The following is a 57671-nucleotide window of genomic DNA, read 5'->3' on the forward strand; positions in this document are numbered from 1 at the left end:
CAATCAATATCTTTTGCGGGTTGAACAAATTCACCATGATGGCAAGAATCCGTCCGACATGGGTCCCAACGCCGCTAATGATATCTTTCGCCAATAAATCCCCCTGCATCGCCGCCAGACACAGCGCGTCTACCGTTAACGGTTGCCCGTGTAGAGAAGAACTCATTGATTGCTTCAAGCGTACCTGTGCCAGTTCGAGCACGCTGTCGACGCTGGCGATCGTTTCCAGGCAACCATGGTTGCCGCAATAGCAGCGTTTGCCGTAGGGGTCCACCTGGGTATGACCAATTTCCACCAGGCTACTGCTGCCGGCATGCAGTAGATGACCGTCGGTGATTACTCCGGCCCCCACGTTATGATCGATAACCACCTGAATGACGTCGCGTGCGCCGCGCGATGCGCCAAAAAGCGCCTCGGCCATAGTCCAGGCGCTGATATCATGCTGAATATAGACCGGCACGCCGGTATGATTTTCAAGCGCTTCACCCAGCGGCATCTCTTTGACATCGTCGTAGAATGGCATGCGATGAACGATACCGTTTTCAGTATCAATAATGCCGGGTAAGGTAATGGCGATGGAGGTTAAGCGCTCCAGCTTTTGCTGGTGGCGGATGAAAAACTGATCGACCTGGGTAATAACGCGTTCCAGCAATGGTGTTTCACTGACCAGCGCCATTTCAAGACAATCTTCAACCACCAGTTTGCTGCTCAGATCGCGCAGCGCCAGAAAGATCTCGCCGCGACTGATACGAATGGATAAATAGTGCCAGGCTTCCGTTTCCACAACCAGCCCAACGGCCGGACGTCCACGGCTGCCCGCTTCCTTGATTTCCAACTCTTGCACCAGGTGCGCTTCGAGCATTTCGCGGACAATTTTAGTAATACTGGCAGGCGCCAATTGTGCCAGGCGAGAGAGATCAATACGCGATACCGGACCCAGCTGATCAATCAGGCGATAAACCGCGCCCGCATTGGTCTGCTTAATTTGATCGATATGCCCAGGCTGACTATCAGCAACCACCACTTACTCCCTTTATTTTCGCGCTCCGAAATAATCTGCGGGCTATGGTGAAGCACTTCAATGGCTTCCGTCAACTTTTTACTTAGCCTTGTGATTTACTGCACATTTTCGCCCATTTTTAAACTAAATTAATCGCCTGAACGGCCGCCAACAGTTGCTCGCGAAAGCGTTGCGCGGCGTGACTTTGCTCATGATGTTTTGGCCACACCAGCCACATTTCCGAAACGGCATCGTCTTCCGCTATCGGGATCCAACACATTTCATACAATTGCACCCGTTTAAAGGAAGCGGGAAGAATGGAAACACCTAATCCTGCGGCCACCAGCCCGATGATAGTCATCGCCTCACCAACCTCCTGAGTGATAGTCGGCTTCAGTCCATAGCGACGCATGAGGCCAAGAATATCGTCATACAACCCCGTCCCCACATGCGGATCAAAAAAGACAAATGGCTCATTGGCCAACTCCGCCAATGTGACCACGGGCTTTTGCGCCAACGGATGCGCGCGCGGGATCATCGCCATCAGCGGCTCATGCAGAATGATTTCACGCTCCAGCGTTTCCGGAAGCTGCGTGTTGCGCAGAAGTCCCAAATCCAGCGTTCCTTCATTGAGCGGAGCAATTTGCTCGCGCGTGTTCATTTCACGGGTTTGCATATGTACAGCGGGGTAGCTCTGGCGAAAGAGGGATAACGTATCTGAAACCGCTTTGATAAACGGTGCCGATGACGTAAAGCCGATACGCAATTCCCCCGCTTCTCCCAGATGCAGACGCTCAGCCCTGGCAGCGGCTTCATTAACCAGCCCCAGGATCTGCCGACTGTCTGCCAGAAACTGCTTTCCGGCAGAGGTCAGCGCCACGCTGCGGTTAGTGCGCGCCAGAAGTCGGGCGCCGACCTGCTGCTCGAGGATCTGGATTTGCTGGCTCAGCGGCGGTTGCGAAATATTCAACCGTGCAGCCGCCCGGCCAAAATGCAATTCTTCGGCAACCGCTACAAAGTAACGTAAATGACGCAGCTCGATATTCATATTTTTAAGATATCATTTGAGATTATTAATATATTAGACAGAATAATGCGATTTTCATACTCTTAAAGCTAGTCATGTAGAGGTAATTGATTGAGCAAGGATTTCAAGTGAGCCGTACAACCACTGTCGATACCGCGCCGACAAGCGATGTTGATGAACAGAGAGTTACCCCGCCGGATAGTTTTATCAAACGCGGAACATCCCCATTTATGCGCGTCACGCTGGCGCTGTTTTCGGCCGGACTGGCGACATTTGCTCTCCTCTATTGCGTGCAACCCATACTGCCAGTGCTCTCGCACGAGTTTGGGGTCTCTCCCGCCAGCAGCAGTATTTCGCTTTCCATCTCAACGGCAATGCTCGCGATCGGTTTACTGTTTACCGGTCCACTTTCCGATGCGATAGGCCGTAAGCCGGTGATGGTTACCGCCCTGCTGCTCGCGTCCTGTTGTACGTTGCTTTCGACGATGATGACCAGTTGGCACGGTATTTTAATCATGCGTGCGCTGATAGGTCTTTCGCTCAGCGGCGTGGCGGCAGTGGGAATGACCTATCTGAGCGAGGAAATACATCCCAGCTTCGTCGCCTTCTCAATGGGCTTATATATCAGCGGTAACTCGATTGGTGGTATGAGTGGCCGTTTGATAAGCGGCGTGTTTACCGACTTTTTTAACTGGCGTATCGCGCTGGCGGCGATCGGTTGTTTTGCCCTCGCCTCCGCGCTGATGTTCTGGAAAATCTTGCCGGAATCTCGTCATTTCAGACCAACGTCGCTGCGACCGAAAACGTTGTTTATCAACTTTCGTTTGCACTGGCGCGACAGAGGGTTGCCGCTGCTGTTTGCGGAAGGTTTTTTACTGATGGGGTCGTTTGTCACGCTGTTTAATTACATCGGCTACCGTCTGATGCTCTCGCCGTGGGAACTCAGCCAGGCGGTTGTCGGTCTGTTGTCCGTGGCCTATCTGACCGGGACCTGGAGCTCACCGAAAGCGGGGTCGATGACCACCCGCTATGGACGTGGTCCGGTAATGCTCTTTTCAACCGGCGTGATGCTGGTTGGACTGTTGATGACCCTGTTCACATCACTGTGGCTGATCTTCGCCGGGATGCTGCTCTTTTCAGCCGGGTTCTTTGCCGCGCACTCCGTGGCAAGCAGTTGGATTGGACCACGGGCAAAACGCGCTAAAGGCCAGGCATCTTCCCTGTATCTGTTCAGCTATTATCTGGGTTCCAGTATTGCCGGTACGCTGGGTGGCGTATTCTGGCACAGCTACGGCTGGAACGGCGTGGGCGGATTTATCGCTCTGATGCTGGTGCTGGCGTTGCTGGTCGGTGCACGTCTGCACCATCGTCTGCACGTATAATCCACGATGCCCGGGTTCCGGGCATCACCTTCATCAACCAGGCTGTAACGTCTGAGCCCCCATTTGCAGGGCAATAACCGTCCCGTTCATCGCTATATGGAGTATAACCGGCATCAACAGGCCGTTGCTTTTCAGTCTGGCGATGATCAAAACCTGCGATACAAGAAACAGCATCAGCAACGTGCGCAGATCCACATACTGGGTATGCATGATGGCAAAAATGACCGATACCACCACCGACGACAGCCAGGTTTTATTATTGAACCAATACTGGAATGCGTTGAATAAACAGCCCCTGAAAACAATCTCTTCATACACTGGCGCAATAAATATCAGGGTCAGAGTGGATAACCACAGCGCGTAGCTGTTTAGGGATATCTGGCTGGTCACCCACGCTTCGGTTTGTCTGAGGCCCAGAAACCATGGCAGGATAAGCTGAATAAACAGCAGCGCCACGAACAAAATGGCAAACCATCTGGCGTTGAAAATTCCCTTTCCCAGCCCCTCTCTTTTTCTGAAGAAGAAGTAATACAGCGGGACCAGCACAACAAATTCCAGCGCAAACAGCAGCGGAAAAAGTAGCCCTTTGGCAAGCAGAACCTGGCTGGCGGGGAAAAACAACGGAAGAAACGTGAGGCCAAGCATCAGCAAAAACATGGTAAAACAGCCAGCAACCGCTTTGGTCCTGACGATATACAGGTTGTCGGCATCCAGTGACATACGATCTCCTTGCGCTTATCTAAGATAACTTGATGAATTATCAATATATGATAAAAATTCTCATTATCACTGGCAACCTACCAACTTTTACGCAATGCCCACGGTTTACAACGCGTATAGCGTTACAGACTCTTTTCAGCGGAACATTCTCATCAGCTACTCAGTGGGGAATCCGCCAGCGGCAACGAAAAACGGAAACAGGCCCCTGCCGTTGAATTAATCAGGCGGATATCTCCCCCATGCAGTTCGAGCATTCTGCGCACGATCACTAAGCCCAGACCACCACGCTCAGCCCGCTGCTCACGGGGTAGTAACGCCGTCGGGCGCTGAAATAATACTTCGCGAACAGCCTCTTCGACGCCAGGCCCGCTGTCCTGCACTTCTGCTAACAAGCGGTCTTCATCACGCCAGACTTTTAGCCACACTTCGCCCCCGTCAGGCGTATGACGGATAGCGTTATCCAGCAAATTCGTGACGATTCTTTCCATCATCGATAAATCGGCATTCACCAGCGGTAACGGACCAATTACGTCAAGGTGCAACTGCAAATGACGCGTGGCAACGGGTAGATCAAATTTCTGTGCCACATCCTGGATCAGCTCGCCAATAGCAAAACGTTCACGCTGTGGTTTTATGCCGCCATGCTCAAGTCTCGCCAGCTCAAAAAGCTGTTGTGACAGATGGCGAACCTTATGCCCCTGGCGCAGTGCAATGCTTAGATAATGCCGGTTTTCCTCCGGCGTCATCGTATCGGCTTTCAGCGACAGCATTTCCAGATACCCCAGCAGTGAAGTGAGCGGCGTACGTAAATCGTGCGAAATATTGGCGATAAACTCTCTGCGCTGACGATCGCTGTCAGCTAATAAATCCCATTGGTGGGCAATTTTCTGTGCTAACTCAATAAATGCATTGTTCAGCAACGCAATTTCATTCGCCGGAGCTAAATCGGGCTTTTTCTGCGCCAGCTGTTTTATGACGCTAATGCTGTCCTGCTCCAGATTAACCACCTGTCCGGTCAGCCTTTTCACCGGATTCGTCACCCATCTCCACACCAGGTACCCCGCGATTGCACCGGCTAATAAAACCAGTATTAACGTCCCGGTCACGGTGTTCCAAAGCGTTTTTTGCCAGGCGGTATTCGCCAGCATATTGAGATCTTCGCCCTGGAGAATAATGTACAAATAGCCATGCAGCTTGCCATTAAATAAAACTGGCGCGGCGCTGAATACCTTTTGCTGGCTGCTGCGCGGATCATTGCCATAAACGGGCAGCTCGTCCGAATTAAGGAAAACCTGGATCGGCTGTACGCTAATGTTCTGGCGCTGAATATGCCCAGGCGGAGCGGCATCAGCAAGTATCTCGCCTGACGGTGAAACCAGATACAGCTCCACGCTAGGGTTGAGCGTCATCAGGTGATTAAACAGTCCTTTTAAGGTCTGCCGATCAACCTGCCCGCTGGCATCAATAAGCGACTCACTTTTGACAATCTTGCTCGCCAATTCCAGCGAGAGCCTTTGCACCATGGCGTCGCCATACTGTTTACTGCTGCGGATCTGGACAACGCTGACCGCAACCGCGCAAATCAACATAATAGCGGTAAAGACCAGGGTCAGACGCTGGCTCAGCGACAATCGATAAATCATGGTTGATGCTCCGCGTTAACCGCAGCAAGCTTATAGCCTCGTCCCCAAACGGTAAGAATAATTTCCGGCTCCGCAGCATCTTTTTCAATTTTGGTGCGCAGGCGATTAATATGACTGTTCACCGTATGCTCATATCCTTCGTGCTGGTAGCCCCACACCTGGTCTAACAACGCCTGACGCGAAAAGACCTCGCCGGGATGGCGGGCGAAAAAATAGAGCAGATCGAATTCACGCGGCGTTAAATCGAGGGATTTACCCTGCAGGCGGACTTCCCGGGCTAATGGATCAATCTCCACACCATGGACGGTGATAATCCCCGCCTCCATACGCAGGTTCTGACTCATCGCCTCCTGACGGCGAAACAACGCCTTCACCCGGGCCATCAACTCCAGCACCGAGAAAGGTTTGGCTAAATAATCATCGGCGCCCATTTCCAGCCCCAATACGCGGTGAGTTTCACTGGTGCGAGCGCTGATAATAATGACAGGTAGATAGAAGCTCATTTGCCGAATGCGACGACAAATTTCCAGACCGTCCACGCCCGGCAGCATTAAATCGAGGATAACGGCATCCCAGACATGCTTCTCCAGTAGCTCGACCGCACGTGCCCCATCAGCCTCATGAATAATTTCGTACCCCTCATCCTTCAGGCTAAGTTGCAAAAGTGAGGCAATATCGCTGTCATCTTCCACCAAAAATATCTTTTTTGCGCCTGCCATCAGTGTCATCCCCCTCTCGTCATGCTGAAAGCTTACCTCAGGCAAGGGGCGGAAGTTATCACAAAATTTTTAACTTTTCGTGAGGAATCAGGGATACGCATGCGTCCAGTATGTCGTTATAGATAGGTCAGGCATCAACAGGGAAACGTCGATTTGTTTTCCTTAACATGAAAATAAAAAGGAAAAGTTATGCAGAAAAAACATCCACTTCGGGAAGCTGATGTTACCGCCGAGTCCGTTTTTTTTATGCAACGACGACAGATCCTCAAAGCTCTTGGGATAGGCGCGGCGGCGGCTTCGTTCTCTTCCCCGACACAGGCCGGTCTGCTGAATTGGTTTAAAGGCAACGATCGCCCGTCTGCACCAGCGGGCAAACCGCTCGAGTTCACAAAACCCGAGATCTGGCAAAACAATCTGCCCTTGACGCCGGAAGACAAGGTAACGGGCTACAACAATTTCTACGAATTTGGTCTGGATAAAGCCGATCCTGCCGCGAATGCCGGTAGCCTGAAAACCGATCCCTGGACGTTAACCATCAGCGGTGAAGTGAACAAACCTTTAACGTTGGATCATGATGCGCTGACGACTCGTTTTCCATTAGAAGAGCGTATTTACCGGATGCGCTGCGTTGAGGCGTGGTCGATGGTTGTACCGTGGGTCGGCTTTCCTTTGCATAAATTATTGGCGCTGGTTGAGCCCACCAGCCACGCCAAATATGTCGCCTTTGAAACACGCTACGCGCCTGATGAAATGCCCGGCCAGAAAGATCGCTTCATTGGTGGCGGGTTGAAGTATCCCTATGTTGAAGGTTTACGTCTGGATGAGGCCATGCACCCGCTTACCCTTCTGACCGTGGGCGTGTATGGCAAAGCGTTGCCGCCGCAAAACGGAGCGCCAATACGCCTGACCGTACCCTGGAAGTACGGCTTCAAGGGCATTAAATCGATAGTCAGTATTAAGCTGACGCGTGAACAGCCGCCGACGACCTGGAATATGTCGGCACCTAACGAATACGGTTTTTACGCCAACGTAAATCCGCAAGTCGATCACCCCCGCTGGTCTCAGGCCACAGAGCGTTTTATCGGTTCGGGTGGCATTCTCGATGTTCAGCGACAGCCCACGTTGCCTTTTAATGGTTATGCCGATGAGGTGGCTTCTTTATATCAGGGCATGGATCTACGGGAGTATTTTTAAGTGAGGTTAACCGCAAAACAGATAACCGGCCTGAAAGTACTGCTGCATCTCGCCGGTTTTTTACCCCTGCTATGGCTCTTCTGGGCCGCGCAGCGTGGTGAGTTGGGGGCCGACCCGGGTAAAGATATCCAGCACTTTACGGGCATCACCGCGCTGAAGTTTCTGCTTGCTACCCTGCTGGTGTCACCGCTTGCACGCTACGCAAAGCAGCCGTTGTTGTATCGCACCCGTCGAGTATTAGGGTTATGGTGTTTTGCATGGGCCACGCTGCATATGACCAGCTATGCGCTGCTGGAGTTGGGTATACAAAATCTGGGATTATTGGGACGTGAACTGGTTTCACGCCCATGGCTAACGTTGGGCATGACTGGTTGGATAATCTTATTCCTGCTGACGCTGACCTCCACGCAAGCCGCGCAACGTAAAATGGGCAAACGCTGGCAAACATTGCACAACTACGTCTACCTGGCGGCCGTTTTACTTCCGCTGCATTATCTGTGGTCGGTAAAAGTATTATCACCGCTCCCCATTATTTATGCCCTCTGTTTTCTCGTGCTACTGGCTTTTCGCTATAAAAAGCTGTTACGCAAAGTCGGGTACAAAGGTGTGTTTATGAAAAGTGAATGAATCACGGTAAACTTCTCATCACACCTAAACAGAACGAGAACAAAAAATGAGTAACAATGATAATTACCATCAGCTCACCCGCACGTTCCAGCGGCTCTCTCGCTTCTCCCACCTCTCGGCAATCGCCAGTTGGGACATGTTTACCATGATGCCATCTGGCGGCAGCAAAGCTCGCGGCGAAGCACTGGCCGAGCTGAGCGTGCTTGAGCACCAGTTGTTAACCGACCCGAAAGTGGCAACGTGGATCGCCGCAGCCCAACAGGAAGACCTTAACGATGTTGAGCAAGCCAACCTGCGCGAAATGTCGCGACTGCATCATCAGGCATCCTTACTACCTGAATCGTTGGTAGAAGCGAAATCACTCGCGGGTAGCCGCTGTGAGCATGCCTGGCGCAGCCAGCGACCAGCCAATGACTGGGAGGGATTTTCCGAAAACCTGAAAGAGGTCGTGAAGCACAGTCGTGAAGAAGCCCGGCTGCGTGCCGAAGCCACAGGCTGTTCGCCGTATGACGCGCTACTGGACATATTCGAACCAGGGATGACCAGTGCCCAATTGGATGTCTTGTTTGCAGACGTTAAGAGCTGGTTACCGGATCTGCTCAACAAGGTGGTGGCAAAGCAGTCTCAGCAGTCGCTCATCGCCCCGGTTGGGCCTTTCCCAACCGCAATCCAGCGAGAGTTGGGCCTTGAAACGATGGCGCAGTTGGGATTCGATTTTACTGCTGGTCGACTGGATATCAGTGCGCACCCCTTCTGTGGTGGCGTACCTGAAGATGTGCGTATCACCACCCGCTATGATGAAAACGAATTACTTAGCGCGCTGTTTGGCGTGATCCATGAAACCGGTCACGCCCGCTATGAGCAAAATCTGCCGCACAGTTGGTCAGGGCAACCTATCGCCCTGGCACGCTCAACCGCCATTCATGAGTCCCAGAGTCTGTTCTTTGAGATGCAACTGGGGCGCAGTAAAGCATTTCTGACGCGGTTAATTCCTGCTGTGACGCGCCACTTTGGCGATCAGGCTGCGTTTGAAGAAAGCAATTTCATCGCCTGGAACCAGCAGGTTAAACCCGGTTTTATCCGTGTTGATGCCGACGAGGTGAGCTATCCTGCTCACGTTATCCTGCGTTATGAAATCGAACGCGCGCTCATTAATGGCGATATTGAAGTAGATGATATCCCGGCATTGTGGAATGAGAAAATGCAGTCCTGGCTTGGGCTGTCAACCATCGGTAACTATCGTAACGGTTGTATGCAGGATATTCACTGGACCGATGGCGGCTTTGGCTACTTCCCTTCCTATACTTTAGGCGCCATGTATGCGGCGCAGTTATTCAGTGCCGCTAACCGCGCATTGCCTGATTTAGAGCAGTCTATTGCGCAAGGTGAGTTTGGTGCCCTGTTTGACTGGTTACGTCAGAATATCTGGCAGCATGGCAGCCGTTTTACCACTGAACAGCTTATTACCCAGGCCACCGGAGAGCCGCTCAGCAGCCGTTATTTCCGCGCTCACCTGGAAGCCCGCTATTTGTAATCTCATACCGTGAGTCATTGTACATATCGTTACACGCCGAAACCAATGACTCACGGAAGCCCTGTGATTACAGCGATATAGTTATTTCAACGGCCCCGCAGTGGGGTTGAATGAAAAACCAAATCGAGGGTATGAGAATGAAAAAAGTATTAGCTCTGGTTGTTGCCGCTGCTATGGGTCTGTCTTCTGCTGCATTTGCTGCTGAAACAACTGCTACCACCGCTCCGGCTGCTGCTGCAACCACCAAAGCAGCTCCGGCAAAAACCACTCATCATAAAAAACAGCACAAAGCAGCACCGCAGAAAGCGCAGGCTGCCAAGAAACACGCTAAAAAATCCACCACAAAACCGGCTGTAGAACAGAAAGCGCAGGCAGCTAAGAAACACACCAAAAAAGCAGCGACCAAACCCGCTGCAGAACAAAAAGCACCAGAGCAGAAAGCTCAGGCAGCAAAAAAACACACCAAAAAAGCCGTAAAACACGACACCGCTAAACCCGCTGCTCAACCAGCTGCATAACACATTTATAGTTACTATGGCGTCCCCCACGCCATAGCATACGGCGCTAAATCGACCTGATTTAGCGCCGCCTTTTGGAGGGTAAAATGGTGTCACATTATCGCTTTGAGTTCATTCTTATTACCCTGATAATTTGCGCCCTCATTGCCATGCATTTTTATCTTTCCTGAGTGTAGTTATCTGATTTTACTCCCACTTTCCCGCCGTCCCGTCTATAGTATTAACTGAGGGTTTGCTGTTAAAAATCATAATTCCCCACCAGAGTGTGATATGCATAAAACCATTGCTGTGTTACTGGGTTCAATTTGTTTACTTCCTGTCGTTGCGCATGCGGACCAGCCTGCAACGGCCAGCGCTGAAGCAGAAAACGTAAAAACGCTGTTTTTTGGTCATGACGATCGCATAAAAGTGACTGACCCAACGCAATCTCCTTGGGACGCTATCGGGCAACTGGAAACCGCCAGCGGTAACCTGTGTACCGCCACGCTCATATCACCACGTCTGGCACTGACTGCCGGACACTGCTTACTCACCCCCCCGAAAGGCAAGCCGGATAAAGCCGTGGCATTACGCTTCGTGTCGAAAAAGGGTGTCTGGCGCTACGAGATCCACGGCATTGAAGGACGGGTTGATCCCTCGCTCGGAAAACGTTTAAAAGCCGATGGCGATGGCTGGATTGTGCCGCCTTCCGCGGCCCCGTGGGATTTTGGTCTGGTGGTGCTGCGTTACCCACCTTCTGGCATCACACCGCTGCCATTATTTGAAGGTGATAAAACGGCATTAACCGCGGCGCTGAAAACCGCAGATCGTAAAGTTACGCAGTCGGGTTACCCGGAAGATCATCTCGATGACTTGTACACGCATCAGGATTGCGTGGTGACCGGTTGGGCGCAGAATACCGTTTTGTCGCACCAGTGCGACACACTCCCGGGCGACAGCGGTTCACCATTGATGTTGAAGACAGATACTGGCTGGCAGTTGATTGGTGTACAAAGCTCCGCTCCGGCGGCGAAAGATCGCTGGCGGGCCGATAATCGCGCCATATCCGTGACCGGTTTTCGCGATAAGCTGGATGAGTTGGCGAACAAATAACTTATGCTGCCCGTAGTAACGGGCAGCACTGAGATCAGGCAAGTTTAATCATCACCATTCCGGCAAGCAGCAGCGCCAAACCGATCCAGCCTTTATGATTCAGGCGCTGACCAAACAATACCCAACCTGCCGCTAACGTCGCGGCAATCCCAAAGCCGCCCCACAAGGCGTAGGCAACAGAAAGGTCGATACCTTTTACCGCCTGGGACAGCGCGCTAAAGGCCGCTAACACCGCTGCCAGCGACAGCACGCCATAAGTCTTGCGGCGAAACCCATCTGAAAATTTCAAAAAGACGTTAGCGACGATTTCGAGCACAATGGCTATGCCAAGCCATGCGCCGTGAACCCACTCAAACTGCTGCATGGCTCACCTCTCTGCCCGCCTTTGTCGGTTTTCGTGTACCGGATTTAATCAGCACAATACCTAACACCAGCGAGACCAGTCCAGCCACCTTCATCGTGGACAAGGTTTCGTCAAATAACAGCACGCTGAACAGCGTAATAAATAAAATACCGATACCTTCCCATAAGGCATAGGCCACACCAAGGGCAATTTTTTTAACGGCAAAACTGAGAAAAATATACGATAAGGCAATCATTACCAGCATTAAAATAAAGCCCGAATTACCATGGCCGACGCTTGCCCATTTCATTGACAGCGTACCAGTAATTTCAGCCGCGATGGCCAGACCTAATAATATCCAGTAAAACATAATGCTTCTCCTGCTTGAGAATATAGTCCTTTGGGCCTACTGCATGCAGTAAACCAAAAAATAAAATTAGTTAGCTCAGCGCACAGCGCCAGCTCAGGCAGAAGAAAGGACTAAAGCGCGTTGCGCCAGTGTTGCTCACCCGCAAGCAAGAAAGTGGAGGAGGTACGAAGAAGTGAAGGTAAACGCAAAAACATCCTGAACATATTGTCCATAATATTACAATTATCCGCAGTGTTGCTTCTCATCATCGCGGATGATAATTGTCCTCGGTAGTTAAACACAGATGATTTGTACCATAGCTTCAATGCGAACTCAAAGTCTTTTCACTTCTTTACCTGCCCCATTTGATTTTTGTTATAACGGCTCGACGCAAATCACATTATTATTCAGATTCAAAAATGAAAAATGCAGGAATACACATGGCGAAACCGATCATCACGCTTAACGGCCTAAAAATAGTCATTATGCTGGGCATGCTGGTTATCATTCTGAGCGGCATCCGCGTTGCCGCAGATATCATCGTCCCATTTATTCTGGCGTTATTTATTGCCGTCGTGCTTAACCCCGTGGTGCAGCGGATGGTCAAACTTCGCATACCGCGCGTAATAGCGGTATCATTGCTCATTGTTATTATTGTGATGCTAATGGTGTTGCTATTAGCGTATTTAGGTACATCCTTAAATGAGCTTGCGCGAACGCTGCCGCAGTATCGCTCTTCACTGGTTATCCCACTCAAAAACCTTGAGCCGTGGTTACAGCGCGCAGGGATCGGCGTTTCCGTAGATGAACTCGTCAAATATATCGACCCGAATGCAGCAATGACGCTGGTGACCAATTTACTGGCGCAGTTGTCTAATGCCATGTCATCGATATTTTTACTGCTGTTGACGGTGGTTTTTATGCTGCTGGAAGTACCGCAGTTACCCAACAAACTCAAACAAATGATGAGTCGTCCCATTGAGGGAATGGCGGCGATTCAACGCGCCATAGACAGCGTTTCCCACTATCTGGTGCTCAAAACGGCGATCAGCATTGTGACCGGGTTGGTGGCCTGGGGCATGCTCGCCGCACTCGACGTGCGTTTCGCTTTTGTCTGGGGACTGCTGGCCTTTGCGCTCAACTATATTCCTAATATCGGTTCGGTGCTGGCCGCCATTCCCCCTATTGCTCAGGTGCTGGTATTTAGCGGCCTTTATGACGCCCTGGTGGTTTTCGCAGGTTATCTGGTCATTAACCTGGTGTTCGGGAATATCCTCGAACCGCGGATTATGGGACGTGGACTTGGGTTGTCTACGCTGGTGGTGTTTCTGTCGTTAATCTTCTGGGGCTGGTTACTGGGGCCTGTCGGGATGCTGCTTTCTGTACCGCTGACCATCATCGTGAAAATCGCGCTTGAGCAAACCAACGGCGGTCAAAGCATTGCCGTGTTGCTGAGCGATCTCAATAAAGAGTGAATTCGCCCCGCCATTGCGGGCATTTTTATCGTTTAGCCCGTAGCGCCAGAACGGCGCTACACAACGTAAATAACGCAATTATCCAGGCCATAGTCCATGGCGTTCCGTCGCTGAAGGCGGCCAGCAGCAATGACGAGATAATGCCGCTACCGTATTGTAACGCGCCAATCAGCGCGGAGGCTGAACCGGCGATGCTCGGTACTGCGTCCAGCGCAGCAGCGGTTGAAGTAGCAGCGATAATGCCATTCATTGAGAAAAACAGAAAAACGGTGATGATAATGGCTTCAACGCCACCTGACTCCAGCTTAACCAGCACCGCAAGCGCCACTGCAGCCAGCGCCGCCAGCATCGTCGCATACTTTAGCAGTTGCTCCAGAGAATGCCGTTGCACCAGACGACGGTTTACTACGCTCATGACCATGACTCCGACAATATTGAGCGCAAACAGCCAGCCGTATTGCTGTGGTTCAACATGGTAATAGCTAATATAAACAAACGGCGAACCGGTAATAAACGCATACGCGGCAACGTAATAACACGTCAGGCTCAGGGTGTAGCGCATAAAACGTCCATTGGCGAATAACGAACGATAATTACGAAATGCGCCAGCTAAAGAAGCTTTCACCCGTTTCTCTTCCGGCAATGTTTCCGGCAGCCAGTTTAAGGAGATAAACATCAGCGCCCCTATCACCGCCAGCAGCCAAAAAACAGAGTGCCAGGTGCTCAGGCGAATAATTTGTCCGCCAATCAACGGTCCTGCTATTGGCGCAATCGCCATGACCAGCACCAGAGTTGAAAGCATTTGCGCCGCGCGAGTACGTGCAAAGAGATCGCGGATCATCGCCCGCGCCAGCATAGGTCCGGTACAGGCTCCAAGCGCCTGAAAAACTCGCCAGAAAACAATTTGCGTAATACTCGTGGACATCGCACATCCTGCGGAGCCGATGATAAAAAGCACCATGCCAATTAACAGCGGTTTACGCCGTCCCAGATGATCGCTTATCGGCCCCCAAATCAATTGCGCAATGGCGAAACCTACCAAAAAACCGGTGATCGTCAGTTCTACATTGCCATGTAAATCCTCTGCCATTGTCGGCATTGCCGGAAGATAAATGTCGGTGGAAAGCGAGGCAAAGGCCATCAGGCCACTGAGGATCAGAATAAAAGTAAGACCAGTCTGGCTTGCTATAGCCGCCGACGAGGCATGTTTACGTGTACTCATAGCGCCCTGTTATGTTCTAAAAAGTCAGGAAGCAGTATATACACGGCGTTTTACGGTGATTAGACGGTTAAAACCGTATGGGTTTATGAGCGGTAATCATGAATAGCGGAGTATTAAAAAGACGGCCTCCGCAGAGGCCGTCTTGGTTTGCGCTGACGATTACAGCGCTTTCAGGATCGCATCCACGCTGGCTTTGGCATCGCCAAACAGCATATGGGTGTTTTCTTTAAAGAACAGCGGGTTCTGCACGCCAGCATAGCCGGTGTTCATAGAACGTTTGAACACGATAACGTTCTGCGCTTTCCATACTTCCAGCACCGGCATACCGGCGATTGGGCTACGCGGATCGTCCTGCGCCGCCGGGTTTACCGTATCGTTGGCGCCAATCACCAGCACGGTATCGGTATCGGCGAAATCATCATTGATTTCATCCATTTCCAGCACGATGTCATAGGGTACTTTGGCTTCCGCCAGCAGTACGTTCATATGACCTGGCAAGCGCCCTGCTACCGGGTGAATACCAAAGCGTACCTTGATGCCGCGGGCGCGCAGTTTCTCGGTGATTTCAGCAACCGGATATTGCGCCTGTGCCACGGCCATGCCATAGCCCGGGGTGATTATCACGGAGTGCGAGTTCTTCAGCATTTCTGCCGTGTCTTCCGCATTAATCTCACGATGCTCACCGACTTCTTCATCAGACCCCGTAGAAGAACCGTCAGAACCAAAGCCACCGGCAATCACGCTGATAAACGAACGGTTCATCGCCTTACACATGATGTAAGACAGGATCGCACCGGAAGAACCGACCAGCGCACCGGTGACGATCAGCAGATCGTTGCTGAGCATAAAGCCCGCCGCCGCCGCCGCCCATCCTGAATAGGAGTTAAGCATTGAAACGACGACCGGCATATCCGCACCGCCGATGGACGCCACCAGATGCCAGCCAAAAGCTAACGCAATAATGGTCATCACCAGCAGCGCCAGAACCTGCAGACCCACGCTTTCGGTACGAACAAACACCACCAGCAGCAGGAAAGAAACAACCAGCGCCGCCAGGTTCATTTTGTGACGATTCGGCAGCATCAGCGGTTTAGAGGAGATCTTACCGCGCAGTTTGCCAAACGCCACCACGGAACCGGTAAAGGTCACCGCACCGATGAAGATACCAAGGAACACTTCCGTCAGGTGAATGTTCACCAGAATCGGTTCCAGGCCCGTGTCGTGATACAGGTAGCTGTTGAAACCCACCAGCACCGCCGCCAGACCGACGAAGCTGTGCAGAATCGCCACCAGCTCCGGCATCTCGGTCATCTCGACTTTCTTCGCCAGACGAATACCAATCGCGCCGCCGATGATCATCGCCACCAGGATCCACGCAACGTTGCCGGTCTCCGGGCCAAAAATCGTGGCAATCAGCGCAATCGCCATCCCGGCGATACCGTAGTTGTTACCCTGTTGAGAGGTTTCGTGTTTCGAAAGCCCCGCCAGGCTGAAAATAAACAGGATCGCGGCAACAATGTATGCAGCTGTAACTAATCCTCCAGACATATGTTACCCCTTAGTTTTTCCGGAACATTTTCAGCATGCGCTGAGTCACGGTGAAGCCACCGAAAATATTAATGCTGGCAATAAGCACCGCGATAAAGCTCAGGAAACTCACCCAGCCACCCTGGCCAATTTGCAATAACGCCCCGACAACGATGATCCCGGAGATAGCGTTCGTCACGGACATCAGCGGAGTGTGTAGCGCGTGCGACACATTCCAGACCACGTAGTAACCCACTACACAGGAAAGCGCAAACACCGTAAAGTGACCCAGGAACTCTTTCGGCGCGACATCAGCGAGCCAGCCAAACAGTATGACGACCAGCGCCATCAACGCATATTTGCGCCACGGTGAGGCCGGTTTTTTCTCTTCTTTCGGCCGGGCGCGGCTTTTGGCGCAGCCTGCGGCTGAGCAGAAACCTGGATCGGCGGCGCAGGCCAGGTGATTTCACCCTCGCGAACCACCGTAACGCCACGTACGACCACGTCGTCAAAATCGACGGTGATATTGCCGTCTTTCTCTTTGCACAACAGCTTGAGCAGGTTAACGAGGTTCGTGCCATAAAGCTGGGAAGACTGCGTCGGCAGTCGGCCTGGCAGATCGGTATAACCGATAACCTTCACCCCGTTCTCGGTGGTGGTCACTTGGTTAGGCACGGTGTATTCGCAGTTACCGCCGTTTTGCGCGGCGAGATCGACAATCACGCTGCCCGCCTTCATCGAATCGACCATTTCACGGGTGATCAGTTTCGGTGCCGGTTTGCCCGGAATCAACGCGGTGGTAACGATAATATCAACGTCTTTCGCCTGAGCGGCGAAGAGCGCCATTTCAGCTTTGATGAACGCTTCGGACATCACCTTGGCGTAACCGTCGCCGCTGCCGGCCTCTTCTTTAAAGTCCAGTTCGAGGAATTCAGCGCCCATACTCTGAACTTGCTCTTTCACTTCCGGACGGGTGTCAAAAGCACGAACAATAGCGCCCAGGCTGTTTGCCGCACCGATAGCTGCCAGACCAGCCACACCCGCACCAATCACCATGACCTTGGCAGGTGGAACCTTGCCCGCGGCGGTGATCTGGCCGGTGAAGAAGCGGCCAAATTCATGTGCGGCTTCAACAATGGCCCGATACCCGGCGATATTCGCCATCGAGCTTAAGGCATCCAGCGACTGCGCGCGCGAAATACGCGGCACGGAGTCCATCGCCATAACCGTCACGTTGCGCTCTGCCAGCTTTTGCAATAGCTCAGGGTTTTGCGCGGGCCAAAGAAAACTCACCAGCGTCGTGCCCGGGTTGAGCAACGGGATTTCCGCCTCTTCCGGCGCGTTGACCTTCAGGATGATCTCTGACTGCCAGACGGCATTTCCGTCAACAATTTCTGCGCCTGCTTGTACAAACGCCTTATCGTCAAAACTTGCCAGTTGACCTGCACCGCTTTCAACCGCGACGCTGAAACCCAACTTAAGCAGCTGCTCAACCGTCTTCGGCGTAGCTGCGACGCGGGTTTCATTGGTTAACCGTTCTCTTGGTATGCCAATTCGCATAATGTTCCCTTCCATCTGTATTTGTGATGATGGTTTATCAATGTTCGCACGAGGCATGCGCGCACTCTCGAAAGAGGTCAGTGTTACCCCAATAAAATAAAACAGTAACAAACTCTGTATAACCTACTGAAAATGACGCCTGTGATCTAGCGCCAAAAAACAGTATTTATTATGAAATTCGCGAAATAGAGATGAATCGGAGCGCTGGCAGATAAAATACCCTAAAAATAGCCCACAAAGGCCGATAATTCGCTCAAGCGAAGCGGCAAAACATGATTACGTGCCTGCCAAAAACAATTGATTAACATTAAATTAACTTATGAAATTCAACCGCTTTATCAGTTTTGGTCGCCAAATGCCGAAATTTTCGACATATCACAAAATGTTATCTGTGTTGTTACGTCACGTGGCACGATGAGTGAAAAATGACGCAGACACTGACACAATTTAAATGCAATAATCAGCGACGTTTCTAGTCAATAACAATACCAGTACCTGGTTTGCGCAAGGCGAAGGATTATTTTTATGAAGCTTAAGAACACTCTCCTGGCGTCCGCACTTATTTCTGCGACTGCTTTTTCTGTAAATGCAGCGACAGAATTGACGCCGGAGCAAGCGGCTGCCCTGAAACCCTATGACCGCATTGTGGTTACCGGTCGTTTTAATGCTATCGGTGACGCGGTGACCGCCGTATCACGCCGTGCAGATAAAGACGGTGCAGCCTCCTTTTATGTTGTTGATACCTCAGATTTTGGCAGCGGCGGTAACTGGCGCGTTGTAGCCGACATCTATAAAGCCGATGCTGAAAAAGCGGAAGCGTCCAAAAACCGTGTCATTAACGGCGTTATGGAATTACCGAAAGATCAGGCCGTTCTGATAGAACCATTCGATACCGTTACGGTGCAGGGTTTCTACCGCAGCCAGCCTGAAGTGAACGATGCCATCACCAAAGCAGCGAAAGAGAAAGGCGCTTACTCCTTCTACATCGTGCGCCAGGTCGATGCCAACCAGGGCGGCAACCAGCGTATTACCGCATTCATCTATAAAGCTGATGCGAAAAAACGCGTAGTACAAAGCCCTGATGCGATCCCAGCAGATTCAGATGCCGGACGTGCCGCATTAGCCGCCGGTGGCGAAGCCGCGAAGAAAGTTGAGATCCCAGGCGTTGCGACTACCGCGTCTCCGAGCGCTGAAGTCGGTCGTTTCTTCGAAACGCAATCCACCAAAGGTGGGCGTTACACTGTCACGCTGCCGGATGGAACCAAAGTTGAAGAACTGAACAAAGCAACCGCCGCTATGATGGTGCCGTTCGACAGCATCAAGTTCACCGGTAACTATGGCAACATGACTGAAATCTCTTACCAGGTAGCCAAACGCGCAGCGAAGAAAGGCGCTAAGTATTATCACATCACCCGCCAGTGGTCTGAACGTGGTAATAACATGACCATCAGCGCTGACCTGTATAAGTAATACTCAGTACCTTATCAGGTCTACAGCCTTGTAGACCTGATAATTTCCCGCCATCCTCCCCTCAGGCAAAACAAAAACAGCAGTATTAAGACTACTTTTCACACTATTAGTCACAAATCTCTCTATCCCCATTGCATGCGTTCTCTTCTCTCCGTAAAATCCCGCGCCTTAGTGGCTTTCACCATTTTTATGCGGTTTGCCAAAATAATTATTCTCTCACTCTCGTTTTTGTCACTGGATACAAATGGAAAAGAAATTGGGTCTGAGCGCACTCACCGCGCTGGTTTTAAGCTCAATGCTCGGCGCTGGTGTTTTCAGCCTGCCACAAAATATGGCGGCGGTAGCAAGCCCGGCTGCATTACTGATTGGTTGGGCGATTACCGGTGCGGGTATCCTTTTGCTCGCCTTTGCCATGCTGATTCTGACGCGTATCCGTCCTGAACTGGATGGTGGCATATTTACCTATGCACGTGAAGGTTTCGGTGAGCTGATTGGCTTTTGCTCCGCGTGGGGATACTGGCTGTGTGCTGTTATCGCTAACGTTTCGTATCTGGTGATTGTTTTCTCTGCGCTCAGCTTCTTTACCGACACGCCGGAGTTACGTCTGTTTGGCGACGGTAATACCTGGCAGTCGATTGTTGGCGCATCGGTGCTGTTGTGGGTGGTCCATTTTCTGGTGCTGCGTGGTGTGCAAACGGCAGCCAGTATTAACCTGGTGGCGACGCTGGCGAAATTACTGCCGCTTGGTCTGTTTATCGTGCTGGCGTTTATGCTGTTTAAGCTCGACACCTTTACCCTCGATTTTACCGGCGTAGCGTTGGGCGTTCCCGTCTGGGAGCAGGTAAAAAACACCATGCTCATCACCCTGTGGGTTTTCATCGGTGTGGAAGGCGCGGTGGTGGTTTCAGCTCGTGCCAGAAACAAACGCGACGTCGGACGCGCTACGCTGCTGGCGGTACTCGCCGCGCTGGGCGTTTACCTGCTTGTCACCCTGCTGTCTCTGGGCGTTGTCGCGCGTCCCGAACTGGCGGAGATCCGCAACCCGTCAATGGCCGGTCTGATGGTGAAAATGATGGGGCCATGGGGTGAAATTATTATTGCCGCAGGTCTGATTGTCTCCGTGTGCGGTGCTTATTTAAGCTGGACGATTATGGCGGCGGAAGTGCCGTTCCTCGCCTCCACGCACAAAGCGTTTCCACGCATTTTTGCGCGGCAGAACGCGCAAGGCGCGCCATCGGCGTCGCTGTGGCTGACCAACATCTGCGTACAGATTTGCCTGGTGCTGATCTGGCTCACAGGTTCCGACTACAATACGTTATTAACCATCGCCTCAGAAATGATTCTGGTGCCCTATTTACTGGTCGGCGCATTTCTGCTGAAAATTGCCACTCGTCCAATTCATAAGGCTGTCGGTATCGGAGCGAGTATTTATGGCATATGGTTATTGTATGCGTCAGGTCCGATGCACCTGCTGCTGTCTGTGGTGCTGTATGCGCCAGGGCTGCTGGTCTTCCTTTATGCCCGTAAAACACACGCGCATGAAAACGTATTAAAACGCCAGGAAATGGCGCTGATCGGCCTGCTGCTTGTTGCTGCTGTTCCGGCGACCTGGATGTTGATGGGGTAACATTGTCCCCATCGTTCGCGACACATGGAGATTACGATGGGTAAAAAACCCCCTTTGCCAATTCTTATCACCGGAGGAGGTCGACGTATCGGCCTCGCCGTCGCATGGCACTTTATTAATCAAAAACAGCCAGTTATTGTCAGCTACCGCACGCATTATCCGGCTATTGATGGCCTGCGAGATGCGGGCGCGCTGTGTATCCAGGCTGATTTTTCCACCGATGAAGGCGTACTGGCCTTTGCGGATGAGGTCAAAGCACAGACGGATGGCCTGCGCGGTATTGTGCATAATGCCAGTGCCTGGCTTGCAGAAAAGCCCGGTGCGCCGTTAACCAAAGTGCTGTCGGCCATGATGCAGATTCACGTCAATACCCCCTACCTGCTCAACCACGCGCTGGAAGGATTGCTGCGCGGGCATGGACACGCGGCCAGCGATATTATCCATTTTACGGATTATGTTGTAGAGCGTGGCAGCGATAAGCACATTGCTTATGCAGCCAGCAAAGCGGCGCTGGACAACATGACCCGCTCGTTCGCGCGCAAACTGGCACCGGAAGTGAAAGTGAACGCGATTGCCCCCTCGCTAATCCTGTTTAACGAGGGTGACGATGCAGAGTATCGTCAGCAGGCATTGAACAAATCACTGATGAAAACAGCGCCGGGTGAAAAAGAGGTCATTGATTTAATTGACTATCTGTTGACCAGCTGTTTTGTCACCGGGCGTAGTTTTGCCCTTGATGGCGGGCGTCATCTGCGTTAGTGCAATTTAATCCAACAAAAAATAAGCAACCATGCGCTCAGGCCCCAGCACACCACTGAACCGCCGAGCGCAACGGGTAAGCGCATAAATCCGGTGAAATACCACAGCGAAACGAGGTAGACAAAATAGGGAATAATCGACCACATGCTGAAGACAATGGTTGTACGCAACGCTTCGATCCCACGTTCACTGGCCACGATATAGTGGGCAATCAACGCAAAGGTCGGGAACAACGGAATTAATCCGGCAATATAGTAGTTCTTTGTTTTCGCCAGCACACCAATTAACACCACCACCAGCGCACCGAGCGCCGCTTTTATAACGAGTCCCATCACTCTGCCTTAACACATCAATAACATCAGCCCCTAGCATAACGGAAGCGTTCTTGTTTAGAAAAGATTAATGGAAGGAAAAACCGGGGCGGTGTATGTTGGCGTTTTATATTCAAAATGAATGATATGAACACCATCGTATTTGTTGAAGATGATCCCGAAGTTGGCTCGCTGATTGCAGCCTATCTGGCCCGGCATGATATTGAGGTTATCGTTGAGCCTCGAGGTGATTTGGCCGAGGAGAAAATCCTGCAAGTTCAACCCGATTTGGTGTTATTAGATATCATGCTGCCGGGCAAAGATGGGATGACTATCTGCCGCGATTTGCGCGGACGCTGGCAGGGTCCAATTGTCCTGCTCACCTCGCTGGACAGCGATATGAACCATATCCTGGCGCTGGAAATGGGTGCCTGTGACTATATTCTGAAGACAACGCCGCCAGCAGTGCTGCTTGCTCGCCTGCGTCTGCATCTGCGCCAGAATGAACATTCAGTCCAGTCTAAAGGCATTCAGGCGGCAACCATCACGCCGCACACGACGCTGCGCTTTGGCACACTCACTATCGACCCAACAAATCGTTCCGTGCTGCTCGGCGGCGAGCAAGTCTCTCTTTCCACCGCAGATTTTGAATTACTGTGGGAGCTGGCAACCCATGCCGGGCAAATTATGGACCGCGATGCGCTGCTGAAGAACCTGCGCGGCGTAAGTTATGACGGCATGGATCGCAGCGTTGATGTCGCGATTTCCCGGTTACGCAAAAAACTGCTCGATAACGCGACTGAACCCTATCGAATCAAAACGGTGCGCAACAAAGGTTATCTGTTCGCACCGCACGCCTGGGACGATGAACCTCAAATGTAATCCCATCGGGCCGACCATTATACGTTACACCGTCACTTATAATATCACCCAGATTTGGGTGATGAAGATGGTGTGTATCATCACCGCGAATTAGTCAGCCCTCAAGTAAGATCCGAGCCTTCCCTTTCACGGAAGGCTTTCTTTTGTGTTAACTAAACGTCAGCCCGTCGTATTTTTTCCAACGGTAATTTACTGCAGAAATAATCCAGCAGCCGATAAAGACGCCAATAATCGCAAACCCGACATTCCCCATATGGTCACTCAACTCGCTGACGGTATCCCACAAACCTCCCTGGAGCGAAAATGCGTCAGAGAGAAGCCCCAGCGCCTCCAGCCCGCCAATAAATAGCGCAACAATTACCGAGGTCCCGGTGATGGTCATATTGTAATAGAGCTTACGCTGCGGCTTATTGAATGCCCATCCGTAGGCCTCAACCATCAGGATACTGTCAAGGCAGTCAATCAGCGCCATGCCGCAGGTAAACAGCGCCGGGAACACGAGAATTGACCACACCGACATGCCACTGGACGCGCTTGAAGCAGAAATTCCGAGCAGAGAAATTTCAGTAGCGGTATCAAAACCCAGGCCAAACAAAAAGCCGACAAAATACATATGCCAGTCTTTGCCTACCAGCCGAAACGCCGAGCGGAAAAGCCAGTTCAGCGGGCCTGAAACTGTCATATCCTCTGTGGTGCCATCGTAAGTACCGGTGCGTTTTAGATGACGAAAAGCCTTCCAGACATGACAGAAAATAACGAGATTAATGGTAGCCAGAATCAGCAGAAATACGGCAGAGACCGTGGTACCTATCAGACCGCCGACATTCTGAAACCATGCCATGTGTTGCTTAAACACGCTGGTGGTCAACGCAATGCCAATGCTTGCCAGTACCACAATGGTGGAATGCCCCAGGGAAAACCAGGCTCCCGTCGTCAGGGCGCGTTTTTTCTGCTGCATAAGTTTGCGCGTAGCGCTATCTATCGCGGCGATATGATCGGCATCAACAGCATGGCGCAAACCATAGCACCATGCGATCAGACTAAGCGCCAGTAACGACGTGTTGTTGCTAAACGCGGTGAAAGCCCACAGCCACGCCACGATGTTTGCCCCGATGAGTAAGACCATCAACAAAATAATGTTCGGGCGTTTTTTTAATAATAAAAACAATGCGTTCATTGCTCACAGCCTGTCAAATTTGCGCTAAAAAACACACTACACCGCCGTTCACTGATTGATTAATAAAACATTTACCAGGCTAATGATAACTCTAAAGAATTACCAGCCCAGTGTCGTAGATCAAAATTGATTACCCCCAAAAGCGAGTTCCGCGCTCGCTAACTCTGCGATGCGCAGGGGTATCGTGGCGCAGTCTCCTTCTTGCAAAAACCAGGCAGACGACAACCCACACCAGGCAATAATCCACATCAGCAAACGTTGCCGTTCAATCCTCGCGATTTCAGACACAATATTTACCCGTTGTGCGAATCTTTCTGGCTCAATGGCGACAGGTTTGGTGGGATCGGCAAGATCGGGATTAGTAAAAATATTGGCGTAATCAAAGCCACGCTCGCCCACCAGCCCTTTAGGATCGATAGCCAGCCATCCTTTCGTTCCGAAATCAAGAATATTGCCGTGGTGTAAGTCACCGTGCAATACGACTTCATTCTGGGGAGAGGAGAGCAATACGTTTGCCACCTCTGCACAATGAGTCAGGATGCCGCCATGCTTTTTCGCGGCAGGAGCCAGACAGCGAAACCAATAAAGTAGCGGTGTTAACGCAGGCGTTGACGCATTCCGGGGGAGATGGAGTCGACTGGCTGCATGGCAAATAATGCGACAGGCCTGCGCATCATTGCCGGACCAGGACATGTCCGCTAAAGACCCCGCCCCGGTTGCACGTTCTAACAGAATCGCCCCTGCTGCATGAGCAAGCACTTTCGCAGCACCATTCCCGTTCCACCAGACCATTAGTTCGCAGCCGTTTCGTTCACTGTCATCGTCGGTGAGTTTGAGTATGGCTTTCTGACCATCTTTGGTCACCACGGGCAAAAGCTGTGATGTGTGCGTCTCAAGCGGTTGGCCATCAGGAGTAAGTCCCCAATGGCTGAGCCAAGTGTTGAACAGACTATTTTCCAAACATTATCCTCATTTTTTTCGCCGGAAATGACCCTCGACAGGGACGGTGTAGACATTATTCCTGCTTTCTGCTGGTTGGGCCACAACGACCCACGCCCACCATCACTGGCTTATCGTGTAGAGCACTAAAGGGCACACCCTTGCGTATCGGTGTGCCATGCTGACTGTGTTTTTTCAATAGAGGAAGACACGATGATCACGTTATGCAAAGCCTGTGGAACATCCTATGAGGTGGCAGACGCCCTTCCTGAACATTGCGATATCTGCCAGGACGAACGTCAGTATGTCCCCGCGACCGGACAGGAATGGGTCGATTTTGCCGCACTTTGTGCTTCGCACACAAATAAGTGGCGGCAACATGACAGCACCCTCCTCAGCATCAGCACCGTTCCTGGTTTTGCAATTGATCAAAAGGCGTTTATTCTGCGTACTCCAGAAGGCAATATTTTATGGGACTGCATTGCCACGCTCGACGACGCCACAAAAATGCTAATAACGTCCCTGGGCGGGCTTAAGGCCATCGCGATTTCGCATCCTCATTACTACACCACCATGCAAGACTGGGCTGACGAATTTAACGCTCCCATTTATCTCCATGCCAATGACCGCAAGTGGGTAATGCGCGACAGCCCGTGGATTAAATTTTGGGATGGCGACACCCTGGAACTGACACGCGACGTCAGTGTGATATGCCTCGGCGGACACTTTGCTGGCGGCTGCGTTCTGCACTGGGCGCGAGATGAAGGCGTGGTGCTTTCCGGCGATATCGTTCAGGTCACCCCTGGGGCGCATGCCGTCTCCTTTATGTGGAGCTACCCCAATATGTTGCCACTGCCAGCCGCAACGGTCAGCGACATTACCCACCGCCTGAGTACGGTGAAATTTAAGCAACTCTATGGCGCGTTTGAAGGGAAAGACATAACGAAAAATGCCGATGACATCGTGCAGCGCTCAGGTGAAAAGTACGTTTCCTGTCTCAAGTAAGCAGGCTGCCTGTCACTGATGTTCACCAGGATGAAATGGGATAGAAATGATAGGCCGCTCCGATGACAGACACATTAACTATCACACTGATAATAAAGTAGGTTTTGAATGGCTGTTTTTGTGTTTTATGGCGAAAGATTTGTTGAGCGGCTATCGCGCCCCCCCACCCGCCAACAACGCCAAATAGCAGCAAAGTGGACTCCGGCACTCGGCACCAGGCCCTGCGCGCTGCCATTTTATCCGCACCGTACATTGCCAACGTCAGTATGTTGGCGAGCAAAAACCATATAACAAAGGGATGCGAGGTGAAAATGCAGCCTAACGCTGCGAAAATAAGTAGTAAATAACAACAGCGATTGAAATTCATATTTTTATATCACAGCAATTTTGAGAGTATCGGTGAGCATTATATTATGTATTCGGTGATTTTTTATGAAGAAGCTGTTTGTACAGTTTTATCTCCTGCTGTTTGTCTGCTTTCTGGTGATGACCCTGCTGGTCGGCCTGGTCTATAAATTCACCGCAGAGCGCGCAGGCAGACAATCGCTCGACGATTTAATGAAAAGCTCGTTATATCTGATGCGCAGCGAGCTTCGCGAGATCCCGCCACGTGACTGGGGTAAAACGCTGAAGGAGATGGATTTGAACCTCTCCTTTGACCTGCGCGTTGAACCGCTAAATAAGTACACGCTGGACGTTCAAACAATGCAACGTTTGCGCGAAGGCGATATCGTGGCGCTTGACGATCAGTACACATTTATTCAACGGATCCCACGCAGCCATTACGTGCTGGCCGTCGGCCCGCTTCCCTATCTCTATTTTCTCCATCAAATGCGTTTGCTGGACATCGCGTTGATGGCGTTTATTGCTATCTCGCTGGCCTTTCCGGTACTTATCTGGATGCGTCCGCACTGGCAGGAAATGCTGCGACTGGAAGCTGCTGCACAGCGTTTTGGGGAAGGACATCTGGGCGAACGCCTCCATTTTGACAGCGGTTCCAGCTTTGAGCGATTGGGTATCGCGTTTAACCAGATGGCAGACAATATCAATGCGCTAATCGCCAGTAAGAAACATCTTATTGATGGCATTGCCCATGAGCTTCGTACCCCACTGGTACGCTTACGTTACCGGCTGGAAATGAGTGATAACCTCACCGCGCAGGAATCCCAGGCGCTGAATCGCGATATTGGCCAACTGGAAGGGTTAATCGAAGAATTACTGACCTATGCCCGGCTGGACCGCCCGCAAAATGAACTGAAGCTCAGCGTACCAGACCTGGCCGTTTGGCTGACAACCCATCTGGAGGATGTGCAAAGTGTAAACCCTGAGCGTGCGGTGCGCTTACGCCATCTTAATATTGGCGACTACGGCGCGCTGGATATGCGCCTGATGGAGCGCGTACTGGATAATCTACTGAATAACGCCCTGCGCTATTGCCAGTCTACGGTGCAAGCGAGTCTGTTATTGAATGGCAATCAGGCGACGCTGGTTGTGGAAGATGACGGTCCCGGTATTGCTCCAGACGCCCGCGAACAGGTTTTTGAACCGTTTGTACGCCTTGACCCCAGCCGTGACCGGGCGACTGGTGGTTGCGGGCTTGGGCTAGCCATTGTTCACTCGATCGCATTGGCTATGGGCGGTACGGTCGTTTGTGATGAAAGTGAACTCGGCGGCGCTCGCTTTTGTTTCAGTTGGCCCGTCTGGCATAACATTCCTGAAATTTCAGCTGCCTGACCCATTCGGCTCGGTGGTCAAATGGTGGAGGTTGTGCTATAAAAAAGTATGTTGTAACTAAAATGGTAAATCTATGGCCCGTTACGATCTCGTCGACCGCCTGAACGGCACCTTCCGCCAGATGGAGCAAGAGCTGGCGCTTCTGAACGACAATCTTTTGCAGCAGACGCTGCTGATTGCGCGCGTCTTCTCGTTACCGGAAGTGGCCAAAGAGGCAGAACATGCCCCACTGCAGAACATTGATGTTAAGCAGCATTTAGGTAAAGAGGCTGAAACGCTGGCGCTACGCCACTATCGTCATCTGTTTATCCAGCAACAGTCCGAGAATCGTAGCAGCAAAGCGGCCGTCCGCCTGCCAGGCGTACTGTGTTATCAGGTAGATAACGCAGCTCAGCGCGCTCTGGAAGAGCAAATACAGCGTATTAACCAGCTAAAAACCACCTTCGAGCGCATTGTCACGGTGGAATCAGGGCTGGCACCGGCAGCGCGTTTTGAATGGGTGCATCGCCACCTGCCGGGACTGATTACGCTGAATGCCTATCGTACGCTCACCCTTGTCAGAGAGCCTGCCACCCTGCGATTTGGCTGGGCCAACAAACACATTATTAAAAATCTGAAACGCGATGAAGTACTACAGCAACTGGAAAAAAGCCTGACGTCGCCGCGCAGCGTACATCCCTGGACGCGGGAAGAGTGGCAGGCGAAGCTTGAACGGGAATATCAGGATGTCGCCGCCCTGGGCCAGCAGGCGCGCCTGAAGATTAAACGGCCGGTAAAAGTGCAGCCCATCGCCCGCGTCTGGTACAAAGGAGAACAAAAGCAGGTGCAATATGCCTGCCCGACGCCCTTGATCGCGTTGCTCAACAATGAAAACGGCATGACCGTACCAGATATCGGCGAGTTACTGAATTATGATGCCGATAATGTTCAGCATCGTTTTAAACCTCAGGCGCAGCCGTTGAGATTGATTATTCCCCGGCTGCACCTGTACGTTGCGGATTAACTGCCTGGCCGCATACTGCCAACCATCAGTTCCGGGCGTACCCAGCTGTCAAACTCCGCTTCGGTTAGATACCCCAGCGCCAGGGCGGAAGCTTTTAACGTCAGCCCCTCTTTGTGCGCCTTTTTGGCAATTTCAGCGGCTTTATCATAACCGATATGGGTATTGAGCGCGGTCACCAGCATTAGCGACTCGTTGAGCAGTTGATCGATTCGTTCACGATTAGGCTCGATTCCTGTCGCGCAGTGCTCGTTAAAGCTTTCCATACCGTCAGCCAGCAGACGCACCGACTGCAGGAAATTGTGGATGACCATTGGTCGGTAAACGTTGAGCTCAAAATTACCTGACGCTCCGCCCATGTTGATGGCGACATCGTTGCCCATTACCTGACAGCAAAGCATGGTCAGCGCTTCACACTGGGTAGGATTGACCTTACCCGGCATAATGGAGCTGCCCGGTTCATTTTCAGGAATCGAAATTTCGCCAATCCCGCAACGTGGACCGGATGCCAGCCAGCGCACATCGTTGGCGATTTTCATCAGCGATGCCGCCAGCCCTTTTAGCGCGCCGTGGGCGTGAACCAGTGCATCGCAGGTAGCTAGCGCTTCAAATTTATTCGGTGCGGTAACGAACGGCGCACAGGTAATGTCCCGCAATTCATCCGCGACCCGACGGGCATATTCCGGATGCGTGTTCAGTCCGGTCCCTACCGCGGTTCCTCCCAGCGCCAGTTCCGCCACGTGGGGTAAGCTGTTTTCAATGTGTCTGAGGTTATGTTCAAGCATTGCCACCCAGCCGGAAATCTCCTGGCCGAGCGTAAGCGGGGTTGCATCTTGCAGATGTGTACGACCAATTTTGACGATATCCGCGAAAGCGTGTGATTTATCACTGAGCGTTTTGGTTAACACATTTAACTGCGGGATCAGTGAGTTACGCAGTGCCAGCAGCGCGGCAACGTGCATTGCGGTCGGGAACACATCATTCGAGCTTTGGCTTTTATTAACATCATCGTTGGGGTGAACTTTCCGTTCCATCCCCCGCACGCCGCCCAGCAACTCGCTGGCCCGGTTTGCCAGCACCTCGTTCATGTTCATATTGCTTTGTGTTCCTGACCCGGTTTGCCAGATGGCCAGCGGAAACTCATCGCGGTGTTTATCCGCCAACACCTCATCTGCGGCCTGCATAATAGCCCTGGCTTTATCCTCCGCCAGTAGCCCGAGATCCTGGTTAACCTTTGCTGCAGCGCGTTTCGTCAGCGCCAGCGCATGGATCAGCGAGACCGGCATTTTCTCCGTAGAGATACGAAAATGCTCCAGCGAACGTTGAGTTTGCGCGCCCCAAAGCTTATCGGCTGGAACATCAATCGCCCCCATTGAATCATTCTCGCGGCGTACCGTTACCATTACCTGCTCCTTACATTAACAATTGATTAGGTTATGTTTCGACATTGCCCATTTGCATTGGTCTTATGAGTATTAACGAGGATTAATCTGTCGTTTGGTGGTTCGTGCGGTAAAAAAAAAACCGCCCCGAAGGGCGGCTGACGTTACTTAACGCAGCGTGCGCACTGCGACGTCTGAATCTGCTTGAAGAAATCGTTGCCTTTGTCATCCACCAGGATAAACGCCGGGAAATCTTCCACTTCGATTTTCCAGATGGCTTCCATCCCCAGTTCAGGGTATTCCACACACTCCAGACTCTTGATACTGCCCTGGGCCAGCACCGCTGCCGGGCCGCCGATGCTGCCTAAGTAGAAGCCGCCATGCTTATGACAGGCATCGGTCACCTGCTGGCTGCGGTTGCCTTTTGCCAGCATGATCATGCTGCCACCTGCGGACTGAAGCTGGTCAACATACGAATCCATACGCCCTGCCGTGGTTGGTCCAAGCGAACCAGAGGCATAGCCTTCCGGCGTTTTTGCCGGGCCAGCGTAATAGATCGGATGATCTTTAACATACTGCGGCAAACTTTCGCCGTTATCCAGCCGTTCTTTCAGTTTCGCATGCGCAATATCACGGCCAACAATAATGGTACCGTTAAGCGACAGACGTGTAGAAACCGGGTACTGCGACAGCTGAGCCAGGATCTCTTTCATCGGACGATTGAGGTCAACGCGTACCGCTTCGCCTTCTCCCGCCTGGCGCAACTCTTCTGGTATATATTTGCCTGGATTATGCTCCAGTTTTTCGATCCAGATACCTTCACGGTTGATCTTAGCTTTGATATTTCGATCGGCTGAGCAAGAAACGCCCATACCAACCGGACACGACGCACCGTGACGCGGCAGGCGGATCACGCGGATATCATGAGCGAAGTACTTCCCGCCGAACTGCGCGCCCAGCCCCAAATTCTGTGCCTCAATCAGCAGCTCTTTTTCCAGCTCCACATCGCGGAATGCCTGACCATGTTCGTTACCTTCGGTCGGCAGCTCATCGTAATATTTAGCCGACGCCAGTTTCACCGTTTTCAGCGTGGCTTCCGCTGACGTTCCACCGATCACAAACGCGATGTGATACGGCGGACAGGCCGCTGTTCCCAGCGTTCGCATCTTCTCAACCAGGTAATTTTTTAATTTGCCCGGCGTGAGCAGCGCTTTGGTCTCCTGGTACAGATAGGTTTTGTTCGCCGAACCACCGCCTTTGGCAATACACAGGAATTTGTATTCATCGCCATCGACGGTATACAAATCTATCTGTGCCGGCAGGTTGGTACCGGTGTTCACCTCTTTATACATATCCAGCGCGGCGTTTTGTGAATAGCGCAGGTTATCTTCGATGTAGGTGTTATACACACCGCGCGCCAGCGCAGCTTCATCACCGCCGCCGGTCCAGACGCGCTGACCTTTTTTACCCACGATAATCGCGGTGCCGGTGTCCTGACAGGTCGGCAAAATACCTTTTGCCGCAATATCAGAATTCCGCAGGAATTGCAGGGCCACATATTTGTCGTTTTCGCTGGCCTCCGGGTCACGCAGAATGTCGGCCACCTGCTGCTGATGCGCAGGACGCAGCATAAACGATGCATCATGGAAGGCCTGACGAGCCAGCAGCGTTAAGGCTTGCGGCGCGACTTTAACAATCTCCTGCCCTTCAAATTCGGCAACGGAGACATGGTCGCTGGTCAGCAGATAGTATTCGGTATCATCCTTTTTGAGGGGGAAAGGATGCTGATAATGAAAGGGTTTATTTGACATTGTGCTCTCACTTACTGCTCGGTCTGGTTATTCTCTGGGCAGATGTTCCATTGCCCTGCTTCCCTGCCGCAGGTCGGGTTGTAGAAGGAAAGGCTTTCTGCAACCGGAATTACTCAGGGTATTAAAAGCGAGTCACCATATCCTACACAATTTTTTAACAAAAACTGAGACAAGTACGACTTTTTACATGTGCAGGTTACTTCGCTCAGGGTTTCTTGGTTTAATAGCCGTAGAAAATTCCACATTGAAACAGGGCTTGAGAATGCAAAAACTCATCAACTCAGTGCAGAACTACGCCTGGGGAAGTAAAACTGCGTTAACGGAACTTTATGGGATTGCCAACCCCACTCAGCAACCGATGGCTGAGCTGTGGATGGGCGCGCATCCGAAAAGCAGTTCGCAGGTTCTGAACGCTGACGGCCAGACGGTCGCTCTGCGTGATGTCATCGAACACGATAAATCCGCACTGTTAGGCGATGCTGTTGCGAAACGCTTTGGTGAACTGCCTTTCCTGTTTAAAGTGCTGTGCGCCGCGCAACCTCTTTCGATTCAGGTTCATCCTAACAAGCACAACTCTGAAATCGGATTTGCCAAAGAAAACGCGGCGGGGATCCCGATGGATGCCGCCGAGCGCAATTACAAAGATCCTAACCACAAACCGGAACTGGTTTTTGCTTTGACACCGTTCCTGGCGATGAACGCATTCCGCGAGTTCTCTGACATTGTCGCATTGTTACAACCGGTGTCCGCCGCGCATCCGGCTATTGCGCATTTCCTGCAGGAACCGAGTGCGGAACGTCTGAGCTATCTTTTCGCCAGCTTGCTGAATATGCAGGATGAGGAGAAATCCCATGCGCTGGCGATCCTGAAATCGGCGCTGAACAGCCAGCAGGGTGAACCGTGGCAAACCATTCGCCTGATCGCCGATTTCTATCCGAATGACAGCGGGCTCTTCTCCCCGCTGCTGCTCAATGTGGTGAAGCTCAATCCTGGCGAAGCGATGTTCTTATTTGCCGAAACCCCACACGCCTACCTGCAAGGTGTGGCGCTGGAGGTAATGGCTAACTCGGACAACGTGCTGCGCGCCGGACTGACGCCAAAATACATTGATATCCCGGAGCTGGTCGCCAACGTTAAGTTTGTCGCCAAGCCAGCCAATCAACTGCTGACCACGCCAGTTAAGACTGACAGCGAACTGGACTTCCCCATTCCGGTCGACGATTTCGCGTTCTCCTTGCATGAACTGACCGCCAATGGCGCAGATATCAACCAGCAAAGTGCGGCCATTTTGTTCTGCATCGAAGGTGAAGCTGTGCTGAGCAAGGGCGAGCAGCGTCTGGTGCTGCAGCCGGGTGAGTCGGCCTTTATTAGCGCGAATGAATCGCCGGTAAACGTCAGCGGCACGGGCCGTTTAGCTCGGGTTTATAACAAGCTGTAGCAAGATACTGATATTTTTAACAACTCTTGCTAAGCTGTAGTGAGTTAAAGACATGTCACTCCTCCAGGCGTCTTCAAACGCCTGGTTTTATTTTATGGATATCAAAATGAAAAAATCGCTGGTAGCTGCGGGTGTGGTGGTTGCACTGGGTATCGTCTGGACGGGCGGCGCCTGGTACACAGGAAAGAAACTCGAAACGCATCTCGCCGAGATGGTGACGCAGGCAAACGATCAGTTAAAACGCTACTCCCCAGAGGCGGGCATTGAACTGAGTTATCAAAACTACCAGCGCGGCGTGTTCAATAGCCAACTGCAGTTGGTGGTGAAACCTGTCGCCGGTCAGGCAGATTCCTGGCTGAAACCGGGACAAAGCATCGTCCTGAATGAAACCGTGGATCACGGTCCTTTCCCGCTGGCTCAGCTGAAATCACTGAATCTTGTTCCGGCAATGGCCTCCGTGAAAACGACGCTGGTCAATAACGACGTGACGAAACCGCTGTTTGATATTGCCAAAGGTGAGACGCCATTCATCATTAATTCCCGTATTGGCTACAGTGGGGATACCCGTTCCGATCTCTCCCTCAAACCGCTGAACTACGAGAAAGGCGACGAAAAAGTGGCCTTTAGCGGCGGGGAGTTCCAGTTTACGGCAGATAAGGATGGTAATGCGGTGTCGCTGACTGGCGAGGCGCAAAGTGGCCTGGTTAATGCCGTCAATGAGTATGATCAGAAAGTACAAGTTACTTTCAATAACCTGAAAACTGAAGGTTCCAGCAGTATCGCAAGCTTTGGTGAGCGCATCGGCGATCAGAAATTGTCCCTCGAAAAACTGTCGATTTCAGTCGAGGGCAAAGAGCTGGCGGTGCTGGAAGGCATGGGTATCGATGGCAAATCCGATCTGATTAACGATGGCAAAACCGTCAACAGCCAGTTGGATTACACCCTGAACAGCCTTAAATTGCAGGGCCAGGATATGGGGAGCGGTAAGCTGACGTTAAAAGTTGGCCAGATTGACGGTGAAGCACTGCACCAGTTCAGCCAGCAGTACAGCGCCCAAACCAAAGCGCTGATGGCGCAGATTGATGTGGTCCAAAATCCTGAGCTTTATCAGCAGAAAGTCACCGAAGCCTTCTTTAATGCGCTACCGATTTTGATGAAAGGCGAACCGGTTGTCACCATTGCTCCACTGAGCTGGAAGAATGCAAAAGGTGAAACCACATTTAATCTGTCACTGCTGCTAAAAGATCCGACAGCAAACACGGTGGAGCCGCAAACGCTGGCCCAGGAAGTGGATCGTTCCGTCAAATCGCTGGATGCGAAACTGACCATCCCTGTCGATATGGCGACTGAGTTCATGACGCAAATTGCCAAACTGGAAGGATATCAGCAGGAAGAAGCGGCTGGTCTGGCGAAGCAACAGGTTAATGGCCTGGCGGCGATGGGGCAGATGTTCCGCATTACGACTTTGCAGGACAACGTTATCGGCACCAGCCTGCAATACGCAAACGGCCAGGTGACGCTGAACGGACAAAAAATGCCGCTGGATGAGTTTGTTGGTATGTTCGGTATGCCTTCTCTTACACAGCCGGATGCCCCTGCCATCCCGCAACAATAATCACTCGTCGGTGACAGGCCCGATAACAGTGTTTATCGGGCTTTTTTATTTCGCCGCCACCAGACGAGCGGAAAGCGTCAGATTGCGTGAATGACCTTCATCGTGGGCAATGCGTTGTAGCATACGTTCAGCAAGGGTGTATCCCATTTCACGCGCGGGCGAACAGGCCCAGGTAATCGGGATATCGTCCAACGCGTTTTCCGCCACATCAGCGAATCCGGCCAACGATATTTGCTGTTCGAAATAGCGATCGACACCAATTTCACCACTCTGACGTCCTGCTCTCATCAGGCCAAACCAGGCGCCTATGGCGATTATTTCGTTGTAGCACACCACCGCGCTGATCGTGGGATTGCGGCGTAACAGTGCCGTTACCTCTTCTGCGGCCTGCTTCTGGCTGGATGAGCACTCCAACACCCAGTCGCTATGAAACGGTAAACCATATTTTAGTAACGTTGCACAATAACCGCCGACGCGCTCGGCGCGAGTCAATGAAGAACTCTGCCCGCCCAGCCAGGCAATACGCTGGTGTCCGTGGCGGATAAGATGTTCAACCAGTAACTGTGCAGCCTGCATGTTATCGGGCCTGACTGTGTCTGCGTCATCCATGTAGCTGGCGCGTGATGCAAATACCACCGGGATCCCTTTATCAGCGGCCAACTGTTGCAGCGCATCACTGCTGCCAGCGGCCCCGGCAATGACCACGCCATCCACCCCTTGGTTGAGTAACATCGCGAAACGCTGCGCCAGCTGCTCCCCATCTTTACCGCCGTGCAGTAAGAAGACCATGCGCCCCTGCGCTTCCAACGCTTCCGTCAGACCCGCCGTCAGCTCGGCGTAAAACGGCGTTGAAAGATCGCGTACAATCAAACCAACTACTCCGCTCTGCCCGCCGCGCAGCGCTGATGCCTGGCGGTTACGCACAAACCCCAGTTGCTCAATAGCAGCATTCACCCGTTCCCCAGTCGCTGATGAAATTCGCCCTTTTCCACTGAGCACCAATGAGACGGTGCTGACCGAAACCCCCGCAGCCAGCGCAACATCATGGATGGTTATTTTTTTGGCTATAGCCATAAAAACAGAAAACTCCCTGATAACGTGACGGATAAAACGTTTTATCAATCACTTATATTTATACCCCCTATTATCGTTCGATAATGTGATTTATACCGCACTAAAATTAGGTAAAACGTTTTATCTTCTCGCCATCATTAGTCAGCTAGCCTTTACAAGGAGTCGTTTGATGACGGCGAGAACCACACCAAAAATAACGTTATGGGAATTTTTCCAGCAGTTGGGCAAAACCTTTATGCTGCCTGTAGCGCTGCTTTCATTTTGCGGGATCATGTTGGGGATCGGCAGCTCGTTGAGCAGCCATGATGTCTTAACGCTGATCCCGGCGTTGGGGAATCCGGTGCTTCAGGCCATCTTTACCTGGATGAGTAAAGTTGGCTCATTTGCGTTTAGCTTCCTGCCAGTCATGTTCTGTATTGCCATTCCTCTGGGCCTGGCGCGCGAGAACAAAGGCGTTGCGGCGTTTGCCGGTTTTGTCGGTTATGCGGTCATGAACCTCGCCGTCAATTTCTGGTTAACCGCCAAAGGTATCTTACCCACCACAGATGCGGCGATCCTGAAAGCCAACAACGTGCAAAACATTCTGGGGATCCAGTCGATCGACACCGGGATCCTCGGTGCCGTTATTGCCGGGATCATTGTCTGGATGCTGCATGAACGCTTCCACAACATTCGTCTGCCGGATGCGCTGGCGTTTTTCGGTGGTACGCGCTTTGTGCCTATCATCTCCTCGGTGGTGATGGGATTAGTCGGGCTGGTCATCCCCCTGATTTGGCCAGTTTTCGCCATGGGCATTACCGGACTCGGTCACATCATCAATAGCGCGGGGGAATTTGGTCCTATGCTGTTTGGTACCGGTGAGCGTCTGTTGCTGCCTTTTGGCCTGCACCATATTCTGGTGGCACTCATTCGCTTCACCGAAGCTGGCGGCACACAGGAAGTCTGCGGCCATAGCGTGAGCGGCGCACTGACTATTTTCCAGGCTCAACTGAGCTGCCCGACAACGCAAGGTTTCTCTGAAAGCGCAACACGCTTCCTGTCCCAGGGTAAAATGCCGGCGTTCCTCGGCGGTTTACCGGGTGCGGCATTAGCCATGTACCACTGCGCACGCCCTGAAAATCGTCATAAAATTAAAGGGTTATTAATTTCTGGTCTGATTGCCTGTGTCATCGGCGGTACAACTGAACCACTTGAGTTCTTATTCCTGTTCGTCGCTCCGGTTCTGTATGTAATCCACGCCCTGCTAACCGGTCTTGGCTTCACCGTGATGGCGGTGCTTGGCGTCACTATCGGTAACACTGACGGTAACCTGATTGACTTCGTGGTGTTCGGCATCCTGCACGGATTGTCCACCAAGTGGTACCTGGTCCCTGTTGTCGCGGCTATCTGGTTTGCGGTGTACTACGTGATCTTCCGCTTCGCCATCACGCGTTTCAATTTGAAGACGCCGGGCCGTGAAGTCGAAATTGCCAGCAATATCGAAAAAGTAATGGCCGGAGCGCCTGGTAAATCAGGTTATAACGTCCCTGCTATTCTGGCGGCGCTGGGCGGCGCAGAAAACATTGTCAGCCTGGATAATTGCATCACCCGTCTGCGCTTGTCAGTGAAAGATATGTCGCTTGTTAACGTACAGGCTCTGAAGGACAATCGTGCCATTGGCGTAGTACAACTCAATCAGCATAACCTTCAGGTCGTTATCGGTCCGCAGGTCCAGTCAGTGAAAGACGAGATCGCGGTTCTGATGAACACCGTACAGGCTTAAGGACAACAATATGTTTGATTTTTCAAAGGTTGTGGACAGGCACGGTACCTGGTGTACTCAGTGGGATTACGTTGCCGACCGTTTTGGTTCAGCCGACCTGCTGCCATTCACCATCTCCGATATGGATTTTGCCACCGCACCTTGCATTCTGGAGGCGCTGACTCAGCGCCTGTCACATGGCGTGTTGGGTTACAGCCGCTGGAAAAACGATGAGTTTCTGGCGGCGATAAGCCACTGGTTTCTTTCGCGGCATAACACTCAAATAGATCCTCAGTCGCTGGTATATGGCCCCTCAGTCATCTATATGGTGTCGGAGTTGATCCGCCAGTGGTCATCCGTGGGCGATGCGGTGGTTATCCATACTCCGGCTTACGATGCGTTTTACAAAGCGATTGAAGGTAATCAGCGCCAGGTGTGCGCAGTCGGACTAGAAAAACGCGCCGACGGCTGGTTTTGTGACATGGTTGCGCTGGAGAAAGCCCTGTCTCGACCTGAAAGCAAAATTCTTCTGCTTTGCAGCCCACAAAACCCAACGGGTAAAGTGTGGACGCGCGACGAGCTGGAAGCCATGGCGGAACTGTGTCAGCGCCATGGTGTAAAAGTCATCTCCGATGAGATTCATATGGATATGGTATGGTCAGACCGGCCGCACATCCCGTGGAGTAACGTCGCGCGTGGCAGTTGGGCACTGCTCACTTCCGGCTCAAAGAGTTTTAATATTCCGGCACTAACCGGGGCTTACGGACTCATTGAAGATGCTCAAAGCCGCAACGATTACCTCAGCGCGTTAAAAGGCCGCGATGGTCTTTCCTCGCCTGCGGTGCTGGCGCTTAGCGCACATATTGCCGCTTATCAACAGGGTGCAAGCTGGCTTGATGCGCTGCGCGATTATCTTGCCAGCAATCTGCATTACGTTGCGCGTGAGCTTAATGCCGCATTCCCCGAACTCAACTGGCAGATTCCGCAATCCACCTATCTGGCATGGATTGACCTGCGTCCGCTCAATATTGATGACCATGCCTTGCAGGATGTTCTCATCCACCAGCAGAAAGTCGCTATCATGCCGGGATATACCTACGGAGAAGAAGGTCGAGGTTTTGTACGCCTCAATGCCGGATGCCCAAGATCCAAGCTTGAAAAAGGCGTTCAGGGGCTGATTAACGCCATCCGTTCTGTACGTTAATTAAGTTTGCGCAATGAAATTATTCATTGCGCAACATAGCTTTTTATCCCGATTTTTTCATATAATACGACGCACTTTACCTAAATACACGAGTGCGACCATGATTGATACTTCCCTCCCCCTGACCGACGTCCATCGCCACCTTGATGGTAACATCCGTGCCCAAACGATCCTGGATCTGGGTCGTCAGTTCAATTTAACGCTTCCGGCACAAACGCTGGAAACGCTGATCCCTCATGTGCAAGTCACATCAACTGAGCCGGATTTAGTGAGCTTTTTATCCAAGCTCGACTGGGGCGTGAAGGTACTGGCCTCGCTGGATGCGTGTCGCCGCGTGGCATTTGAGAATATTGAGGATGCAGCACGTAACGGTCTGCACTATGTAGAATTACGTTTTTCACCCGGCTATATGGCGATGGCGCATCAGCTCCCGGTTGCGGGCGTGGTAGAAGCCGTCATTGCCGGCGTACGTGAGGGCTGCAAGACCTTTGGCGTCGAAGCTCGCTTAATTGGCATTATGAGCCGTACCTTCGGCGAAGCCGCCTGCCTGCAGGAACTGGATGCGCTGTTAGCCCACCGTGACCATATTACGGCGCTGGATCTGGCGGGTGACGAACTGGGTTTCCCGGGCAGTCTGTTCCTGTCGCATTTCAATCAGGCGCGCGACGCCGGTTGGCGTATTACTGTGCATGCGGGCGAAGCCGCGGGAGCAGAAAGTATCTGGCAGGCTATTAAAGAGCTGGGCGCAGAACGTATTGGTCACGGCGTAAAAGCCGTTGAAGATCGTGCATTGATGGATTACCTCGCCGAACACCGTATCGGCATCGAATCCTGCCTGACATCGAACATTCAGACCAGCACCGTCGCCTCTCTGGCAACCCACCCGCTAAAAACATTCCTTGAGCATGGCGTTTTAGCCAGCTTGAATACGGACGATCCGGCGGTACAGGGTGTGGATATTATTCACGAGTACACCATTGCCGCGCCAGCGGCAGGACTCACGCGCGAACAGATCCGTCAGGCGCAAATCAACGGCCTGGAAATGGCATTTCTGAGTAACGAAGAAAAACGTGCCCTGCGCGAGAAAGTCGCCGCAGCGTGACGGTTAGAGTGCCGGATGCGATGCTGAGCATCGCCATCCGGCATTTGCCTAGTCAGGCAAGGCACAACGTCGAGCGATGTTTCGCCGATTCAAGACCCAGCTCAATCAGCTCCATGATTTGAATAGCTTGTCTCGCCGGTACCGGGTTTTCACCATGACCATTTAGCGCATCACGAATGCCAGCATAGTACGCCGGGTAATTACCCGGTACAGTCAGCCAGGTCTCTTCAACCTGCTCTTCACCTTCTATTCGCGTCAACACGCCATCGCGCATGTCGTAACCCCAGTCTTCCTGAGGCAGTCGCTCGCCATTTTTCAGGCGCTCTTCCTGCGGGTCAAGACCATACTTCACATAGCTGCCACGCGATCCGTGCACAATATAACGGGCCGATTCTGCGGCAGCAAGCATGGTGCCGTGCAGAATCACACGACGCTGCGGATAAGTCAGGATGGCATGGAAGTAATCCGTCGCTTGCGCACCTGGGCGAAGCTGAGCCAGGTCTACCGTCATGCTGACGGGCAAACCAAACAGGTTAATCGCCTGATCCAGAAGATGCGGTGCTAAATCATACCAGATGCCGCTTCCCGGCCCCCCCTGTTCACGCCAGCGGTCACGAACCTGCGGGCGGAATCGATCGAAATGGGATTCGAAATACGCCACCTCCCCCAAAACGCCATCCGCCAGCAGGGCTTTCAACGTCAGAAAATCACTGTCCCAACGGCGGTTATGGAAAACGGACAGCACACGGCCAAGGCTACGCGCCAACGCATCCAGTTCGCGTGCTTGTGACAGTGTCACGGTAAAAGGCTTATCAACAACCACATGTTTGCCCGCTTCCAGCGCAGCCTTCGCTAACGGGAAGTGAGTGTCATTAGGCGTGGGGATCACAATCAGGTCGATATTCGGATCGTTAAAAAGGTGTTTAGGCTCAGCAACAACCGCCACCGTTGGCCAGTCTGCCTTCACTTTTGCTTCATCACTACTGGAAACCGCAGCCAGTTCGAGGCCCGGTGTGCCCACAATCAGGGGGGCATGGAAGGTTTTACTGGCGTAACCATAGCCAATTAGCCCAACGCGGATGTTGTCACTCATGTTATAGCCTCTCAATTCAGGACTGACCTATTTCACACCATACCCTGCAACGTCTCAATAGTTTAATAACCATTGCGCTACAAAGGTTGTTTATTAACTTAAGTCAAACATATGCCACTTATGCTTAACTTGCAGCGAAAAAGAGGGAGAAAACGTTCCCAATTATCTTGCTGTATTATTGAGAGATTAGTAACATTTGCAGCCTGTGTTTATGGATAAATCAAAGCAAATGTCATCAGTAATGAATCGTCTTATTGAATTAGCAGGTTGGATTGTTCTCACCGTCTCTGTGATCCTGCTGGGTGTTGCCAATCATATTGACAATTACCAGCCACCGGAGCCCGTTGCTGCTGTGCAGAAGAAATAAGCATCTGCAGTCCCTTATAACCCGGCAATTAACATCGAGTAACGGCAGGGTTTGGCTGCAAAAGATCGAATTTTGTCAAAAAAAGAGAATAATGCCGCATCCCACTCCGGTGCATATTGCCTGCTGTAGCGAAGCGCGTTACCCTTACCGCAGGTGCGCATAGCGCCTGCTTTTCCACAGGTATGAACACTCTTCTCACATTTGCGCGTCAATCCGCTTTTACCTGTGCATGTTGTTTATTATTTATATTTACTACTCCGTTGGTATTATTTTATTAATATGGATTTCCATTTATGACTGTTCAGGATTACTTATTAAAATTCCGCAAAATCAGTTCACTCGAAAGTCTGGAAAAACTGTTCGACCATCTTAACTACACACTCACCGACGATAGCGACATTATCAATATGTATCGCGCTGCAGACCATCGCCGTGCGGAGCTTATCTCAGGAGGTCGTCTGTTTGATGTTGGTCAGGTACCCAAATCAGTCTGGCATTACGTGCAATAAAGAAGAAAGTAGCGCTCAACGTTAAAAGCTTTATAATAATTGCCCCAAAATGAATGGCATGTTTGATTGCGCGCGTAAACCTGGAGAAGAGATGACTACCACACCGGCACAACGTATCGGGGGCTGGCTACTTGGGCCACTGGCCTGGCTGTTAGTCGCATTGTTGAGCGCTTCGCTGGCGTTATTACTTTATGTCACTGCGCTGGCTACACCGCAAACCTTCCAAACGCTGGGTGCGCAAAGTACAGCAAATTTGCTGTTATGGGGCGTCTCTTTTATTACCGCGATTGCCATGTGGTATTACACGCTGTGGCTGACGATTGCGTTTTTCAAACGCAGAGCCTGTGTGCCTAAGCATTATATTCTATGGCTGCTGATCTCCGTGTTACTGGCGGTTAAAGCGTTTGCGTTTTCACCGGTTCCGGACGCCTTTGCCGTGCGCCAACTGCTGTTCCCATTGCTGGCTGCGGCACTGCTGGTGCCCTATTTCAAACGCTCGCAACGCGTTAAATCGACGTTTGTGAATCCGTAATAACCCTACAGTTAACCTGTTGTCGCCTGTTGTAGATTGTCAGATAATAGGCGGCTTTTTTATTTCAGGCCGAAAAATGACTGATTACCTGCTGCTGTTTGTCGGAACTGTACTGGTCAATAACTTTGTACTGGTCAAGTTTCTGGGGCTCTGCCCGTTTATGGGCGTTTCCAAAAAACTGGAAACCGCAATGGGTATGGGCCTTGCCACGACGTTTGTCATGACACTGGCATCCATCTGCGCATGGCTGATTGACACCTGGATCCTCATTCCACTCAATCTCATCTATCTGCGCACGCTGGCTTTTATTCTGGTCATCGCCGTCGTCGTGCAATTTACCGAGATGGTTGTACGCAAGACCAGCCCTGCACTTTACCGCCTGCTGGGGATCTTCCTACCGCTGATCACCACTAACTGCGCGGTATTAGGCGTGGCGTTACTGAACATCAACCTCGGTCATAACTTTTTACAGTCGGCGCTATACGGTTTTTCCGCCGCCGTCGGCTTCTCACTGGTGATGGTACTGTTCGCCGCGATCCGCGAACGCCTCGCCGTGGCGGACGTGCCTGCTCCGTTTCGCGGTAATGCGATTGCGCTGATTACCGCTGGTTTAATGTCATTGGCCTTTATGGGCTTTAGTGGTTTGGTGAAGTTGTAATGAATGCTATCTGGATTGCCGTTGCCGCAGTGAGTCTACTGGGTCTGGCGTTCGGCGCTATTTTGGGTTACGCCTCACGACGTTTTGCCGTCGAAGATGATCCTGTCGTGGAGAAAATTGATGAAATTCTCCCGCAAAGCCAGTGTGGACAATGCGGCTATCCGGGCTGTCATCCTTACGCTGAAGCGATCGGCTCCCAGGGCGAAAAAATCAACCGTTGCGCACCCGGAGGCGAAGCGGTGATGTTAAAAATTGCCGCCCTGCTGAACGTCGACCCGCAGCCGATTGATGGTGATGAACACGATGTTACCCCCGTGCGTATGCTGGCGGTCATTGATGAAAATAACTGTATCGGTTGTACAAAGTGCATTCAGGCCTGCCCGGTTGATGCGATCGTGGGCGCGACCCGCGCCATGCACACGGTGATGAGCGATCTCTGCACCGGGTGCAACCTGTGCGTTGACCCGTGCCCGACGCAATGTATCGAATTACGCCCGGTGGCCGAGACACCTGATAGCTGGAAATGGGATTTAAACACCATCCCTGTGCGCATCATTCCCGTGGAACAACATGTTTAAGTTATTCTCTGCATTCAGAAAAAACAAAATCTGGGACTTTGATGGCGGCATTCATCCACCAGAAATGAAGACCCAGTCGAACGGTACGCCGCTGCGACAGGTTCCGCTGGCGCCACGCTTTGTTATTCCGCTGAAACAACATATTGGCGCGGAGGGTGAGCTGTGCGTAAACGTAGGCGACACCGTGCTGCGTGGTCAGGCGTTAACCCTTGGGCGTGGTAAAATGCTTCCGGTACATGCGCCAACGTCAGGCACCGTTGTTGCTATTGCGCCGCATTCTACTGCACATCCATCGGCATTAGCTGAGCTGAGCGTTATTATTGACGCCGATGGTGAAGATCGCTGGATTGAGCAAGACGGCTGGGCCGATTACCGTTCCCGCAGCCGGGAAGAGCTGATCGCACGTATTCACCAGTTCGGCGTCGCCGGACTGGGTGGCGCGGGTTTTCCCACCGGCGTTAAGCTGCAGGGCGGCGGAGATAAAATTGAAACGCTGATCATTAACGCTGCTGAATGCGAGCCGTACATTACGGCTGATGACCGCCTGATGCAGGACTGCGCGGCGCAGGTCGTCGAAGGTATCCGCATCCTGGCGCATATTCTTCAGCCACGCGAAATTCTACTGGGCATTGAAGATAACAAGCCACAGGCAATTTCCATGCTGCGCGCGGTGCTGGCTGATTCACACGATATCAGCTTACGCGTGATCCCCACCAAGTACCCGTCAGGCGGGGCCAAGCAGTTAACGCAAATCCTGACCGGCAAGCAGGTTCCGCACGGGGGACGCTCTTCAGATATCGGCGTGCTGATGCAAAACGTTGGAACCGCCTACGCGATTAAACGTGCGGTGATTGACGGAGAACCGATTACCGAGCGTGTCGTGACGCTGACCGGCGAAGCCGTCAGCCGTCCGGGCAACGTCTGGGCGCGTTTAGGCACGCCGGTTCGTCATCTGCTCAACGACGCAGGCTTCTGCCCTTCCGCCGACCAGATGGTGATTATGGGCGGGCCGCTGATGGGCTTTACGCTGCCGTGGCTGGATGTACCGGTGGTGAAGATAACCAACTGTCTTCTGGCGCCCTCTGCCAGTGAAATGGGAGAAACGCCGGAAGAGAAAGGCTGCATTCGCTGTAGCGCATGCGCCGATGCCTGTCCGGCCGATCTCCTGCCGCAACAGCTTTATTGGTTCAGTAAAGGGCAGCAGCACGACAAAGCAACGGCACACAATATCGCGGACTGCATTGAATGCGGTGCCTGCGCCTGGGTATGCCCAAGCAATATTCCACTGGTGCAGTATTTCCGTCAGGAAAAAGCCGAGATTTATGCCATTAGTCAGGAAGAAAAACGTGCCGCTGAAGCGAAAGCGCGATTTGAAGCCCGACAGGCGCGACTCGAACGTGAAAAAGCAGCCCGTCTTGAACGTCACAAAAGCGCTGCCGTTCAGCCTGCGGCTAAAGATCATGATGCCATTGCCGCCGCGCTGGCTCGCGTAAAAGAAAAGCAGGCTCAGGCAATGCAGCCGGTAGTCATTCAGGCTGGCGAAAAACCTGACAATAGTGCCGTGATTGCCGCACGCGAGGCGCGTAAGGCGCAAGCTCGCGCAACCCGGATGGAAAACCCTCCCCAAACTGGAGGCAACAGCACAGAGGTCGACCCGCGTAAAGCTGCAGTGGAAGCGGCAATCGCTCGTGCCAAAGCCCGCAAGCTTGAGCAGGAAACCGTAACGGAAACAGCCGAACCGGTGGATCCGCGTAAAGCCGCCGTGGAAGCGGCTATCGCCCGCGCCAAAGCCCGCAAGCTTGAACAGGAAACCGTAACGGAAACAGCCGAATCGGTGGATCCGCGTAAAGCCGCCGTGGAAGCGGCTATCGCCCGCGCCAAAGCCCGCAAGCTTGAACAGGAAACCGTAACGGAAACAGCCGAACCGNTGGATCCGCGTAAAGCCGCCGTGGAAGCGGCTATCGCCCGCGCCAAAGCCCGCAAGCTTGAACAGGAAACCGTAACGGAAACAGCCGAACCGGTGGATCCGCGTAAAGCCGCCGTGGAAGCGGCTATCGCCCGCGCCAAAGCTCGCAAGCTCGAGCAGCAGACGGTTACGGAAACAGTCGAACCGGTGGATCCGCGTAAAGCCGCCGTCGCGGCCGCTATTGCACGCGCTCAGGCAAAGAAAGCCGCCCAGCAGCAGGTTGTAAACGAGGAATAAATGGTATTCAGAATAGCAAGCTCCCCTTATACCCATAACCAGCGCCAGACATCGCGTATCATGATGCTGGTATTACTGGCTGCATTGCCGGGGATCGCCGCTCAGCTGTGGTTCTTTGGCTGGGGTACGTTGTTCCAGATAGTTCTGGCCGCCATCAGCGCTATCGCCGCCGAAGCGGGCGTGCTTAAACTGCGCAAACAACCCATTGCCGCGATTTTAAAAGACAACTCCGCGTTGCTCACCGGGTTACTGCTGGCCGTGAGTATTCCCCCGCTCGCCCCCTGGTGGATGGTAGTTTTAGGCACGGTATTCGCCGTTATCATTGCTAAACAGCTGTATGGCGGCCTCGGTCAGAACCCGTTTAACCCCGCCATGATTGGTTACGTGGTGCTGCTTATCTCATTCCCGGTACAGATGACAAGCTGGCTGCCGCCGCATGAAATTGCGGCGACTGTGCCTGGTTTTTTTGACGCCCTGAACGTTATCTTTAGCGGACATACCGCCAGCGGCGGGGATATGAACACGCTGCGTATGGGTATTGATGGTATCAGTCAGGCAACACCTCTCGATACCTTTAAGACTTCGCTGCATGCGGGACGTACTGTTGAGCAGGTGATGCAATACCCAATCTACAACGGCATGCTTGCAGGTGCTGGCTGGCAGTGGGTTAACCTTGCCTGGCTGGTGGGCGGCGTCGTGTTGCTATGGCAGAAAGCGATTCGCTGGCATATCCCGGTTAGCTTCCTGCTGTCGCTCGCCGTTTGTGCCACTTTAGGCTGGATTTTCTCGCCAGATTCGCTGGCCTCGCCTCAGTTGCACCTACTTTCCGGCGCGACCATGCTGGGTGCATTTTTTATTCTTACCGATCCCGTTACAGCATCAACAACCAACCGTGGTCGCCTGATTTTTGGCGCACTTGCGGGCCTGTTAGTGTGGTTGATTCGCAGTTTTGGCGGTTATCCTGATGGCGTGGCTTTTGCCGTATTGCTGGCAAATATCACGGTTCCCCTGATTGATTATTACACCCGCCCTCGCGTGTACGGACATCGCTAAGGACTCCCTATGCTGAAAACGATTCGTAAACACGGTATTACTCTGGCGCTGTTTGCAGCGGGCTCGACGGGGTTAACCGCGGCAATCAATCAATTAACCAAGTCCACCATTGATGAACAAGCCGCGCTGCAGCAAAAAACGCTGTTCGATCAGGTTCTGCCAGGCGATCGCTACAATAATAACTTGTCCGAAAGTTGTTATCTGGTCGATGCGCAGGCGTTGGGCAAAGGCACTCACCGAGTGTATATTGCCCGCCAGGACGATCGTCCCGTTGCAGCAATTCTTGAAGCTACGGCGCCAGATGGTTATTCCGGGGCTATTCAACTGCTGGTTGGTGTCGATTTTTCGGGTACCGTGTTGGGTACGCGGGTGACCGAACATCATGAAACGCCAGGGCTGGGTGATAAAATCGAACTGCGACTGTCCGACTGGATCACCCACTTTAGCGGCAAAACGATCGCTGCGGGTAACGACGCTCACTGGGCGGTGAAAAAAGACGGCGGCGACTTTGACCAGTTTACTGGCGCAACCATTACGCCGCGTGCGGTAGTTAATGCAGTAAAACGCGCCGGTTTGTATGCGCAGACGCTGCCCGCGCAACTTCCTCAACTTAGCGCCTGTGGAGAATAAACCATGAGCGAAATTAAAGACGTTATTGTCCAAGGGTTATGGAAAAATAACTCCGCGCTTGTGCAGTTACTCGGGATGTGTCCGCTGTTGGCCGTCACCTCGACCGCCACTAACGCGCTGGGCCTGGGACTCGCGACTACGCTCGTCCTGACGCTGACGAACCTGACGATTTCAGCCCTTCGTCGCTGGACACCGCCTGAAATTCGTATTCCGATTTATGTCATGATCATCGCCTCCGTGGTGAGCGCGGTGCAAATGTTGATCAATGCCTACGCTTTTGGCCTGTATCAGTCTCTGGGCATCTTTATCCCACTGATTGTGACCAACTGTATTGTTGTTGGCCGCGCTGAAGCCTTCGCAGCCAAAAAGGGCCCTGCGCTATCCGCACTCGATGGTTTTTCCATCGGCATGGGCGCAACTGGCGCCATGTTTGTTCTGGGCTCGCTACGTGAAATAATTGGTAACGGTACACTCTTTGATGGCGCAGACGGTTTGTTGGGTAGCTGGGCCAAAGTATTGCGCGTTGAGATCTTCCATACCGATACGCCGTTTCTGCTGGCCATGCTGCCACCAGGCGCGTTTATTGGCCTGGGTCTGATGCTGGCTGTTAAGTATCTGATTGATGAGAAAATGAAGAAACGTCGTGCCGAGGCGGCTGTCACGGACAGTCCGGCCGGTGAAACAGGGAATGTGTAATGAACAAAGCAAAACGGCTGGAAATACTGACGCGCCTGCGTGAGAACAATCCGCATCCGACAACCGAGCTAAATTTTACATCGCCGTTCGAACTGCTGATTTCAGTCTTGCTCTCCGCGCAGGCCACCGATGTCAGCGTCAATAAAGCGACGGCTAAGCTCTACCCCATCGCCAATACGCCAGCCGCGATGCTGGAGCTTGGCGTTGAAGGGGTTAAGTCCTACATCAAGACAATCGGTTTGTTTAACAGCAAAGCGGAGAACGTGATTAAAACCTGCCGCATTCTGCTGGAGCAACATAATGGCGAAGTGCCTGAAGACCGGGCCGCATTAGAAGCCCTGCCCGGGGTTGGGCGAAAGACGGCTAATGTGGTGTTAAATACCGCCTTTGGCTGGCCCACTATTGCCGTAGACACCCATATTTTTCGCGTTTGTAATCGTACCCAGTTCGCCCCGGGTAAAAACGTAGAGCAGGTTGAAGAGAAGCTGCTGAAAGTCGTACCCAGTGAATTTAAAGTCGATTGCCATCACTGGTTAATTCTTCATGGCCGCTACACCTGTATAGCCAGAAAGCCGCGCTGCGGTTCCTGCATTATCGAAGATCTTTGCGAATTCAAAGAGAAAGTCGATATCTGATGCTGCCGGGGCATACTGCTCGCCCCTCGCTAACATAACGATTAGTTATGCACTCCCCTGAGTTTATTTTCCCGACAATGATGCCGTTCAACCGCGCATATCTAATGCAATATTCTTGTTAATTAACACCTGAGCAGGTTAATCGTTTTTTTAGTAAAAGAAATTTCTATCTATACGTGATCCAGATCATCCAGATAACACAATGTTAAAAAATATTTATTTTTTAGTTAAAGTGACAATCAGATGACCTAACTGAACAGTTTCTAAACAAAACATTACACTGGCTATTTTTCAGATAATGGCCTATATCACTGGATTCAAGCGCAAATAGCAGAACATATCGCCACATTGCGGTTTTTACCCTGATTAAACGTGTAAAAATCTGCCATTTTTCAAATGAAGAAATTTAACGCTAGATAACATTTCACAGTCCCGACGATTTCACCAGTCATGATATATGTAACAGATTATTACAAACCACTTGTCTGAATGGTCAAGATAGTGAACATTACTTGCCGTTTCCCCTCCCACTATAACAATCGGACGGATGAACTTGACTCATCACGTGCCTGAACACCCCCGTTGATATGGGATGTAAAAAAAGAGGTAAAAGTGTCTACTGCAAACAATAAACCAACAGAAAGCGTGAGTTTAAACGCCTTCAAACAACCAAAAGCGTTCTATCTCATTTTCTCTATTGAGCTGTGGGAGCGTTTTGGTTATTACGGCCTGCAAGGAATTATGGCCGTCTACCTGGTTAAACAACTGGGTATGTCAGAAGCGGATTCCATCACCCTTTTCTCGTCCTTTAGCGCCCTGGTGTACGGTCTGGTTGCCATTGGCGGCTGGTTAGGTGATAAAGTTCTGGGTACAAAACGTGTCATTATGCTGGGTGCCGTTGTCCTGGCCATCGGTTATGCGTTGGTAGCATGGTCTGGTCACGATGCGGGTATCGTTTATATGGGCATGGCGGCCATCGCGGTCGGTAACGGCCTGTTTAAAGCAAACCCATCATCCCTGCTCTCTACCTGCTATGCCAAAGATGACCCGCGTCTTGATGGTGCATTTACCATGTACTACATGTCCGTCAACATCGGTTCATTCTTCTCTATGCTGGCAACACCGTGGTTGGCTGCGCATTACGGCTGGAGCACCGCGTTCGCTCTGAGCGTCGTGGGTATGCTGATTACCGTTGTTAACTTCGCATTCTGTCAGCGCTGGGTTAAACAGTACGGTTCTAAACCTGACTTTGAGCCGATCAACTTCCGTAACCTGTTGCTGACTATTGTTGGCGTCGTGGTACTGATCGCGATTGCAACCTGGTTGCTGCACAACCAGCAGATCGCACGTATGGTTCTGGGCGTCATTGCTCTGGGTATCGTGTTTATCTTCGGTAAAGAAGCATTCACCATGCACGGTGCTGCGCGTCGTAAAATGATCGTCGCCTTCATTCTGATGCTGGAAGCGATTATCTTCTTCGTGCTGTACAGCCAGATGCCGACCTCACTGAACTTCTTCGCGATTCGTAACGTTGAGCACTCTATTCTTGGCATTGCTTTCGAACCTGAGCAGTACCAGGCACTGAACCCGTTCTGGATCATCATTGGTAGCCCAATCCTCGCCGCTATCTATAACAAGATGGGCGATACCCTGCCGATGCCAACCAAGTTTGCGATTGGTATGGTGCTGTGTTCCGGTGCGTTCCTGATCCTGCCTCTGGGTGCTAAATTCGCTACCGATGCGGGCATCGTTTCCGTTAACTGGCTGATCATCTGCTACGGTCTGCAAAGTATCGGTGAACTGATGATCTCCGGTCTGGGTCTGGCAATGGTGGCTCAGCTGGTTCCGCAACGCCTGATGGGCTTCATCATGGGTAGCTGGTTCCTGACCACTGCCGGTGCAAACATCATCGGTGGTTACGTAGCCAACATGATGGCTGTACCAGAGAACGTCACTGACCCGCTGATGTCCCTTGAAGTCTACGGTCGTGTGTTCCTGCAGATTGGTGTTGCTACGGCTGTTATCGCTGTTCTGATGCTGCTGACGGCACCGAAGCTGAATCGTATGACTCAGGACGATGACGTCAATGAGAAAGCCTCTAAGGCCGCGACAGCGTAATTCTCAGGGAAACTCTTTTTCAGGCCGCTAACTGGTGTTAGCGGCTTTTTTTTTGCCTGAGCTAGCACTACCATACGATATACCTCAGCCAAAAGGAGTTACCGATGAAACTGTTCTACAAACCGGGCGCTTGTTCTCTTGCTTCCCACATCACACTTCGTGAGAGCGGTAAAGATTTCACGCTGGATGGTGTTGATCTGATGAAGAAGCGTCTGGAAAACGGCGATGATTTTTTCGCGGTAAACCCAAAAGGGCAAGTTCCCGCGCTGCTGCTGGATGACGGTACGCTACTGACCGAAGGCGTCGCCATCATGCAATACCTGGCGGACACCGTTCCAGACCGTCAACTCCTTGCCCCGACCAGCAGCCTCTCCCGTTACAAAACCATTGAATGGCTTAACTACATCGCGACAGAACTGCATAAAGGCTTTACCCCACTGTTCCGTCCCGATACGCCGGAAGACTTCAAGCCAACCGTTCGCGCGCTGCTGGAGAAAAAAATGCAGTATGTGAACGACGCGCTGCAAGATAACCAATGGATCTGCGGTTCGCGCTTCAGCATTGCGGACGCCTATCTGTTCACCGTGCTGCGTTGGGCGTATGCGGTTAAGCTGAATATGGCAGGATTAAGCAATATCGATGCGTATATGGCGCGTATGGCGGAACGTCCGGCGGTTGCCGCGGCGTTGAAAGCAGAAGGGTTAAATTAATTGTTGTTGCCGGGTAGCGCTTGCGCTTACCCGGCCTACAGCCAAACGCAGGCCCGATAAGCGTGAGCGCCATCGGGCATTGGTTATAGCTGCGTCGCGCTGAAGTAGTGTTCAGGCGTCGCGATACAATCCTGCGCAGCCACGACCTGCAGCTCATACTCGTGCATTTTTTTGGTGGCAATCATCACTTCGTACACCGCAGCTGTCACGTGCTCCAACGCCTGCTGTAAAGACGCGCCCTGCAGCAGTTTAACCAACAACAAGCCGCTGGTGACATCCCCCACGCCAACCGGTTGACGGGCGCCAAAATCGACTAACGGTCGGCTGATATGCCACGCCTGTTCAGCAGTAACTAACAGCATCTCGAAACGATCTGCGCTGATACCCGCGCGAGCCAGATGCTTCACCAGCACAATTTCTGGTCCCTGAGCGATGAGCTCACGCGCTGCCGCCACGGCCTCATTGACATTGTTCACCGGATGCTCGCACAGAATTTCGAGCTCAACTAAATTCGGGGCGATAATATCGCTGGCCGGAAGCGCATGGCGCACATGAAACTCCGCTACGCCCGGCGCGACGATACACCCTTTTTCCGGATGGCCCATCACCGGGTCACAAAAATATTTCGCCTGCGGATTGGCCGCTTTTACTTTGCGTACAATACCCAGAATATGCTCGCCCTGTTCAGCCGAGCCAAGATAGCCGCTCAGTACTGCGTCACAAGTCTGGAGTTTATCGATATCGGCAATGCCCTGGACAATGTCAGTCAGATGACTCGGCGGCATAACGCAACCGGTCCATTTGCCGTACTGTGTGTGGTTAGAAAACTGAACGGTATTCAGCGGCCAGACATTTGCGCCAAGACGACGCATTGGAAATTCTGCTGCACTGTTGCCCGCATGACCAAAAACAACGTGGGACTGGATGGCGAGGATATTCTTCATTTTACTTACCACAACCCTGAAAAAATAAAGGGGCGTAGTTTCCCACGCCCCTGCTAACTAAATCTTACTTCCAGCAAATCAGACAATAGTTCTTCTTGCCACGGCGCAGTAAGGTGTAGCGCCCGAACAGGATATCACTCTCCTGGAAGAAATATTCCGGATCGGATTGCTTCTCACCATTGATGGTCACGGCATTAGACGCGATAGTCTTACGTGCCTGGCCGCGAGAAGGTTGCAGCTCGGAGTCCACCAGCGCCTGCATCAGATCGGCACCTTTGTCCATCTCGATCATCGGCACGCCATCCTGCGCCAGCTGTTCGAAATCCGCTTCGCTCAAATCGCTCAGATTACCGTTGAACAAGCTTTCGGTAATACGTTTTGCCGCTACCAGACCTTCTTCGCCGTGAACCAGACGCGTTACTTGCTCAGCCAGAACATACTGGGCGCGCGGCGCTTTACCGCTATTTTTATCTTCTTCTTCCAGCGCATTGATCTCTTCAATGTCCATGAAGGTGAAGAATTTCAGGAAGCGATAAACATCCGCATCGGCGGTGTTAATCCAGAACTGGTAGAATTTGTACGGACTGGTTTTCTTCGGATCCAGCCACACAGCGCCGCCTTCCGTCTTACCGAATTTCGTACCGTCAGCTTTAGTGATCAACGGAACGGTCAGACCAAACACCTGGTTCTGGTGCAGGCGACGGGTCAAATCGATACCCGAAGTAATGTTGCCCCACTGGTCAGAACCGCCAATCTGCAGCGCAACACCGTGCAGTTTGTTCAGGCAGGCAAAGTCATAACCCTGCAGCAGGTTGTAAGAAAACTCGGTAAAAGAGATCCCCTGATCGTCACGGTTCAGACGCTGCTTCACCGCTTCTTTGTTGATCATCTGGTTAACGGAGAAGTGTTTGCCGATATCACGCAGGAAAGTCAGTACATTCATACTGCCAAACCAGTCATAGTTGTTCGCAGCAATCGCCGAGTTGTCGCCACAGTCGAAATCGAGGAACGGCGCAACCTGTTTGCGGATTTTATCCACCCACTCCTGCACGGTGTCTTCGGTATTCAGTTTACGCTCAGCGGCTTTAAAGCTCGGGTCACCAATCAGACCGGTTGCGCCGCCCACCAGTGCGACAGGTTTATGGCCTGCCTGCTGGAAGCGTTTCAGGCATAACAATGGAACCAGATGCCCCAAATGCAAGCTGTCAGCGGTAGGATCGAAGCCGCAATAGAGCGCGATCGGGCCTTGCGCCAGTCGCTCTGCTAACGCTTCCTCGTCCGTCACCTGGGCCACCAGCCCCCGCTCTTGCAATTGTTTAATCAAGTTACTGCTTGCCATCAAAATCTCCATGTATAAAACGACTGCACCTTAGCCGGTACACGACTTTTCGCCTGATGCGAAAGAAACATAGAATAAAGCGCCGGATTGTTCAGCACCAGCGCTTAAAACAAGAATTTTGCATCTTTAGGGGGCCAGGCGATCAATTTTCCACGCGTTATCTTCGCGTTGGTATAAAAAACGATCGTGCAGACGGTTTTCGCCACCCTGCCAGAACTCCATCTGCTCAATGCTCACGCGAAAGCCTCCCCAGAAACTGGGCAGTGGGACGTCCCCTTGTTGAAACTTCTGCTTCAGTTCGAGGAATTTGCTTTCCAGAATACCGCGCGCGGAGATCCGACTGGATTGCTTAGAGACCCAGGCACCAATCTGGCTATCACGTGGGCGACTGTGGAAGTATTTCACCACTTCCAGCGTGGATAGGCGCTCAGCCTTGCCGATCACCATCACCTGCCGTTCCAGCGTATGCCAGGGAAACAGGAGGCTGATGCGTGGGTTTTTCTCAATCTGATGTGCCTTACGGCTACCGAGGTTGGTATAGAACACCAGCCCTTTGTCATCATAATGTTTGAGCAACACGATACGCTGATAAGGCTGACCGTTTTCATCGACGGTAGCAACGACCATCGCTGTGGGATCGGCCAGTTTGGCGTCACAGGCTTGCCCCAGCCAGCGCTCGAACAGCGCAAGGGGCTCGGCGGGAAGATCGCGGCGGCGGAGACCGCCTTTCGTGTATTCACGGCGCAAATGCGCGATTTGCTGCAATTCGTCGTTATCAGACATGATGTTGGCTACGGATTGTCAGTGGGTGACGCTATTGTGCGCCGCCCAGGTGAAAATCTCAACGCTTCGGGTTCTGTAACTGACAGTTATTTAGCACAATTCTGTCTCGTTTATAGACCGTTGCCTCATCGCCTTTAGACCAGAAGACGTAAATACCATCGGTATAGCGAGCACCTGATGCCGACACGCCCTGTTTGAGGTTCAATAGCTGATTATCATAAACAAAACTCGCCATCTGACGGGTATTGTTCAGCTTCACGGTAAGCGGTTTTTCGTCACAGCGGTATTCGAGGGTATCCGTTTGCATACGCTCGACAAATTGGTTGTACACGCTGCACCCGCTAAGCAGTACCGGCAGACACACTAACAACAGTTTTTTCATAGCCATATCCTGAAGACTTTCCTGGTCCTGGAGGGTAATGGCACCCTCCCTAATATCCCTAGTTTATCGACATATGGCGCTGAATAATTTCAGTTAACTCTGAGTTCGTGGGTTAGCGGGATAAATCGCCCCTAAAACGCTCGGTTCTGATGCGCCGGTCACGGAAGGCAGATTTCCCGGTAATCCCGCCAGCGTTCGCCACGCCAGCCAGGCAAAAGCCAGGGCCTCCATATCATCGCCGCTGATCCCAGCCTCATCGGTTGAAGTGACCTCTGTCCCTGGCAATAACGCCGCCAGACGCATCATCAGCAGCGGATTACGGCTGCCGCCGCCGCATACCATTAGCCGTTCACAGCCTCCGCTTAGCAAGACCTGCTCGGAAATGGTCACGGCCGTCAGTTCGGCAAGCGTCGCCTGCACATCCCGCGGGCTTATTCCCGGGAACTGCGCCATATGACGTTCTATCCAGCCATAATTGAAATACTCGCGGCCAGTGCTTTTCGGCGCAGGCGCAGAAAAATAAGGATCGTTAAGCATATTTTGCAGTAAAGGCAGGATCACCGTTCCCGATGTGGCCCACTGCGCATCTTTGTCATAGGGTTGGCCGCATTGCCGCCAGATCCAGGCATCCATCAGCATATTGCCCGGCCCGGTATCGTAACCGCGAACGGGTTGCTGTGGGGTAAGCAGAGACAGATTGGCAATTCCGCCAATGTTTAGCACCATCCGCCGCTCCGTTGGATGAGCCAACAGCGCCTGATGAAAAGCGGGAACCAACGGCGCGCCCTGTCCGCCGAGAGCGATATCGCGGCGACGAAAATCGCCGATCACCGTTATCCCGGTACGCGCGACGATTTGATTGTTGTCGCCAATTTGCAGCGTGTGCGGCGCGATTCCCGTCGGTTCATGCCACACGGTTTGCCCATGACAGCCAATCGCAACGATCTCATGCGGTTTCAATTTTTCCTGTGCCAACAGCGCATTCACAGCCTCGGCAAACAGATAACCGAGCTGTGCGTCAAGTTGGCCAAACTGCGATAGCGTAAGCTGCTGCCCCTGGCAGATATCCAGGATCGCCTGCTTTATATGGAGAGGAATAGGCCAGGTCAGACTCGCCTGTTGCGCAACCATCGTTTCATCTATTGTCGCCAGCACAACATCGACACCATCAAGGCTGGTTCCAGACATTACACCGATAAAACGGCCCGATTTCATATGTCATCCTTTTAAGCAAATTAGCCTTGACACTCAACCATAAAGTGCCGACTAATGCCATGCTTCCTTAATGATTTTTGAGGGCTAATCATTACAATGGACGCTTTATTACATCAATTATATGAATGATTCGTTTATACTCGGTATATCCGATTTCGGTTAAGATTTTCATATTGTTCCAGTAGAACATGTGACCTTAGGCTCACAAGTGCCATATAATTTAGCCATGAAGGGTGCTTTATTAGCGTTTCGTGGTGTTAAAGGAGATTTGTAAATGATTAAACGTGTGCTGACTGTTGCATTAATGGGTGTATCTTTGGCGGGCTGCGTTAACAATGATAGCCTTTCAGGCGACGTATACACGGCATCCGAAGCGAAACAAGTTCAGAACGTTACCTACGGTACAATTGTTCATGTTCGTCCGGTGCAAATCCAGGGTGGCGATGACGCAAACGTGATTGGCGCCATTGGTGGTGCGGTACTCGGCGGGTTCCTGGGTAACACCGTCGGCGGCGGTACGGGTCGTTCATTAGCCACAGCGGCTGGCGCAGTTGCCGGTGGCGTAGCGGGTCAAGGCGTACAAGGTGCGATGAATAAAACCCAGGGTGTAGAACTGGAAATCCGTAAGGACGACGGTAATACCATCATGGTGGTTCAGAAACAGGGTGCGACCAAGTTCTCAGCTGGCCAGCGCGTTGTTATGGCTAACAACGGCAGCCAGGTTACCGTGTCTCCACGCTAATCGAATTCACGTGTGGTCAGGCTCTGGCCACACGTCATCTTATCGTTTCAGCCCTGTGACTGTAGTTCAATAATATTGTGTTCCAGTCTGGCGACCAGTTTAATCAGCAGATCAATTTCCTCAGCTGAAATCCCTTCCAAAATTTCTCCACGCGTCTTGTTGATAACCGCTTCCATATCTGCAATCAGCGGCTCTGCTTTTTCTGTCAGTTTAATTCTCTTAGCCCGACGATCGCTGGCGCAAGTCTGTCGTGAAATGAGTCCCTTTTCTTCCAGCTGGTC

At 52.1% G+C, this 57671-nt stretch carries 55 protein-coding genes and 1 pseudogene (2 of these 56 cut by a window edge); 32 read left to right on the forward strand and 24 right to left on the reverse strand.

The window, feature by feature from the left end:
• Positions 1–1021 carry the 5' portion of a sugar metabolism global transcriptional regulator Mlc gene (gene mlc / locus B9P82_RS17150; protein ID WP_016153045.1) on the reverse strand. Its footprint begins 200 nt before the window's first position, so 1021 of the gene's 1221 nt are visible here — the first part of the coding sequence; the start codon lies at positions 1019–1021; the stop codon falls past the left edge of the window.
• Between the two features lie 118 nt (positions 1022–1139).
• Positions 1140–2048 carry a LysR family transcriptional regulator gene (locus B9P82_RS17155; RefSeq protein ID WP_047358410.1) on the reverse strand — a complete coding sequence of 303 codons (909 nt, stop codon included), beginning with the start codon at positions 2046–2048 and terminating at the stop codon, positions 1140–1142.
• 107 nt (positions 2049–2155) lie between these two features.
• Here B9P82_RS17155 and B9P82_RS17160 point away from each other — a divergent pair, with 107 nt between their 5' ends.
• The gene (locus B9P82_RS17160) at positions 2156–3409 is read left to right on the forward strand and encodes an MFS transporter (RefSeq protein ID WP_016153043.1); all 1254 of its coding nucleotides are present in this window, start codon (positions 2156–2158) and stop codon (positions 3407–3409) included.
• 33 nt (positions 3410–3442) lie between these two features.
• On the opposite strand, the gene B9P82_RS17165 is transcribed toward B9P82_RS17160, so the two are convergent.
• The 3 genes from B9P82_RS17165 to B9P82_RS17175 all read right to left on the reverse strand — a co-directional run bounded on the left by B9P82_RS17165 (position 3443) and on the right by B9P82_RS17175 (position 6491).
• Entirely contained in the window at positions 3443–4129 is a 687-nt protein-coding gene (locus B9P82_RS17165; protein WP_101700675.1) for a CPBP family intramembrane glutamic endopeptidase, read from the reverse strand.
• A gap of 152 nt (positions 4130–4281) precedes the next feature.
• A complete protein-coding gene (locus tag B9P82_RS17170) occupies positions 4282–5772 on the reverse strand; it encodes a sensor histidine kinase (protein WP_101700676.1) in 1491 nt (496 codons plus the stop codon).
• Positions 5769–6491 (reverse strand): response regulator transcription factor, encoded by a 723-nt coding sequence (locus B9P82_RS17175; protein WP_016153040.1) that lies wholly within the window; start codon positions 6489–6491, stop codon positions 5769–5771. The genes B9P82_RS17170 and B9P82_RS17175 overlap by 4 nt, the downstream gene beginning before the upstream one ends.
• 189 nt (positions 6492–6680) lie before the next feature.
• Here B9P82_RS17175 and msrP point away from each other — a divergent pair, with 189 nt between their 5' ends.
• The 5 genes from msrP (at position 6681) to B9P82_RS17200 (ending at position 11456) form a co-directional block, all read left to right on the forward strand.
• The gene (msrP, locus tag B9P82_RS17180; protein ID WP_019076759.1) at positions 6681–7685 is read left to right on the forward strand and encodes a protein-methionine-sulfoxide reductase catalytic subunit MsrP; all 1005 of its coding nucleotides are present in this window, start codon (positions 6681–6683) and stop codon (positions 7683–7685) included.
• Positions 7686–8312, forward strand: a complete 627-nt coding sequence (msrQ, locus tag B9P82_RS17185) for a protein-methionine-sulfoxide reductase heme-binding subunit MsrQ (protein WP_095715963.1) — start codon at positions 7686–7688, stop codon at positions 8310–8312.
• A 46-nt stretch (positions 8313–8358) separates the two neighbouring features.
• Complete coding sequence (locus B9P82_RS17190; protein WP_095715962.1) at positions 8359–9846, forward strand: carboxypeptidase M32; 1488 nt, start codon at positions 8359–8361, stop codon at positions 9844–9846.
• Between the two features lie 137 nt (positions 9847–9983).
• Entirely contained in the window at positions 9984–10364 is a 381-nt protein-coding gene (gene asr / locus B9P82_RS17195) for an acid resistance repetitive basic protein Asr (protein WP_046276326.1), read from the forward strand.
• A 270-nt stretch (positions 10365–10634) separates the two neighbouring features.
• Positions 10635–11456 (forward strand): trypsin-like serine peptidase, encoded by an 822-nt coding sequence (locus tag B9P82_RS17200; RefSeq protein WP_101700677.1) that lies wholly within the window; start codon positions 10635–10637, stop codon positions 11454–11456.
• A 34-nt stretch (positions 11457–11490) separates the two neighbouring features.
• Here the strand turns inward: B9P82_RS17200 and mdtI are convergent, their stop codons facing one another.
• Positions 11491–11820 (reverse strand): multidrug/spermidine efflux SMR transporter subunit MdtI, encoded by a 330-nt coding sequence (gene mdtI / locus B9P82_RS17205; RefSeq protein ID WP_016153035.1) that lies wholly within the window; start codon positions 11818–11820, stop codon positions 11491–11493.
• Positions 11807–12172: a multidrug/spermidine efflux SMR transporter subunit MdtJ gene (gene mdtJ / locus B9P82_RS17210; RefSeq protein WP_161623250.1), complete on the reverse strand. Its 366-nt coding sequence runs from the start codon at positions 12170–12172 to the stop codon at positions 11807–11809. The genes mdtI and mdtJ overlap by 14 nt, the downstream gene beginning before the upstream one ends.
• 416 nt (positions 12173–12588) lie before the next feature.
• On the opposite strand from mdtJ, the gene B9P82_RS17220 reads away from it, so the two are divergent.
• A complete protein-coding gene (locus B9P82_RS17220) occupies positions 12589–13623 on the forward strand; it encodes an AI-2E family transporter (protein ID WP_019076755.1) in 1035 nt (344 codons plus the stop codon).
• A 25-nt stretch (positions 13624–13648) separates the two neighbouring features.
• Here B9P82_RS17220 and B9P82_RS17225 read toward each other — a convergent pair whose 3' ends face one another.
• The 3 genes and pseudogenes from B9P82_RS17225 to pntA form a co-directional block, all read right to left on the reverse strand.
• Complete coding sequence (locus B9P82_RS17225; RefSeq protein ID WP_047358418.1) at positions 13649–14845, reverse strand: multidrug effflux MFS transporter; 1197 nt, start codon at positions 14843–14845, stop codon at positions 13649–13651.
• A 159-nt stretch (positions 14846–15004) separates the two neighbouring features.
• Positions 15005–16393: a Re/Si-specific NAD(P)(+) transhydrogenase subunit beta gene (pntB, locus tag B9P82_RS17230; protein WP_016153031.1), complete on the reverse strand. Its 1389-nt coding sequence runs from the start codon at positions 16391–16393 to the stop codon at positions 15005–15007.
• A 10-nt stretch (positions 16394–16403) separates the two neighbouring features.
• A pseudogene (gene pntA / locus B9P82_RS17235) lies at positions 16404–17932 on the reverse strand (Re/Si-specific NAD(P)(+) transhydrogenase subunit alpha).
• 525 nt (positions 17933–18457) lie between these two features.
• Between pntA and ydgH the strand changes: the two are divergent.
• The 3 genes from ydgH (at position 18458) to folM (ending at position 21788) form a co-directional block, all read left to right on the forward strand.
• The gene (gene ydgH, locus B9P82_RS17240) at positions 18458–19402 is read left to right on the forward strand and encodes a DUF1471 family protein YdgH (RefSeq protein WP_016156455.1); all 945 of its coding nucleotides are present in this window, start codon (positions 18458–18460) and stop codon (positions 19400–19402) included.
• Positions 19403–19646: 244 nt separating this feature from the next.
• Positions 19647–21029, forward strand: a complete 1383-nt coding sequence (locus tag B9P82_RS17245) for an amino acid permease (protein WP_016153028.1) — start codon at positions 19647–19649, stop codon at positions 21027–21029.
• A 36-nt stretch (positions 21030–21065) separates the two neighbouring features.
• Positions 21066–21788: a dihydromonapterin reductase gene (folM, locus tag B9P82_RS17250; protein WP_101700678.1), complete on the forward strand. Its 723-nt coding sequence runs from the start codon at positions 21066–21068 to the stop codon at positions 21786–21788.
• On the opposite strand, the gene B9P82_RS17255 is transcribed toward folM, so the two are convergent.
• Positions 21785–22120 carry a GlpM family protein gene (locus tag B9P82_RS17255; protein WP_016153026.1) on the reverse strand — a complete coding sequence of 112 codons (336 nt, stop codon included), beginning with the start codon at positions 22118–22120 and terminating at the stop codon, positions 21785–21787. The genes folM and B9P82_RS17255 overlap by 4 nt on opposite strands.
• Positions 22121–22237: 117 nt before the next feature.
• On the opposite strand from B9P82_RS17255, the gene rstA reads away from it, so the two are divergent.
• Complete coding sequence (rstA, locus tag B9P82_RS17260; protein ID WP_016153025.1) at positions 22238–22981, forward strand: two-component system response regulator RstA; 744 nt, start codon at positions 22238–22240, stop codon at positions 22979–22981.
• Positions 22982–23129: 148 nt separating this feature from the next.
• Here rstA and B9P82_RS17265 read toward each other — a convergent pair whose 3' ends face one another.
• Positions 23130–24158 (reverse strand): HoxN/HupN/NixA family nickel/cobalt transporter, encoded by a 1029-nt coding sequence (locus tag B9P82_RS17265; RefSeq protein WP_101700679.1) that lies wholly within the window; start codon positions 24156–24158, stop codon positions 23130–23132.
• Positions 24159–24278: 120 nt separating this feature from the next.
• The gene (locus B9P82_RS17270; protein WP_101700680.1) at positions 24279–25118 is read right to left on the reverse strand and encodes an aminoglycoside phosphotransferase family protein; all 840 of its coding nucleotides are present in this window, start codon (positions 25116–25118) and stop codon (positions 24279–24281) included.
• Between the two features lie 192 nt (positions 25119–25310).
• Here B9P82_RS17270 and B9P82_RS17275 point away from each other — a divergent pair, with 192 nt between their 5' ends.
• Entirely contained in the window at positions 25311–26102 is a 792-nt protein-coding gene (locus B9P82_RS17275; RefSeq protein ID WP_101700681.1) for an MBL fold metallo-hydrolase, read from the forward strand.
• A gap of 22 nt (positions 26103–26124) precedes the next feature.
• Here the strand turns inward: B9P82_RS17275 and B9P82_RS17280 are convergent, their stop codons facing one another.
• Positions 26125–26469: a DUF1294 domain-containing protein gene (locus tag B9P82_RS17280; protein ID WP_101700682.1), complete on the reverse strand. Its 345-nt coding sequence runs from the start codon at positions 26467–26469 to the stop codon at positions 26125–26127.
• A gap of 65 nt (positions 26470–26534) precedes the next feature.
• On the opposite strand from B9P82_RS17280, the gene rstB reads away from it, so the two are divergent.
• Together rstB and tus are read left to right on the forward strand one after the other, a co-directional pair.
• Positions 26535–27836 carry a two-component system sensor histidine kinase RstB gene (gene rstB, locus B9P82_RS17285; protein ID WP_101700683.1) on the forward strand — a complete coding sequence of 434 codons (1302 nt, stop codon included), beginning with the start codon at positions 26535–26537 and terminating at the stop codon, positions 27834–27836.
• Positions 27837–27909: 73 nt separating this feature from the next.
• Positions 27910–28839, forward strand: a complete 930-nt coding sequence (tus, locus tag B9P82_RS17290; RefSeq protein WP_019076745.1) for a DNA replication terminus site-binding protein — start codon at positions 27910–27912, stop codon at positions 28837–28839.
• On the opposite strand, the gene fumC is transcribed toward tus, so the two are convergent.
• A complete protein-coding gene (gene fumC, locus B9P82_RS17295; protein ID WP_016153018.1) occupies positions 28836–30239 on the reverse strand; it encodes a class II fumarate hydratase in 1404 nt (467 codons plus the stop codon). The two genes, tus and fumC, sit on opposite strands and share 4 nt — an antisense overlap.
• Positions 30240–30382: 143 nt before the next feature.
• The gene (gene fumB, locus B9P82_RS17300; protein WP_016153017.1) at positions 30383–32029 is read right to left on the reverse strand and encodes a class I fumarate hydratase; all 1647 of its coding nucleotides are present in this window, start codon (positions 32027–32029) and stop codon (positions 30383–30385) included.
• A gap of 262 nt (positions 32030–32291) precedes the next feature.
• Between fumB and manA the strand changes: the two genes are divergently transcribed.
• Positions 32292–33467 (forward strand): mannose-6-phosphate isomerase, encoded by a 1176-nt coding sequence (gene manA, locus B9P82_RS17305; protein WP_101700684.1) that lies wholly within the window; start codon positions 32292–32294, stop codon positions 33465–33467.
• Positions 33468–33573: 106 nt separating this feature from the next.
• Positions 33574–35082 (forward strand): YdgA family protein, encoded by a 1509-nt coding sequence (locus B9P82_RS17310; RefSeq protein ID WP_029139531.1) that lies wholly within the window; start codon positions 33574–33576, stop codon positions 35080–35082.
• 45 nt (positions 35083–35127) lie between these two features.
• Here B9P82_RS17310 and B9P82_RS17315 read toward each other — a convergent pair whose 3' ends face one another.
• Positions 35128–36156, reverse strand: a complete 1029-nt coding sequence (locus B9P82_RS17315; RefSeq protein WP_016153014.1) for a Mal regulon transcriptional regulator MalI — start codon at positions 36154–36156, stop codon at positions 35128–35130.
• Between the two features lie 169 nt (positions 36157–36325).
• On the opposite strand from B9P82_RS17315, the gene malX reads away from it, so the two are divergent.
• The 3 genes from malX (at position 36326) to add (ending at position 40203) form a co-directional block, all read left to right on the forward strand.
• Entirely contained in the window at positions 36326–37918 is a 1593-nt protein-coding gene (gene malX / locus B9P82_RS17320) for a maltose/glucose-specific PTS transporter subunit IIBC (RefSeq protein ID WP_016153013.1), read from the forward strand.
• Between the two features lie 10 nt (positions 37919–37928).
• A complete protein-coding gene (locus B9P82_RS17325) occupies positions 37929–39101 on the forward strand; it encodes a MalY/PatB family protein (protein WP_094169217.1) in 1173 nt (390 codons plus the stop codon).
• A 100-nt stretch (positions 39102–39201) separates the two neighbouring features.
• On the forward strand, positions 39202–40203 hold the full coding sequence (gene add, locus B9P82_RS17330) for an adenosine deaminase (RefSeq protein WP_095715954.1): 1002 nt from the start codon (positions 39202–39204) through the stop codon (positions 40201–40203).
• Between the two features lie 52 nt (positions 40204–40255).
• Here add and B9P82_RS17335 read toward each other — a convergent pair whose 3' ends face one another.
• Positions 40256–41296, reverse strand: a complete 1041-nt coding sequence (locus tag B9P82_RS17335) for an oxidoreductase (RefSeq protein ID WP_016153010.1) — start codon at positions 41294–41296, stop codon at positions 40256–40258.
• 241 nt (positions 41297–41537) lie between these two features.
• Between B9P82_RS17335 and blr the strand changes: the two genes are divergently transcribed.
• The 12 genes from blr (at position 41538) to gstA (ending at position 51985) form a co-directional block, all read left to right on the forward strand.
• Positions 41538–41663, forward strand: a complete 126-nt coding sequence (gene blr / locus B9P82_RS17340) for a division septum protein Blr (protein ID WP_019076739.1) — start codon at positions 41538–41540, stop codon at positions 41661–41663.
• Positions 41664–41956: 293 nt separating this feature from the next.
• Positions 41957–42172 carry a transcription modulator YdgT gene (ydgT, locus tag B9P82_RS17345; protein WP_003832804.1) on the forward strand — a complete coding sequence of 72 codons (216 nt, stop codon included), beginning with the start codon at positions 41957–41959 and terminating at the stop codon, positions 42170–42172.
• A 91-nt stretch (positions 42173–42263) separates the two neighbouring features.
• Entirely contained in the window at positions 42264–42704 is a 441-nt protein-coding gene (locus B9P82_RS17350) for a DUF2569 domain-containing protein (protein ID WP_101700685.1), read from the forward strand.
• A gap of 76 nt (positions 42705–42780) precedes the next feature.
• On the forward strand, positions 42781–43362 hold the full coding sequence (rsxA, locus tag B9P82_RS17355) for an electron transport complex subunit RsxA (RefSeq protein ID WP_003029144.1): 582 nt from the start codon (positions 42781–42783) through the stop codon (positions 43360–43362).
• On the forward strand, positions 43362–43940 hold the full coding sequence (gene rsxB, locus B9P82_RS17360; protein WP_006684670.1) for an electron transport complex subunit RsxB: 579 nt from the start codon (positions 43362–43364) through the stop codon (positions 43938–43940). The genes rsxA and rsxB overlap by 1 nt, the downstream gene beginning before the upstream one ends.
• Positions 43933–46143, forward strand: a complete 2211-nt coding sequence (gene rsxC / locus B9P82_RS17365; protein ID WP_101700686.1) for an electron transport complex subunit RsxC — start codon at positions 43933–43935, stop codon at positions 46141–46143. Before rsxB ends, rsxC begins: the two co-directional genes overlap by 8 nt.
• Positions 46144–47196, forward strand: coding sequence for an electron transport complex subunit RsxD (gene rsxD, locus B9P82_RS17370; protein WP_047417613.1), 1053 nt, complete (start codon positions 46144–46146; stop codon positions 47194–47196).
• 9 nt (positions 47197–47205) lie between these two features.
• On the forward strand, positions 47206–47826 hold the full coding sequence (gene rsxG / locus B9P82_RS17375; protein WP_016153006.1) for an electron transport complex subunit RsxG: 621 nt from the start codon (positions 47206–47208) through the stop codon (positions 47824–47826).
• Between the two features lie 3 nt (positions 47827–47829).
• A complete protein-coding gene (locus B9P82_RS17380) occupies positions 47830–48522 on the forward strand; it encodes an electron transport complex subunit E (RefSeq protein WP_016153005.1) in 693 nt (230 codons plus the stop codon).
• The gene (gene nth / locus B9P82_RS17385) at positions 48522–49157 is read left to right on the forward strand and encodes an endonuclease III (protein WP_016153004.1); all 636 of its coding nucleotides are present in this window, start codon (positions 48522–48524) and stop codon (positions 49155–49157) included. Before B9P82_RS17380 ends, nth begins: the two co-directional genes overlap by 1 nt.
• A gap of 612 nt (positions 49158–49769) precedes the next feature.
• A complete protein-coding gene (dtpA, locus tag B9P82_RS17395) occupies positions 49770–51275 on the forward strand; it encodes a dipeptide/tripeptide permease DtpA (RefSeq protein WP_016153003.1) in 1506 nt (501 codons plus the stop codon).
• A gap of 104 nt (positions 51276–51379) precedes the next feature.
• A complete protein-coding gene (gene gstA / locus B9P82_RS17400; protein ID WP_016153002.1) occupies positions 51380–51985 on the forward strand; it encodes a glutathione transferase GstA in 606 nt (201 codons plus the stop codon).
• Positions 51986–52068: 83 nt separating this feature from the next.
• Here the strand turns inward: gstA and pdxY are convergent, their stop codons facing one another.
• The 5 genes from pdxY to anmK all read right to left on the reverse strand — a co-directional run bounded on the left by pdxY (position 52069) and on the right by anmK (position 56648).
• A complete protein-coding gene (pdxY, locus tag B9P82_RS17405; RefSeq protein WP_101700687.1) occupies positions 52069–52929 on the reverse strand; it encodes a pyridoxal kinase PdxY in 861 nt (286 codons plus the stop codon).
• A gap of 64 nt (positions 52930–52993) precedes the next feature.
• Entirely contained in the window at positions 52994–54268 is a 1275-nt protein-coding gene (tyrS, locus tag B9P82_RS17410; protein WP_003836431.1) for a tyrosine--tRNA ligase, read from the reverse strand.
• Positions 54269–54394: 126 nt separating this feature from the next.
• Positions 54395–55051: a pyridoxamine 5'-phosphate oxidase gene (gene pdxH, locus B9P82_RS17415; RefSeq protein WP_047500532.1), complete on the reverse strand. Its 657-nt coding sequence runs from the start codon at positions 55049–55051 to the stop codon at positions 54395–54397.
• Between the two features lie 58 nt (positions 55052–55109).
• Positions 55110–55439, reverse strand: a complete 330-nt coding sequence (gene mliC / locus B9P82_RS17420) for a C-type lysozyme inhibitor (protein ID WP_085951051.1) — start codon at positions 55437–55439, stop codon at positions 55110–55112.
• A gap of 87 nt (positions 55440–55526) precedes the next feature.
• On the reverse strand, positions 55527–56648 hold the full coding sequence (anmK, locus tag B9P82_RS17425; RefSeq protein WP_101700688.1) for an anhydro-N-acetylmuramic acid kinase: 1122 nt from the start codon (positions 56646–56648) through the stop codon (positions 55527–55529).
• Between the two features lie 274 nt (positions 56649–56922).
• On the opposite strand from anmK, the gene slyB reads away from it, so the two are divergent.
• Entirely contained in the window at positions 56923–57390 is a 468-nt protein-coding gene (gene slyB, locus B9P82_RS17430) for an outer membrane lipoprotein SlyB (RefSeq protein ID WP_016152998.1), read from the forward strand.
• 47 nt (positions 57391–57437) lie between these two features.
• Here slyB and slyA read toward each other — a convergent pair whose 3' ends face one another.
• A protein-coding gene (gene slyA / locus B9P82_RS17435; protein WP_019076732.1) for a transcriptional regulator SlyA crosses the window boundary here: on the reverse strand, positions 57438–57671 show its 3' portion. 207 nt of this gene lie beyond the right edge of the window; only the last 234 of its 441 coding nucleotides appear in the window; the start codon falls outside the window, past its right edge; it ends in the stop codon at positions 57438–57440.

Origin of the sequence: Citrobacter sp. L55 (genome assembly GCF_002850715.1) — a bacterium.
Classification (GTDB): domain Bacteria; phylum Pseudomonadota; class Gammaproteobacteria; order Enterobacterales; family Enterobacteriaceae; genus Citrobacter; species Citrobacter braakii.

Coding starts and splice junctions, on each gene's coding strand:
- add (WP_095715954.1), top strand. CDS start 39,202: ATGATTGATACTTCCCTCCCCCTGACCGACGTCCATCGCCACCTTGAT.
- rsxD (WP_047417613.1), top strand. CDS start 46,144: ATGGTATTCAGAATAGCAAGCTCCCCTTATACCCATAACCAGCGCCAG.
- B9P82_RS17275 (WP_101700681.1), top strand. CDS start 25,311: ATGATCACGTTATGCAAAGCCTGTGGAACATCCTATGAGGTGGCAGAC.
- nth (WP_016153004.1), top strand. CDS start 48,522: ATGAACAAAGCAAAACGGCTGGAAATACTGACGCGCCTGCGTGAGAAC.
- B9P82_RS17335 (WP_016153010.1), bottom strand. CDS start 41,296: ATGAGTGACAACATCCGCGTTGGGCTAATTGGCTATGGTTACGCCAGT.
- manA (WP_101700684.1), top strand. CDS start 32,292: ATGCAAAAACTCATCAACTCAGTGCAGAACTACGCCTGGGGAAGTAAA.
- pntB (WP_016153031.1), bottom strand. CDS start 16,393: ATGTCTGGAGGATTAGTTACAGCTGCATACATTGTTGCCGCGATCCTG.
- gstA (WP_016153002.1), top strand. CDS start 51,380: ATGAAACTGTTCTACAAACCGGGCGCTTGTTCTCTTGCTTCCCACATC.
- B9P82_RS17265 (WP_101700679.1), bottom strand. CDS start 24,158: ATGAACGCATTGTTTTTATTATTAAAAAAACGCCCGAACATTATTTTG.
- rstA (WP_016153025.1), top strand. CDS start 22,238: ATGAATGATATGAACACCATCGTATTTGTTGAAGATGATCCCGAAGTT.
- ydgT (WP_003832804.1), top strand. CDS start 41,957: ATGACTGTTCAGGATTACTTATTAAAATTCCGCAAAATCAGTTCACTC.
- slyB (WP_016152998.1), top strand. CDS start 56,923: ATGATTAAACGTGTGCTGACTGTTGCATTAATGGGTGTATCTTTGGCG.
- B9P82_RS17175 (WP_016153040.1), bottom strand. CDS start 6,491: ATGGCAGGCGCAAAAAAGATATTTTTGGTGGAAGATGACAGCGATATT.
- pdxY (WP_101700687.1), bottom strand. CDS start 52,929: ATGAAGAATATCCTCGCCATCCAGTCCCACGTTGTTTTTGGTCATGCG.
- ydgH (WP_016156455.1), top strand. CDS start 18,458: ATGAAGCTTAAGAACACTCTCCTGGCGTCCGCACTTATTTCTGCGACT.
- folM (WP_101700678.1), top strand. CDS start 21,066: ATGGGTAAAAAACCCCCTTTGCCAATTCTTATCACCGGAGGAGGTCGA.
- B9P82_RS17220 (WP_019076755.1), top strand. CDS start 12,589: ATGGCGAAACCGATCATCACGCTTAACGGCCTAAAAATAGTCATTATG.
- malX (WP_016153013.1), top strand. CDS start 36,326: ATGACGGCGAGAACCACACCAAAAATAACGTTATGGGAATTTTTCCAG.
- B9P82_RS17245 (WP_016153028.1), top strand. CDS start 19,647: ATGGAAAAGAAATTGGGTCTGAGCGCACTCACCGCGCTGGTTTTAAGC.
- B9P82_RS17190 (WP_095715962.1), top strand. CDS start 8,359: ATGAGTAACAATGATAATTACCATCAGCTCACCCGCACGTTCCAGCGG.
- B9P82_RS17325 (WP_094169217.1), top strand. CDS start 37,929: ATGTTTGATTTTTCAAAGGTTGTGGACAGGCACGGTACCTGGTGTACT.
- B9P82_RS17170 (WP_101700676.1), bottom strand. CDS start 5,772: ATGATTTATCGATTGTCGCTGAGCCAGCGTCTGACCCTGGTCTTTACC.
- tus (WP_019076745.1), top strand. CDS start 27,910: ATGGCCCGTTACGATCTCGTCGACCGCCTGAACGGCACCTTCCGCCAG.
- B9P82_RS17310 (WP_029139531.1), top strand. CDS start 33,574: ATGAAAAAATCGCTGGTAGCTGCGGGTGTGGTGGTTGCACTGGGTATC.
- pdxH (WP_047500532.1), bottom strand. CDS start 55,051: ATGTCTGATAACGACGAATTGCAGCAAATCGCGCATTTGCGCCGTGAA.
- B9P82_RS17255 (WP_016153026.1), bottom strand. CDS start 22,120: ATGGGACTCGTTATAAAAGCGGCGCTCGGTGCGCTGGTGGTGGTGTTA.
- rstB (WP_101700683.1), top strand. CDS start 26,535: ATGAAGAAGCTGTTTGTACAGTTTTATCTCCTGCTGTTTGTCTGCTTT.
- B9P82_RS17200 (WP_101700677.1), top strand. CDS start 10,635: ATGCATAAAACCATTGCTGTGTTACTGGGTTCAATTTGTTTACTTCCT.
- rsxB (WP_006684670.1), top strand. CDS start 43,362: ATGAATGCTATCTGGATTGCCGTTGCCGCAGTGAGTCTACTGGGTCTG.
- asr (WP_046276326.1), top strand. CDS start 9,984: ATGAAAAAAGTATTAGCTCTGGTTGTTGCCGCTGCTATGGGTCTGTCT.
- blr (WP_019076739.1), top strand. CDS start 41,538: ATGAATCGTCTTATTGAATTAGCAGGTTGGATTGTTCTCACCGTCTCT.
- B9P82_RS17280 (WP_101700682.1), bottom strand. CDS start 26,469: ATGAATTTCAATCGCTGTTGTTATTTACTACTTATTTTCGCAGCGTTA.
- msrP (WP_019076759.1), top strand. CDS start 6,681: ATGCAGAAAAAACATCCACTTCGGGAAGCTGATGTTACCGCCGAGTCC.
- anmK (WP_101700688.1), bottom strand. CDS start 56,648: ATGAAATCGGGCCGTTTTATCGGTGTAATGTCTGGAACCAGCCTTGAT.
- B9P82_RS17380 (WP_016153005.1), top strand. CDS start 47,830: ATGAGCGAAATTAAAGACGTTATTGTCCAAGGGTTATGGAAAAATAAC.
- mliC (WP_085951051.1), bottom strand. CDS start 55,439: ATGGCTATGAAAAAACTGTTGTTAGTGTGTCTGCCGGTACTGCTTAGC.
- mdtI (WP_016153035.1), bottom strand. CDS start 11,820: ATGCAGCAGTTTGAGTGGGTTCACGGCGCATGGCTTGGCATAGCCATT.
- fumB (WP_016153017.1), bottom strand. CDS start 32,029: ATGTCAAATAAACCCTTTCATTATCAGCATCCTTTCCCCCTCAAAAAG.
- B9P82_RS17350 (WP_101700685.1), top strand. CDS start 42,264: ATGACTACCACACCGGCACAACGTATCGGGGGCTGGCTACTTGGGCCA.
- rsxA (WP_003029144.1), top strand. CDS start 42,781: ATGACTGATTACCTGCTGCTGTTTGTCGGAACTGTACTGGTCAATAAC.
- B9P82_RS17225 (WP_047358418.1), bottom strand. CDS start 14,845: ATGAGTACACGTAAACATGCCTCGTCGGCGGCTATAGCAAGCCAGACT.
- B9P82_RS17315 (WP_016153014.1), bottom strand. CDS start 36,156: ATGGCTATAGCCAAAAAAATAACCATCCATGATGTTGCGCTGGCTGCG.
- fumC (WP_016153018.1), bottom strand. CDS start 30,239: ATGGTAACGGTACGCCGCGAGAATGATTCAATGGGGGCGATTGATGTT.
- tyrS (WP_003836431.1), bottom strand. CDS start 54,268: ATGGCAAGCAGTAACTTGATTAAACAATTGCAAGAGCGGGGGCTGGTG.
- B9P82_RS17165 (WP_101700675.1), bottom strand. CDS start 4,129: ATGTCACTGGATGCCGACAACCTGTATATCGTCAGGACCAAAGCGGTT.
- rsxG (WP_016153006.1), top strand. CDS start 47,206: ATGCTGAAAACGATTCGTAAACACGGTATTACTCTGGCGCTGTTTGCA.
- B9P82_RS17155 (WP_047358410.1), bottom strand. CDS start 2,048: ATGAATATCGAGCTGCGTCATTTACGTTACTTTGTAGCGGTTGCCGAA.